This window comes from Spirillospora sp. NPDC049024 (assembly GCF_040649235.1).
In the GTDB taxonomy this organism is placed as follows: Bacteria; Actinomycetota; Actinomycetes; order Streptosporangiales; family Streptosporangiaceae; genus Spirillospora.
This window is the reverse complement of the sequence record NZ_JBEZFD010000029.1, coordinates 75,051-123,993: the sequence shown is the minus strand read 5'-3', so window position 1 is coordinate 123,993 and position 48,943 is coordinate 75,051. Positions and strand designations below refer to the sequence as shown.

General features: G+C 72.4%; 44 protein-coding genes, 2 tRNA genes and 1 pseudogene (1 of these 47 running past the window's edge). 21 read left to right on the top strand and 26 right to left on the bottom strand.

Annotation, left to right across the window (positions count from 1 at the left end):
* Positions 1–255, top strand: a pseudogene (locus tag AB0C21_RS38045) (hypothetical protein); the annotation flags it as partial.
* A gap of 161 nt (positions 256–416) precedes the next feature.
* On the opposite strand, the gene AB0C21_RS38040 reads toward AB0C21_RS38045, so the two are convergent.
* A tRNA-Ser gene (locus AB0C21_RS38040) sits at positions 417–508 on the bottom strand.
* Positions 509–645: 137 nt separating this feature from the next.
* On the bottom strand, positions 646–1,077 hold the full coding sequence (locus AB0C21_RS38035; protein WP_500210901.1) for a hypothetical protein: 432 nt from the start codon (positions 1,075–1,077) through the stop codon (positions 646–648).
* 187 nt (positions 1,078–1,264) lie between these two features.
* On the opposite strand from AB0C21_RS38035, the gene AB0C21_RS38030 reads away from it, so the two are divergent.
* Positions 1,265–1,337: transfer RNA gene (locus AB0C21_RS38030), tRNA-Arg, on the top strand.
* A gap of 72 nt (positions 1,338–1,409) precedes the next feature.
* On the opposite strand, the gene AB0C21_RS38025 is transcribed toward AB0C21_RS38030, so the two are convergent.
* Positions 1,410–1,532, bottom strand: coding sequence for a hypothetical protein (locus tag AB0C21_RS38025; RefSeq protein WP_500210900.1), 123 nt, complete (start codon positions 1,530–1,532; stop codon positions 1,410–1,412).
* Between the two features lie 219 nt (positions 1,533–1,751).
* Here AB0C21_RS38025 and AB0C21_RS38020 point away from each other — a divergent pair, with 219 nt between their 5' ends.
* A complete protein-coding gene (locus AB0C21_RS38020) occupies positions 1,752–2,147 on the top strand; it encodes a hypothetical protein (protein ID WP_500210898.1) in 396 nt (131 codons plus the stop codon).
* Between the two features lie 67 nt (positions 2,148–2,214).
* Here AB0C21_RS38020 and AB0C21_RS38015 read toward each other — a convergent pair whose 3' ends face one another.
* The 10 genes from AB0C21_RS38015 to AB0C21_RS37970 form a co-directional block, all read right to left on the bottom strand.
* Positions 2,215–2,883, bottom strand: coding sequence for a hypothetical protein (locus AB0C21_RS38015; RefSeq protein ID WP_500210897.1), 669 nt, complete (start codon positions 2,881–2,883; stop codon positions 2,215–2,217).
* A gap of 483 nt (positions 2,884–3,366) precedes the next feature.
* Positions 3,367–3,909 carry a DUF1707 SHOCT-like domain-containing protein gene (locus AB0C21_RS38010; protein ID WP_500210896.1) on the bottom strand — a complete coding sequence of 181 codons (543 nt, stop codon included), beginning with the start codon at positions 3,907–3,909 and terminating at the stop codon, positions 3,367–3,369.
* Between the two features lie 112 nt (positions 3,910–4,021).
* On the bottom strand, positions 4,022–4,654 hold the full coding sequence (locus AB0C21_RS38005; RefSeq protein WP_500210895.1) for an acetate uptake transporter: 633 nt from the start codon (positions 4,652–4,654) through the stop codon (positions 4,022–4,024).
* A 348-nt stretch (positions 4,655–5,002) separates the two neighbouring features.
* Positions 5,003–5,866 (bottom strand): SDR family NAD(P)-dependent oxidoreductase, encoded by an 864-nt coding sequence (locus AB0C21_RS38000; RefSeq protein WP_500210893.1) that lies wholly within the window; start codon positions 5,864–5,866, stop codon positions 5,003–5,005.
* Positions 5,863–6,831, bottom strand: a complete 969-nt coding sequence (locus AB0C21_RS37995; RefSeq protein WP_500210892.1) for an alpha/beta hydrolase — start codon at positions 6,829–6,831, stop codon at positions 5,863–5,865. The genes AB0C21_RS38000 and AB0C21_RS37995 overlap by 4 nt, the downstream gene beginning before the upstream one ends.
* Before the next feature lie 78 nt (positions 6,832–6,909).
* Entirely contained in the window at positions 6,910–8,238 is a 1,329-nt protein-coding gene (locus AB0C21_RS37990; RefSeq protein WP_500210890.1) for a sensor histidine kinase, read from the bottom strand.
* Positions 8,235–8,918, bottom strand: coding sequence for a response regulator transcription factor (locus AB0C21_RS37985; RefSeq protein ID WP_500210888.1), 684 nt, complete (start codon positions 8,916–8,918; stop codon positions 8,235–8,237). Before AB0C21_RS37985 ends, AB0C21_RS37990 begins: the two co-directional genes overlap by 4 nt.
* A 90-nt stretch (positions 8,919–9,008) precedes the next feature.
* Positions 9,009–9,470, bottom strand: coding sequence for a DUF5666 domain-containing protein (locus tag AB0C21_RS37980; RefSeq protein WP_500210886.1), 462 nt, complete (start codon positions 9,468–9,470; stop codon positions 9,009–9,011).
* A gap of 573 nt (positions 9,471–10,043) precedes the next feature.
* Entirely contained in the window at positions 10,044–11,870 is a 1,827-nt protein-coding gene (recQ, locus tag AB0C21_RS37975; protein WP_500210885.1) for a DNA helicase RecQ, read from the bottom strand.
* A 44-nt stretch (positions 11,871–11,914) separates the two neighbouring features.
* On the bottom strand, positions 11,915–12,577 hold the full coding sequence (locus AB0C21_RS37970; protein ID WP_500210884.1) for an HAD family hydrolase: 663 nt from the start codon (positions 12,575–12,577) through the stop codon (positions 11,915–11,917).
* 193 nt (positions 12,578–12,770) lie between these two features.
* Between AB0C21_RS37970 and AB0C21_RS37965 the strand changes: the two genes are divergently transcribed.
* Complete coding sequence (locus AB0C21_RS37965) at positions 12,771–13,229, top strand: hypothetical protein (protein ID WP_500210882.1); 459 nt, start codon at positions 12,771–12,773, stop codon at positions 13,227–13,229.
* 103 nt (positions 13,230–13,332) lie between these two features.
* Positions 13,333–13,716 carry a phage holin family protein gene (locus AB0C21_RS37960; RefSeq protein WP_500210881.1) on the top strand — a complete coding sequence of 128 codons (384 nt, stop codon included), beginning with the start codon at positions 13,333–13,335 and terminating at the stop codon, positions 13,714–13,716.
* A gap of 15 nt (positions 13,717–13,731) precedes the next feature.
* Here the strand turns inward: AB0C21_RS37960 and AB0C21_RS37955 are convergent, their stop codons facing one another.
* The 4 genes from AB0C21_RS37955 to AB0C21_RS37940 form a co-directional block, all read right to left on the bottom strand.
* Complete coding sequence (locus AB0C21_RS37955) at positions 13,732–16,221, bottom strand: hypothetical protein (protein WP_500210880.1); 2,490 nt, start codon at positions 16,219–16,221, stop codon at positions 13,732–13,734.
* Between the two features lie 1,396 nt (positions 16,222–17,617).
* On the bottom strand, positions 17,618–18,646 hold the full coding sequence (locus tag AB0C21_RS37950; protein WP_500210879.1) for a cation diffusion facilitator family transporter: 1,029 nt from the start codon (positions 18,644–18,646) through the stop codon (positions 17,618–17,620).
* 74 nt (positions 18,647–18,720) lie between these two features.
* Positions 18,721–19,737: a hemolysin family protein gene (locus AB0C21_RS37945; protein ID WP_500210877.1), complete on the bottom strand. Its 1,017-nt coding sequence runs from the start codon at positions 19,735–19,737 to the stop codon at positions 18,721–18,723.
* A complete protein-coding gene (locus tag AB0C21_RS37940) occupies positions 19,725–21,074 on the bottom strand; it encodes a hemolysin family protein (protein ID WP_500210875.1) in 1,350 nt (449 codons plus the stop codon). Before AB0C21_RS37940 ends, AB0C21_RS37945 begins: the two co-directional genes overlap by 13 nt.
* Positions 21,075–21,415: 341 nt before the next feature.
* Between AB0C21_RS37940 and AB0C21_RS37935 the strand changes: the two genes are divergently transcribed.
* From AB0C21_RS37935 to AB0C21_RS37905, 7 genes are all read left to right on the top strand, one after another.
* On the top strand, positions 21,416–22,630 hold the full coding sequence (locus tag AB0C21_RS37935) for a hypothetical protein (RefSeq protein ID WP_500210874.1): 1,215 nt from the start codon (positions 21,416–21,418) through the stop codon (positions 22,628–22,630).
* A gap of 572 nt (positions 22,631–23,202) precedes the next feature.
* The gene (locus AB0C21_RS37930) at positions 23,203–25,251 is read left to right on the top strand and encodes a serine/threonine-protein kinase (protein ID WP_500210905.1); all 2,049 of its coding nucleotides are present in this window, start codon (positions 23,203–23,205) and stop codon (positions 25,249–25,251) included.
* A gap of 2 nt (positions 25,252–25,253) precedes the next feature.
* The gene (locus AB0C21_RS37925; RefSeq protein WP_500210873.1) at positions 25,254–26,441 is read left to right on the top strand and encodes a PP2C family protein-serine/threonine phosphatase; all 1,188 of its coding nucleotides are present in this window, start codon (positions 25,254–25,256) and stop codon (positions 26,439–26,441) included.
* Complete coding sequence (locus AB0C21_RS37920) at positions 26,438–27,757, top strand: vWA domain-containing protein (RefSeq protein WP_500210872.1); 1,320 nt, start codon at positions 26,438–26,440, stop codon at positions 27,755–27,757. The genes AB0C21_RS37925 and AB0C21_RS37920 overlap by 4 nt, the downstream gene beginning before the upstream one ends.
* A gap of 5 nt (positions 27,758–27,762) precedes the next feature.
* Positions 27,763–28,536, top strand: coding sequence for an FHA domain-containing protein (locus AB0C21_RS37915; RefSeq protein WP_500210870.1), 774 nt, complete (start codon positions 27,763–27,765; stop codon positions 28,534–28,536).
* Complete coding sequence (locus tag AB0C21_RS37910) at positions 28,533–30,068, top strand: GlnX family signal transduction membrane protein (protein ID WP_500210869.1); 1,536 nt, start codon at positions 28,533–28,535, stop codon at positions 30,066–30,068. Before AB0C21_RS37915 ends, AB0C21_RS37910 begins: the two co-directional genes overlap by 4 nt.
* 30 nt (positions 30,069–30,098) lie before the next feature.
* Entirely contained in the window at positions 30,099–30,926 is an 828-nt protein-coding gene (locus tag AB0C21_RS37905) for a glutamate ABC transporter substrate-binding protein (protein WP_500210868.1), read from the top strand.
* A gap of 93 nt (positions 30,927–31,019) precedes the next feature.
* Here AB0C21_RS37905 and AB0C21_RS37900 read toward each other — a convergent pair whose 3' ends face one another.
* Complete coding sequence (locus AB0C21_RS37900; RefSeq protein ID WP_500210866.1) at positions 31,020–31,370, bottom strand: STAS domain-containing protein; 351 nt, start codon at positions 31,368–31,370, stop codon at positions 31,020–31,022.
* Positions 31,371–31,780: 410 nt separating this feature from the next.
* Between AB0C21_RS37900 and AB0C21_RS37895 the strand changes: the two genes are divergently transcribed.
* The 7 genes from AB0C21_RS37895 to hisC all read left to right on the top strand — a co-directional run bounded on the left by AB0C21_RS37895 (position 31,781) and on the right by hisC (position 37,210).
* Positions 31,781–32,452: a lysophospholipid acyltransferase family protein gene (locus tag AB0C21_RS37895; RefSeq protein WP_149260533.1), complete on the top strand. Its 672-nt coding sequence runs from the start codon at positions 31,781–31,783 to the stop codon at positions 32,450–32,452.
* A 52-nt stretch (positions 32,453–32,504) separates the two neighbouring features.
* A complete protein-coding gene (locus AB0C21_RS37890) occupies positions 32,505–33,203 on the top strand; it encodes a hypothetical protein (protein ID WP_149260532.1) in 699 nt (232 codons plus the stop codon).
* Positions 33,204–33,317: 114 nt separating this feature from the next.
* The gene (locus tag AB0C21_RS37885) at positions 33,318–33,500 is read left to right on the top strand and encodes an NfeD C-terminal domain-containing protein (RefSeq protein ID WP_149260531.1); all 183 of its coding nucleotides are present in this window, start codon (positions 33,318–33,320) and stop codon (positions 33,498–33,500) included.
* A 147-nt stretch (positions 33,501–33,647) separates the two neighbouring features.
* Positions 33,648–34,994, top strand: a complete 1,347-nt coding sequence (locus AB0C21_RS37880; RefSeq protein WP_500210864.1) for an SPFH domain-containing protein — start codon at positions 33,648–33,650, stop codon at positions 34,992–34,994.
* Positions 34,995–35,071: 77 nt separating this feature from the next.
* On the top strand, positions 35,072–35,746 hold the full coding sequence (locus AB0C21_RS37875; protein WP_149260529.1) for an NUDIX hydrolase: 675 nt from the start codon (positions 35,072–35,074) through the stop codon (positions 35,744–35,746).
* 57 nt (positions 35,747–35,803) lie between these two features.
* Positions 35,804–36,097: a DUF6401 family natural product biosynthesis protein gene (locus AB0C21_RS37870; RefSeq protein ID WP_500210862.1), complete on the top strand. Its 294-nt coding sequence runs from the start codon at positions 35,804–35,806 to the stop codon at positions 36,095–36,097.
* 39 nt (positions 36,098–36,136) lie between these two features.
* Positions 36,137–37,210: a histidinol-phosphate transaminase gene (gene hisC / locus AB0C21_RS37865; protein WP_500210860.1), complete on the top strand. Its 1,074-nt coding sequence runs from the start codon at positions 36,137–36,139 to the stop codon at positions 37,208–37,210.
* A 3-nt stretch (positions 37,211–37,213) separates the two neighbouring features.
* Here the strand turns inward: hisC and AB0C21_RS37860 are convergent, their stop codons facing one another.
* The 6 genes from AB0C21_RS37860 to purD all read right to left on the bottom strand — a co-directional run bounded on the left by AB0C21_RS37860 (position 37,214) and on the right by purD (position 45,490).
* The gene (locus tag AB0C21_RS37860) at positions 37,214–38,479 is read right to left on the bottom strand and encodes a transcriptional regulator (RefSeq protein WP_500210904.1); all 1,266 of its coding nucleotides are present in this window, start codon (positions 38,477–38,479) and stop codon (positions 37,214–37,216) included.
* Between the two features lie 924 nt (positions 38,480–39,403).
* Positions 39,404–40,690 (bottom strand): UDP-N-acetylglucosamine 1-carboxyvinyltransferase, encoded by a 1,287-nt coding sequence (murA, locus tag AB0C21_RS37855; protein ID WP_149260753.1) that lies wholly within the window; start codon positions 40,688–40,690, stop codon positions 39,404–39,406.
* A gap of 269 nt (positions 40,691–40,959) precedes the next feature.
* Positions 40,960–41,748, bottom strand: a complete 789-nt coding sequence (locus tag AB0C21_RS37850; protein ID WP_500210859.1) for an MOSC domain-containing protein — start codon at positions 41,746–41,748, stop codon at positions 40,960–40,962.
* Between the two features lie 8 nt (positions 41,749–41,756).
* Positions 41,757–43,067 carry an adenylosuccinate lyase gene (gene purB / locus AB0C21_RS37845; protein WP_500210857.1) on the bottom strand — a complete coding sequence of 437 codons (1,311 nt, stop codon included), beginning with the start codon at positions 43,065–43,067 and terminating at the stop codon, positions 41,757–41,759.
* Entirely contained in the window at positions 43,060–44,205 is a 1,146-nt protein-coding gene (locus AB0C21_RS37840; protein WP_500210855.1) for a low temperature requirement protein A, read from the bottom strand. Before AB0C21_RS37840 ends, purB begins: the two co-directional genes overlap by 8 nt.
* Positions 44,206–44,239: 34 nt before the next feature.
* The gene (gene purD, locus AB0C21_RS37835; protein ID WP_500210854.1) at positions 44,240–45,490 is read right to left on the bottom strand and encodes a phosphoribosylamine--glycine ligase; all 1,251 of its coding nucleotides are present in this window, start codon (positions 45,488–45,490) and stop codon (positions 44,240–44,242) included.
* 368 nt (positions 45,491–45,858) lie between these two features.
* Between purD and AB0C21_RS37830 the strand changes: the two genes are divergently transcribed.
* On the top strand, positions 45,859–46,944 hold the full coding sequence (locus AB0C21_RS37830; RefSeq protein ID WP_500210853.1) for a magnesium and cobalt transport protein CorA: 1,086 nt from the start codon (positions 45,859–45,861) through the stop codon (positions 46,942–46,944).
* A gap of 221 nt (positions 46,945–47,165) precedes the next feature.
* Here the strand turns inward: AB0C21_RS37830 and AB0C21_RS37825 are convergent, their stop codons facing one another.
* On the bottom strand, positions 47,166–48,008 hold the full coding sequence (locus tag AB0C21_RS37825) for a glycerophosphodiester phosphodiesterase family protein (protein WP_500210851.1): 843 nt from the start codon (positions 48,006–48,008) through the stop codon (positions 47,166–47,168).
* Between AB0C21_RS37825 and AB0C21_RS37820 the strand changes: the two genes are divergently transcribed.
* On the top strand, positions 47,998–48,210 hold the full coding sequence (locus AB0C21_RS37820) for a hypothetical protein (protein ID WP_500210849.1): 213 nt from the start codon (positions 47,998–48,000) through the stop codon (positions 48,208–48,210). The two genes, AB0C21_RS37825 and AB0C21_RS37820, sit on opposite strands and share 11 nt — an antisense overlap.
* Before the next feature lie 23 nt (positions 48,211–48,233).
* On the opposite strand, the gene AB0C21_RS37815 is transcribed toward AB0C21_RS37820, so the two are convergent.
* A protein-coding gene (locus AB0C21_RS37815; RefSeq protein WP_149260517.1) for an adenylosuccinate synthase crosses the window boundary here: on the bottom strand, positions 48,234–48,943 show its 3' portion. 574 nt of this gene lie beyond the right edge of the window; only the last 710 of its 1,284 coding nucleotides appear in the window; the start codon falls outside the window, past its right edge — the gene reads right to left on this strand; it ends in the stop codon at positions 48,234–48,236.

The window sequence follows — 48,943 nt, the reverse complement described above, 5'->3', positions numbered from 1 at the left end:
GACCTCCGACACGGAGCCGCGACGCTCGCCCTGCTCGGCAACGTCAACATGAAAGTGATCAGCGAGACGCTCGGACACGCCCGCCACTCGTTCACGGCTGACACCTACACCTCAGTACTTCCTGAGGTGTCCCGTGCAGCCGCCGAGGCGGTGGCTGCGGTCGTCCCTCGTCGGACGCGGCAGAGCACACCTGACGCCGCCAATGTGATCTCACTTGCGGACCGGCGTAACCGGCGCGGTCAACACGCAGGGTAATCAGAGACGAGACAGCCAGCCGCCGCATCGTCCGGCGACGAAAGCACTCCGGCGACATCCCGTGCACACCATGTGCACACCAGGGCAGGAAAAACGGACATCTGGAACGCGACAGGGACTTCGCTCAAGATCGCAATCTTGGACGAAGTCCCTGGTCAGTGTGGCGGAGGATCGGGGATTTGAACCCCGGATGGGCTTGCACCCAAACCGCATTAGCAGTGCGGCGCCATAGACCGGACTAGGCGAATCCTCCAGTAGCCATCGGGCTCAGGACAGGCTACCGGTTCGGCGAGCCAACCGGCAAAGTCTGACCCGTGGCCTCGACAGCATAGTCGGAAACAGGTCCGTGCGGCGCGCTCCCGGGGCCGCGGGAGCGGAGCGCGTCGGCCGTCAGCCGCCGAGCCGGAAGCCGGTGAACCCGCAGGCCTCGGCCAGGTCGTTGCCGTGCTGGCGCATTCCCGCGAGGTCGGGCTGGCGCGGGGTCGTGCTGCCGGACTGGACCTGTCGCAGCATCGACGCGGTCTCGTCGAGGTCGCCCGCGAACGCGGTTGCGGCGGTCTCGACGTCACCGCCGGCGCTCTGCCCCTCGGACCGCACCTTGGCGGCCGTGTCCGAGAACTTCTGCGCGGTGGCCGAGGCACCGCCGGGCGTCGTCATCGACATGCCGCTGGTGGAGAAGCTCCGCAGCTCCGTCTCGATGTTCTTGCAGGCGGTCGTCTTCTTCCCGCCGGCGATGGCGTCGACCGCGCCACAACCCGTGGAACCGAGCATCAGGCCACCGACGGCGAGGACGCCGACCAGCTTGGTGGCGGACATGCGCATGGGGATTCTCCTTCAGGGGGATGGGCTTTCGGACGGGCTACACCCTCCCAGGTCAGACCCGCCTCAATCCCCCTTTTGGCGTACCAGCACCCCCAAGGGTTCCGTGACTCAAGTCACACTCCCCGCCCCGGCATCCGCCAACCGATTCGCGGTCAGGTCCCTGGAACCGGTACAGTTACTCCGGCAGGCACCCGTAGCTCAACGGATAGAGCATCTGACTACGGATCAGAAGGTTAGGGGTTCGAATCCCTTCGGGTGCGCACAGGTCAAAGCCCCCTTGCGGTCATCGCGAGGGGGCTTCGTGCTAACGGCCTTGCTGACAGTGCATCTGTCTACGCGACGTCGTCCACCCGCTTCGCGAAGATATCGGCTGCCTCCACGAGTTGCTGGTTGATCACGTGCGTGTAGACCCGGGGTGTGATGGACGGGTCGGCGTGGCCGAGCCGAGCGGCCACCACAACGCCAGGAGCAGAGTCGTCGCGTGGATGTGGCGAAGGTCGTGAAGCCGAGCATGCGGCAGCGCCTCGGCTGTGCGCCCTGAGGACGTCGACCGTCCCGGCGTTGAAGCCGACCGCACGTGACCGGCCGCTCTTGGTCGTCCCCGGAAGCCGCTCGCCGGCCTTGATGAGCCCTCTGGCACACTCCACAACACCTCCGAACGATCGGGAGTGGGTATGGTCTGGGCCATCGTCGAGCGGTTCACCGGCGCGATCTTCTTGATCCTCGTCCTGCCGGACTACCTCAAGGCACGCCATCTGACCCGCAACGGAGTGCGCACCCGTGCCGAGGTCGGCAGGAAGTACGAGCGGGTCTCCTTCTGGCGGCGCGGGATCGTACGAAAGTACGATCTGACCTTCACCACCGCCGACGGCACTCGCATCACGAACCGCTACGAACCCGGCCGCGTCCTGGAGGGAGGCTGGGAGCCCATCGTCTACGACCCCAAGCACCCCAAAGACCTGCTCCTGGCCACCGACCTCCCCCCGAAGCCCGTCTACGTCTACGTCGGCGTTGCCTGCACGATCTTCTTCGCGATCTTTCCCCCGTCCCTGCTCTCGACTCTGGGCTGATCGCAAGATCCGGACGTCTCAGGAGCTGCGTGGCCCCGAGCCGGCTCCACCTGGGCGGGCGTGGAGGTCAGCGGCCTAGGGCTTGGCGGAGGGTCAGGCCATGGCGGGTTCTGAGGCGTCGCAGTTCCCAGAGGCTCACCGCCGTGACCGAGAGGGGGCCGCCGAGGATCACCGCGACCCGCACCGGTACCGGGAGGCCGTGGTAGTCGTTCGAGATCAGGTCCCCGATCGCGAGTTCCCAGACCAGGACGGTCGCGATGACCGGGGGCAGGACCTCGTGGATGTCGGCGGTCCGGAGCACGTTCACCACCGCGATGGCGCCGCCCCAGATCACGAACGCGATCGCCCACAGCGTCCAGAGGGCGGCGATGACCATGACCAGGAGCTTCATGTAGACGGCCGGGGACGGCTTCTCGTCGTCGCCGATGAGGCCGCCTTCCGGCATCACGTGGACGAGAACATAGAAGAGCAAGACCGTGCCGACAAGAGCCAGCAGTGCTCCCAGGGGCTTCAGCGACCGCCGCAGGTACAGGCCGCGGTTGTGCGGACGGCTTCCGAGGATGAACGCGCCGACGACGACCGGGAACGTAGCCGGTAGCAGGGCCGCGGACGTCGCGATCTGGTTGGCCCGGTCGTAGGCCACGGACTTGGCGTCAGAGGCGACGCGGTAGGTCACCATGACCCACACGACTGCGATGAGACCGACCACCGCGCGCAGGACCTGGACTTTCCGCACCACCGGATCGTCCACCCGGCCCGGGCGGGACGCCCTGGCCACCTGGCGTGCGGCCAGGATCGGGTTGAGCAGCCGGAGCACCCGCCAGGTGCGCGACGGCGGCCTGGGCGGTCCGGGCGGTGGTCCGGGCGGCGGCCGCCAGTGCGGTCCGGGCTGTGGGCCGGGCGGTCGGCCCCACTGCGGTCCGGGCGGCGGTCCCCACTGCGGTCCGGGGGGGCCACCGTACGGCCGACCCGGTTGTTGTCCACCGCCGTACGGGCCCCACGGGCCCTGTCCAGCACTCATCGACGTCCCCCGAACCATTGAGGATGCTGCCGGACGCTCACTGTACTGGGCTAGATCACATTCAATCCGGAAATAGGCGAGCCCGGCGGCCCGGTAGGCGGATCGATCGGACGGGCCCCGCTGATCATTCGGGAATGGACGGATCGGACGAGGCTGGGCAGTGCGCTGGGTGCATGACGTCTGGCGCGGCCCGACCGCTCAACGGCGGGAGTGGCGGATCTTCAGGCGGCCGAAGCCCATGGAGCCGGTGATCCTGATCTTGGGGCCGTCGGGGCGCGTGGGGTGGCGGGGCGTGTAGCGCGCGTCCTTCAGACCGGTGTGCAGGCCCTCCGTCTCGACGATGGCGTCGCGGGGGACGGTGATCTTGGCTCGGCCGGTGCCGACCCGCAGTTCGATGTCGACGACCGGGTGCTCGATGATCGCCTTGGACAGGTCCAGGTCCACGTTCCCGAAGGCGGACTCGACCTTGAGGGAGCGCGGTACGCGCCAGGCTCCGCGGCGCTTGATCCGTCCGGTGGCGGCGCCGATCGTGGACGTGGCGCCCGCCTCGTCGTCCGGGAGTGCGGCCAAGGGGGTCGCGAGGTCGCCGCGGGTCCGGGCGCTGAGCACCTGGTCGAGGCGTTCGTCCATCTCCTCGTGCGAGATGTGCCCCTTGGCGTACGCCTCTCGCAGGCGCTGCACGGCGGTGTCGCGGTCGTCGTCGCCGACGAGGCGCGACGGATCTTCAGGACGGGGGGTCACGAATTCACCCTAGCGCCGTACTCGTCGGGCGAGGAGACCGCGAACCGCCCGCCCGAGCGGCTGCCTCGCCGGGCCGCTGGTCGAGCATTCTCCGGGGACCCGCCGCGGCGGATCAGCGGGGATAGGGGCCGGTCCGGGAGGTCAGGGCCGTGAGCGGCTTGCCGACGCCGAGGAAGGTACGGCCCGTCATGCCGTTGATGATGCCGGCGGCGGAGGCGTACCAGGCGCAGATGGCGGTGAGGACGCCGAGGTAGCCGCCGATCTTGATCGTGGTCTCGCTGGTGGCGAAGTTCCCGATGAACAGGATGATCTCCGTGGCCTCCAGTGCGACGAACACCGCCAGGATGGCCTGGTTGACCTGCGTCGCCCAGAACATCATGTAGGTATTGAAGATCGCCCAGGCGAGCAGGATCCAGGCGAGGTCGTTGGCCTCCTCGGCGGGGCTCGCCCCGCCGGCGACCAGGACGACGTACAGGCCGAGGCCGAGCCAGAAGCCGCCGTAGGACGAGAAGGCCGTCGCGCCGAACACGTTGCGGTTGCGGAACTCCCACATTCCGGCCAGGAGCTGGATGAGGCCGCCGTAGGCGAGGGCGTAGCTCAGCCAGGCGTCGGTGCCGTCGGTCCATCCGGCGTTCTTGACCGAGAGGAGGAACGTGGTCAGGGCGAACGCCGCCAGGCCCAGCGGCGCCGGATCGGCGGCCGCGGGCGGGGTCTGCGGTGTGGACTCTTGCTCGACGTGGGTCATGGTGCCTCCTCACTGGAGTCCCATCGCCTTGTCTCGCTCGGTCTCGGCCGGACAGGGATGGACGAAGGAATGCGGACAACGGACGTCCGGGCGTCCCTGATGGGACCGTTATCGCGTCGGCCCCAGTTTCGGATCATAACTCCGCTTGCGCTCCAGGTCAGGGGCCCCTTCATGGGGTAATCCCGGCATATCCCCATTAAGCGCATCAGTTGCGAGCGGGGGTGCGGAATATCGCTTCGGGATATGCCAAAATATTTGCCTCGCAGGAGGCGTCTTCGTGCCTGATGAGGAAGTCCCGGAGAATTCCGGCCGGTGAGGCCGGGCAAGGCTTGGGGAAGGCGTTGCCGACTACTTGACGACGGCGGAGCTGAAGGTGGGCGGGTCGCCGAGATGCCCGCGGTGGGACCGGGGGCTGCTCCCGTCGACGTCCACCACGCCCAGTTCGGCGCCGAGCTCCGCGCCGATGTGGACCTGCCCGCTCCACCGCATGAGCTCCGGGTGCCGGGCGAGCGCGTCGATCACCCGGCCGCTGAACTCGGCGGACTCCGCGCCCGCGGCGAACGACCTGTACCGGTCGGGGACGCCCTCGAAGAGCGCCTTGTTCCGTTCGGTCTTCAGCAGCCCCATCCACAGCGAGATGACGGCGACGTTGTAGGGCTCGAAGTCGACCGCCATGTCATGGGCCATCTTGTCGACGGCGGCCTTTCCCGCGCCGTAGGCCGGGCCGTGCATGTAGCAGCGTCCTCCGAAGGACGAGGTGTTGACGACGAGGCCCGCGTTGTTCCGCACCAGCAGCGGCGCGGCGTAGTAGCCGGCCACGTAGGCGGAGCGCATCCCCACGTCGAACATGCTCTGGAGCGCCAGCGGCTTCTCCCAGAACGGCCCCTGGCGGGTGAGTCCGTCCGGGATCGTGAACGCGTTGTTGACGAGGATGTCCAGCGCGCCGTGCTCGCGTTCCACCCGCTTGAACAGGTCCGCCACCTGCTCGTCGTCGGAGTGGTCGCAGATCACGGGCACGCCGGTGCCGCCGCGGGCGTCGATCTCCTCTGCCGTGGCGAAGACCGTGCCGGGGAGGTCGGCGTCGCCTTCGGCGCGCGTCCGTCCCGTCACGTACACCGTCGCCCCGGTCGCGCCGAGGGCCAGCGCGATGCCCTTCCCGGCGCCGCGGCTGGCGCCGGTGACCACGACGACCCGGTCTTCGGTAAGGCTCACCTGGCGCTCCCAGCGAGGAATACGAGCATGGCCGCCGTGGTCTCGGCGGGTTTCTCCATCTGCGTCATGTGGCCGGCGTTCTTGATCATCTGGACGCCGCGGACGTCGGCGTGGTGGTCGCCGAGCCTGCTCAGGGGGTCGTCGCCGTGCCAGCCCTCGAGGTCGGCGTCCTGCTCGCTGCCGATGAAGTAGTACGGGACGGGGTTCTTCCGGTCGCCGTAGGACTTGCGGTACTCCCAGGACAGGTCCATCGCCCGGTACCAGTTGAGCCCGCCCGTGAAGCCGCTGCGGCTGTAGGCGTCGACATAGAACTCCAGCTCCGTCTCGGTCAGCCACGACCAGGGGAGCGGCGGCGTCTCGGGGAGGGCGTCGATATAGGACGTTCCGGGAGGTTGCCGCCAGACGTCGAGGTAGTGGTAGTCGCTGGAAAGCGCGTAGAAGACCTTGCGCAGGAACTCGCGCGGCGCGGCGGCGAGGTCGCGGTCGGCGACACCGGGCTCGGCGAAGTAGTGGATGTGGTTGAAGTGCCGCTTCGCCTGCCGGGCGGCGAGCGTCAGCGGCGACTCCTCGCTCGGCGTAAAGAAGGGGTTCTCCAGCCCGATGATCGCGGCGACGCGGTCCGGGGCGTGGTAGGCGAGGTCGTAGGCGGCGAAGAGGCCGAAGTCGAGCCCGCTGAAGACGGCCCGCTCCTCGCCGAGGTGGTCGAGGAGGCCGGTGAGGTCGCCCACGATCCGGTCGACGTCGTACTCGCGGTGGTCCCGCGGGCCGCTGGTGTGCCCCATTCCGCGCATGTCGGGCGCGACGACCCGGAAGCCCGCGTCGGCGATCGGCCCGATCTGGTGGCGCCAGCTGAACCAGATGTGCGGGAAGCCGTGCAGGAGGACGACGAGCGGCCCCTCCCCCTGCTCCACGTAGTGGACGTCCAGGCCGTTGACGCGCGCGTACCGATGACTCCAGCCGGACATGCTGCGGTTCCTTCGGTTCGGGGAGCCGACCTTCGGACTGTGCAGGACGGCGTCGCCGCCGGCACCGGCGTGTCCCGCTCAGTGGGAACCGAGCGTGATGCGGACGATCGTCCCCTTGGACGGCGCGGACAGCAGTTCGGCCCGTCCTCTATGGGCGGCGGCGATGGCGGCGACGATCGGGAGGCCGAGGCCGGTGCCGCCCTGCGCGCCCCGGTGGAAGCGTTCGAAGGCGCGCGCGGCGTCCTCCGGGGGCATGCCCGGCCCCTTGTCCGCCACCTCGATCAGGCCCGGCGCCAGACGGATGGTCGTGGGCGTTCCGGGGGGTGTGTGGGCCCGTACGTTGGCCAGGAGGTTAGCGAAGACCTGGCGGATGCGGGCCTCGTCGACGGTGGCGACCAGAGTGTCAGGGGCGTCCAGCACGATGGGACGGTCGGGGTCGGCGGCGGTCGCGTCGGCCACGGCGTCCTTGGCGAGGGCGACGAGGTCGGTGCGGACGGGGTTCAGGGAAGCCTCGCGGTCGAGACGGGCGAGTTCGAGGAGGTCGGTGACGAGGCTGTTCATCCGGCGGGCCTCTTCCTCGATGCGGCGCATCGCGTCGGGCAGCTCGTCGGGTCCGAGGGCGCCGTGCCGGTACAGCTCCGCGTAGCCCTGGATGGTGGTGAGCGGCGTCCGCAGCTCGTGGGACGCGTCGGCGGCGAACTCGCGGACCCGGGCCTCCGACCGGCTGCGCGCCCAGAACGCCTGCTCGATCCGCTCCAGCATCACGTTGATCGCGGAGGCGAGGCGGGCCGTCTCGGTGCGCTGCCCGGGGCCGGGCATGCGGGCGCGCAGGTCGCCGCCCGCGGTGATGGCGTGCGCGGTGGCGGCCATCCGGCCCAGCGGCAGCAGGCCGCGGCGGATGAGCCACCGGCCGAGCACGAGCAGGACGGCGAGGAGCAGGGCGGCCGTGGCGATCTCGGTCAGGACGAGGTTGCGGACGGCCGCGTGGATCTCGGTGAGGGGGGCCGCCACGACGATGACGCCGTTCCGCGACGGACGCGCCACCGCGCGCAGGCCGGGCAGGGAGAACGGTTCGAGGGTGCGTGCGCGGGCGGCCAGCTCGTCGGGGCCCAGCCGCCGCACCTCCCGCACCGCCTGCTCGGGGGCGGGCGCGTCGCCGCTGAGGACGCGGACCCGTCCGGCCGGGCCGACGGCCAGCACCACGAACTGTGCGGGGGCCACCCCCTGCTCCGGGAGGCCGGGGCGCAGGAGGCGCGTGACGGTGCGGTCGCGGGTGGCCTGGAGCTGCCCGTCCACGCGGTGCATCAGGTACCCGTTCAGGACGAGCGCGCTGACCAGGCCCATGATCGCCAGCCCGGCGGTGGTGATGGCGAGCAGGCCGGTGAGCAGCCTCGCGTTGAGCGTCATGGCCGCAGCGCGTAGCCCACCCCGCGCTGGGTGTGGATCAGCGGGGTGCCGAGCGGGTCCAGCTTGCGGCGCAGGTAGCTGATGTAGGTCTCGACGACCTGCGGGTTGCCGTGGTCCCAGCCCCACACGCCGTCGAGGAGCTGGGCGCGCGAGAGCACCATGCCCGCGTTGCGCATCAGGTAGGCGAGCAGCCGGAACTCGGTCGGGGACAGCTCGACGGGGACGCCGCCGCGCCGCACCGTCCAGTGCGCCTCGTCGAGTTCGAGGTCGGCGACGCGCAGCACGGGCCCGGCGGAGGGCGCCAGCGGGGCCGCCCGGCGAAGGACGGCCCGCACCCGGGCGATCAGCGCCTCGATCGAGAACGGCTTGGTGACATAGTCGTCACCGCCGAGCGTGAGGCCTCTGACGGTGTCGGACGGCGTGTCCCGTGCGGTCAGGAAGATCACCGGGACCTGCTCGCCGTCCGCGCGCAGCCGCCGGCACACCTCGAAACCGTCGAGGTCGGGCAGCATGACGTCCAGCAGGACGAGGTCGGGCCGCGCCTCGCGGACGGCCCGCAGCGCTTCCTCGCCCGTGCCGGCGGTGGCGGTGGTGAAGCCGTGGAAGCGCAGCGCGACCTCGATCAGGTCGCGGATGTTGGCCTCGTCGTCCACGACGAGCACCCGCTGGGTCTCGCTCATCCGCTCCCGCAGCCCGTTCCTTCGCCCGCGTCGCGCCCGCACATCGGGCTTTCCCGCCCGAAACTACCCGGCATGGTCGGTGCCGGCGGGTCAGCGGTGCTGCGGGACGCGGATCAGCCGGGCGGTCCGGGTGGTTCCGGAGCGCTCCCCGGCGACGAGCACCTGGTCGCCGCCGGCCAGGCTCTTGAGGGACGACTTGTCGCCGTTCTTGCGGACGCGGGTCTTGTCGTTGGTCGTCCACGTCCAGGAGGCGCCGTCCTCGCTGCGGACGGTCACCCCGCTCCCCGAGATCGACGTGATCTTGCCGCGCTGCCAGGTGGCGAGGTGGAAGCCGTCCTTGCGCTTGACGGTGGCCTCGCCGTGAACACCGTTCAGCCCGCGCGCCCGGCGGAACGGGTGCCCCTTACCGGGGTGCCCCTGACCCGCGTGCGCCGTGGGGGAGTGGGACGGCGCGGGGTCGTCGGCGAAGGCGGGGACCGCGAGGTAGAGGCCAAGCCCGAGAAGCCCCGCGGCGCCGGCACCAGCCGTGATCGTCTTCCGATTGGTTCGCATGCGGATCATGTAACCGGCCGCATCTGGCAGAAGTCCACGCCCAACCCTGAGAGAACCCTGAGAGTCCCCCAACCACCCCGTGCACCCCATCCGCCGGCAAACGCGTCGGCGAGGAACCGTTCAGGCCCTGGCCCCTTCCTGCCCGGGGCTTCGGCGAATCGTTCGTGTCCCTCGGGTCAGGTCCAGCTCGTCCCTTTGCTGCTCCGGCCGGTACTTGCATAGGTCCAGCTCGTGCCGGCGCGGGTCCAGGTGGTACCGGGAACGGTCCAACTCCATGTCGTCATGCACAGATGGTAATTACTTGATGACAGTTTGTAAAGAGTCGGTGATGCATCTGATCCGTGGCGACACGGGAGTACCGCCATGTCACCCGGCCGCCCGGATCCCCACACCGCCCCCCGCACCCAAACCGCCTCCGGCGTCTCGCGCTGTCTCCGGCGTTCCGTGTTGGCTCGGCGTCCGCCGCCGTCGCCGGCGTTCCAGGCCTGCCTTGGTGTCCTCGGACGGCTTCCGTGTGGCGGTGCGGTCTCATGCGTTTCACGCTCAGGGCCGGCGTTGGCGGCTGGGGCCGGGTTAGTCGGAGGCGAGGGTTTCCAGGACCTGGTCGCCGTACTTGGCGAGTTTGTTCTCGCCGACGCCGTTGACGCGGCCCAGCTCCGCCAGGGAGGTGGGGAGGGCGGTCGCGATCTCGCGCAGGGTCGCGTCGTGGAAGATGACGTAGGCGGGGACGCCCTGCTCCTTGGCGGTCGCGGCGCGCCAGGCGCGCAGCCGCTCGAAGATCGGCATCGCCTCGGCTGGGAGCTCGACCTGGGCCTTGGCCGCCTTGGCGGTCTTCGCCGCCTTCGCGACGGGGCGTTCGGCCTCGCGGCGCATCATGACCTTGCGCTCGCCGCGCAGCACGCCGGCGCTCTCGTCGGTCAGGACGAGCGTGCCGTGGTTGCTCTCCACCGCGATCAGGCCCTGCGCGAGGAGCTGGCGGATGACGCCGCGCCACTCGACGTCGCGCAGTTCGGTGCCGATGCCGAAGACCTTCAGCGAGTCGTGGTCGAACTGGATGACCTTCGCGTTCTTCTTGCCGAGGAGGATGTCGACGATGTGGCCGGCGCCGAACTTCTGGCGCCGCTCGCGGTCGAGCCGCACCACGGTGGACAGGACCTTCTGGGCGGGGACGGTCGCATCCCACGTCTCGGGCGGGGTGAGGCAGGTGTCGCAGTTGCCGCAGGGCTCGCCGGACTGGCCGAAGTAGTTCAGCAGCTGGACGCGGCGGCATTCGACCGTCTCGCAGAGGGCGAGCATGGAGTCGAGGTGCATGCCCTGGCGGCGGCGGTGCGCGGCGTCGCCCTCGCCGCCGTCGATCATCTTGCGCAGGTTGACGACGTCCTGCAGGCCGTAGGCGAGCCAGGCGGTGGACGGGAGGCCGTCGCGGCCGGCGCGGCCTGTCTCCTGGTAGTAGCCCTCCACGGACTTCGGCAGGTCGAGGTGGGCGACGAAGCGGACGTCGGGCTTGTCGATGCCCATGCCGAACGCGATGGTCGCGACCATGACGAGGCCGTCCTCGCGGAGGAAGCGCGCCTGGTTCGCCGCGCGGATCTCGGCGTCGAGGCCCGCGTGGTACGGGAGGGCTTCGATGCCGTTCTCGGTCAGGAACGCGGCGTGCTTCTCCACCGAGTTGCGGGACAGGCAGTAGACGATGCCCGCGTCGCCCTTGTGCTCGCTCTGGAGCAGGCGCAGCAGCTGGCGTTTGGCGTCGGTCTTCGGCTCGATCCGGTACTGGATGTTGGGGCGGTCGAAGCTCGCCACGAAGTGGCGGGCCTGTTCGAGCTGGAGACGGGACGCGATCTCGCCGCGGGTGGCCTCGGTGGCGGTCGCGGTCAGCGCGATGCGGGGGATCTCGGGCCAGCGCTCGTGCAGGCCGGACAGCGTCAGGTAGTCGGGGCGGAAGTCGTGCCCCCACTGGGACACGCAGTGCGCCTCGTCGATCGCGAAGAGGGAGACGTCGCCCCGGTCGAGCAGATCGACGGTCGCGGCGAGCTTCAGCCGCTCGGGCGCGAGGTACAGCAGGTCGAGCTCGCCCGCCGTGAACTGCGCCTCGACCGTGCGGCGCTCGTCGAAGTCCTGGGTGGAGTTGAGGAAGCCCGCGCGGACGCCGAGGGCGCGCAGTGCGTCGACCTGGTCCTGCATGAGGGCGATGAGGGGGGAGACGACGACGCCGGTGCCCTTACGGACGAGCGCCGGGATCTGGTAGCACAGCGACTTGCCGCCGCCGGTCGGCATCAGGACGAGGGCGTCCCCGCCGGCGACCACATGCTCGATGATCTCCCGCTGGCCGTCCCGGAACGCGTCGTAGCCGAACACGCGCCGCAGGGTCTCGAGCGTCTCCGGGGTCTCAGGGGAAGTCACCGGGCCATACTACGAACCGCCGCGGACACCCGTCCCCCGAACGTTCACCTGTGGAAAACCGCCTCCGCGAGCTCAGGGGTCAGCTCGTCGAGGCCCCCTGCGACGTGCGCGGCCAGCGCCAGCGCGTCGGACGCCGGCGGGTGCGCCGGGCGCGGTATCGCGATCACCGTCATCCCCGCCGCGTGCGCCGACCGCAGCCCGTTGCTGGAGTCCTCGATCGCGACGCAGTCCCGCCCCGCGACCTCCATCTGCGCCGCCACGGCGAGGTAGCCGTCCGGAGCGGGCTTGCCGCGCTCGACGTCCTCGGTCGACACGGTCGTGTGGAAGAGGGCGTCCACCCCGAGGTGCGCGAGCACGATGTCGATGAGGGCCCGCGGGGACGAGCTGGCCAGCCCCAGCGGGCGGAACGCGGCCATGCGGCGGACGGCGTCCTCGGCGCCCGGCAGCAGCGGCAGCGACTCCTCGTAGCGCTGCGACATCCGGTCGACCACCTCGTAGGCGACCTCCTCGGGGGTGACGCCGTCGACGAGGTCGGAGGCGATGTAGTCCGCCCATTCCTGGGTGCTCATGCCCATGAGCCGGTCCTGGGTGTCGGGCAGCCAGCGCCCGCCGCGCTCGGCGACGTAGCCGCGCCGCACCTCCTCCCACACCGGCTCGGAGTCGATCAGGACGCCGTCCAGGTCGAACACGATGGCCTGCACGGACATGGGCCCCTCCACGGGTCTCGTCGCGACGTCCCGACACTACCCGCCGCGATCAGAACGGAACCCTGCGCGGCAGGTTCGGACGAATAGCTTCTGACCAGGCTTTATCCGACGAATGCGACATGATCCAGTTTCGGTCTGGCAAGGTGGTGGGCCTCCGCACCCCCTCCGGAGTCACTGCAGAGGAGATCTGCCCATGGTGTTCGTCGGTTTTCTCCTGGTCGCGGCCGCCATCGCCGTCGGGGCCGGTGTCGTCATGGACAACACCGGCCCGGCGAACCTCGTCGTGTTCGGCCAGACCGTCCCGGGCCTGGAGAGCGAGTGGCAGCTCTTCCTCTCGGGCGCGGGCGTGTCCCTCGTCTTCCTCGTCGGCATGACGCTCACCTTCAAGGGCGCCGCCCGCCGCATCCGCACCCGCCGCGACCTGCGCGACCTGCGCGAGGAGCACGAGGAGTCCCTGACCACCCTGGAGATGGAGAAGCGCCGCCTGGAGCGCGAGCTCGCCCGCGTCCGGCAGAGCTCGCCGCGCCGGGACGCCGCGCGGCAGGGCGCGCCTCGCGAGACCGCGGTGCAGGGGGTCCGCGTCGCGGGCGGGCGCTCCGGCAGCGGCTCCCAGGTCGCCGCCACCTCGCCGTTCTTCGACCGCGCCGAGTAGGGCGCGGCCCCGGCGGGTCATCCGCCGTTATGACGGGAGTCACCGCCCGTATCGTCTCGCAGTGGGATGACATGGGCGGTTCCCGGCCAGGATGATGCGTGGCGTGCGAATACTTCTCAAGGTCGGCGCCACCGCGGTCGCCCTGTGGGTCGCGACGGTCCTGATCGACGGCATCACGCTCGGCGACCAGACCACCTCCCGGCGGATCCTCACCCTGGTCGCGGTCGCGGTCATCTTCGGGATCGTCAACGCCGTCCTCAAACCGATCATCAAGACCCTCGGCTGCGCCTTCTACGTCATCACGCTCGGGCTCATCGGGCTCGTCGTGAACGCGCTGCTGCTCTGGCTGACGAGCGAGCTGGCGGAGGGGCTCGAGCTGCCGTTCCACGTGTCCGGCTTCTGGCCCGCCTTCTGGGGCGCGATCGTCGTCGGCGTCGTCGGCTGGCTCCTCCACCTGTTCATCCCCGACGACGACGATGAGGACTAGCCCGTCCGGCGCGGACTAGTCCAGCAGGCCGGGCGCGGCGGTCGCGGCGCGCTCGAACGGGCTCAGCTCCAGCCGCCCCGACGGCGAGTCCGCGTACTCCCGGTAGCCCGGCGGGCGCGACCCGGCCGTCCCGACCAGGATCCAGCGGCGCGCGCGGACGGCGCCGATGAGGAACTCGCCGTCGGTGACCGTCCCCGCGTCCGCGACGATCAGCGCGTCGAAGTCCTCGTCGCGGACGGTGAGCCCGGCACCGGCCGGCGTCCCGACGACGAGGTCGGCGGTGCGGAGCAGGACCTCGCTGCCCGCCGCCCGGCCGCCCTCCAGGTAGCCGGTGAGCTCCTCGATCCGGGCCATCGCGCGCCGCTGGTGCGCGGGGACGACCTCCGGGTCGTCGGCGGGGTCGGCACCGCAGATCTCGATCACGCTCTCCCGCGACCGCGCCTCGGCCGCGGCCACCGTCTCCAGCTCGGCCTCCCGCTCGGCGATCTCCCGCGCGGCCTCCTCGGTGCGGCGCTCCAGCGCCGCCGCGGTCTCCGCCGCGTGCGCCGTGGCGGCCTCCGCGTCCGACCGGGCCCGCGCCGCCGCCGCGAGGGCCGCCTCGCGGGACGTCCGCGCGGCGGTCACCCGCTCCTCGATCGCCTGCGCGACCTGGTACGCCGCCCGCGCCCGCAGGCCCGCCTCCGTGGCCCGCTCGACCGCCGCGGACGCCAGCCGCGCCTGCTCCTGATGCTCGGCGCCGACCTTCTCCCGCTCCGCCGCGAGCCAGGTCAGCTCCGTCCCGAGCCGCTCCTGCGCCTCCTGCGCCGCCTTCAGCCGCGCGCCGCCCTCGGACACGAACGACGCCAGCCCGCGCCGGACCCGCTCGGCGTGCTCCGCCGCCTCCTTGGCCTCCCGCGCCCGCGTCGCCGCCTCGTCCGCCTCCCGCGTCCGGGCCTTGACCTCGGCGCGCAGCTCGCGCAGCTCCGCCGGCGGCGACGCCACGTGCAGCCGCTGCCCGAGCGTCATCTTGCGGCGCAGGGCCGACAGCGCCGACTCCGCCGAGACCAGCCGGTAGTAGGCCGCATGGCCCTCCGCAGCGGCGTCGGCGTCCGCCGCCGTCAGCCGGTGCGCCTCCTCCGCCGCGCCGGGCAGCGCCTCGCGCGCCCGCGCCAACTCGTCGGTGAGGGAGGCCTCCGCCTGCCGCGCCCCCTGCAACTCCGCCTGGGCCGTCTTGGCCCGCTCGTCGATCTGGACGCACCGCGCGTAGGTCGCGTCGGCCGTCCGCGTCCGCGCGGCCGCCTCGGCGCCCGCCTCGTCGGCGGCCTGCTTCAGCCGCTCCGCCTCGGCCCGCGGCCCCGCCAGCTCCGCCTCGGCCTCTTCCTGGACGCCGGAGAGCCGCTCGGCCTCGGCCTCGGCGGCTGCCACCGCCTCCTCCGCGGCCGCCGCCGCGTTCCGCGCCTCATCGATCGCCTGGGCGAGGCCCGCCTTCTCCGCTTCCAGCTGCTCGGCCCGCCGCAGGTTCTCGGCCTGGACGGACTGGAGCGCCGCCGCATCCCGCGGCCACTGCTCCAACGACATCAGCCCGCGCTGCAGCAGCCGCGCCTCCGTCTGCCAGGACAGCCCCCACGCTTCCCCGACCGGCCGCAGCGCCGCCGAGCGCACCCGCATCTCCGGTGCCGACGGCCCCTCCTCAGGCTCCATAGGCTCCACGGGTTGCACTGGCTCCACGGCTTCCGCAGGCGGCAGCGTGGGCAGCGGCTCGGCCCTGGTCACGGCCGCCGCCGGCTCCGGGGGCGGACCGGTCAGGGGCTTGAACTCGACCGTTCCGTTAGACCCCGGCTCCCGCAGCGGCGGCGGCTCCTCCTCGGCGGGCGGCTCCTCGACGGGGAGTTCCTCGACGGGCGGGAGCGCCTGCGTCCGCACCGAGCGCGCCTCCGCCGTCTCCGGCTGCGTCTCGATCAGCAGCGAGAAGACATCGGGATCGCCCTCCATGCCGCGCAGCAGTTCGGCGGCCTTCTCGGGGGTGGGGGCGATCAGCAGGGCCCGCCCGTCCGCCGCCGTGACTTCCTTGACCGCGTCACGGACGACCCGGGCCTGATCCCCTTCGCTGGCCTGGACGAGCCGCAGCCCCTCCGCGCCCTCCAGCGTCCCGGGCGCGACCAGGAACCGGGCGAGCACGTCCCACTCTCCTGCGACCTGCCCGTCGCGCAGCGCCCGGACGGCCGCGATGTGAGGCGCCCACCCCATCGGCGGGACGTCCTCGGGGACCTCCCGCAGCCGCGCGTCGAGCCCCTCGTAGAACTCGGTCAGCGGCCCGTAGACGCTCTCGACCAGCTCACGCCAGTCACCTTCACCTGCGTCCGTCCCCAGCGGCGGCGTCGGATCGGCGACCTCGATCGGCACCGTCCCCAGCACGGCCCGAGGATCGATCCCCTCGTCCCCGACGCCCTCCGCCACGTACCCGGCGCCCTCGTCGTGAACGGCCTCCGCGTCATCGTGGAGCCGCCCATCAACCGGGCTCTCCACATCGGCCGAACCACCAGCGCCTCCCGCTCCCCCGGCACCGCCAGGCACCGGCTCCGCCGCCGCAGCCTCTGTGCCGCCGGTAGCACGGTCACCGCCCGGCGACTCGCCATCGGCCGGGCTCTCACCGGGGAGTTCGGCGTGAGCCGCCTCTCCGCCGGCCACGCCCATGGGCTGGTCGCTGCCGACCACCTCCGATTCGGGCGCTTGACCGGCGGACTGGCCGTACGAGACCGACTCCGGAACGGCCCTCCCGCCCGCAGGGGCCATGTCCTCTGGAAGGACGTGCTGCGCCGCCTCCGCACTCGTGACGCCTTCGGTGACCGGCGCCCCAAATATCGGCGCCTCGACGTCTCCGCGCTGTTCACCGGTCGTCGTCGCAGTCTCGCCCGCGCCATCGACGGCCTGGCCGCCTGGCGCAGCCGCTTCGGATGTAGCGCCGGCGGGCTGGCCGGCGTACGGCACCGCCGGGTCGGCCATGTCGCGGGCGGGTCGGTCGCCGATCTCCGTCTCAGCGTCGGCGGGCTGGTCATCGGTTGTCGTGGCAGTCTCGTCCGCGCTATTGGCGGGCTGGCCGTCTGGTGGCGTCGCTTCGGGTGTCGGGCTGGCGGGCTGGTCGGCGTGCGGTGCCTCTGGTGCGGCCGTGTCGCGGACGGGATGGCCGCCGATCTCCGTCACGGCGCGGGCGGACCGGTCTTCCGCGCCCGGGTCCGGGGCGGCCGTTCCACCTGCGGGCGCCATGTCCTCCGGAGAGACGTCCTGCCCCGCCGATGCGCCCACGTCCGTCTGCGCATCGGTCGTCGGCAGGGCGGCGTCGGGTGGACTGCCAGCCATCATCGCCGCGTCAGCCGTGGCCTCAGGGGGCTGGTTGCCGAGTGAGGGCTTGGTGTCTGCGGGAGCCACTGTCGAGTCGGCGTGTTCCGCCGCTGCGGACGCCATGTTCTTTAGCGGGACGTACTGTGCCGTCTCCGGTTCCTCTGTGAGTTCGTCATCGCTTGTGTCGTCGCCCGGGAGCGGTTCAAAGGCGAGCGTGCTGCCTGCTGGGGAGTCCTCGGTCGGGGGTTCCGTGCTCGCCGGGAGAGGGGCGGTCTCGGTTGGTGGGGTGATGTCGCTGTCGGCCACCGGGGCCTCGATGGTCGGGAGGGCCTGGGTGGCTTCGGCGGGTTGGGCAGGGGGCGCCTGCTCGTCCGGGGTGGTGGCTCCGGCGGGGTCCGGGGCGACGGGGAGGGGGACGGTGACCGTCGGGAGTTCGGAGTCCGGGACGTAAGGGGGCCCAGTGTTCTCGTCGGGTCCGTTGGCTTCCGCAGGCTGCTTCACGACGTCATCCCGTCCCAGATCGCTCGTCCGGGGCCAGTATGTTCCCCTTCTGGTCCGGACTAACGTCTCACAGGTCGCAGGCTCAGCGGTGCCCCGCGAGGGCGGCGTGGTGATCTTCACCGGGGCGGGGCTCGGGGTCGGGGTGGACGACGGCGCCGGCCAGGCGGGGGAGCGCGTGCATGAGGCCGTGCTCGGCGTCCACGGCGATCTGGTGGGCGCGGACGACGGTGGCGGAAGGGTCGACGACCACGTCGCATTCGGCGCGCAGGCTGTGGCCGATCCAGCGGAGGCGGACGTCGCCCACGCCTAGCACTCCAGGGGTGGAGGAGAGGGCGGCCTCGGCCTGGTCGACCAGGGCGGGGTCCACGGCGTCCATGAGGCGGCGCCAGACCTCGCGGGCCGTCTGCCACAGGACGGTGAGGATCGCCACAGTGATCAGCAGGCCGACGGCCGGGTCGGCCCATGGGGCGCCCAGGGCGACCCCGGCGGCGCCCACCAGGACGGCCAGGGAGGCGAAGCCGTCCGTGCGGGCGTGGAGGCCGTCGGCGACGAGCGCGGCCGAGCCGATGCGGCGGCCCACGCGGATGCGGTAGCGGGCCACCAGTTCGTTGCCCAGGAAGCCGACGAGGGCGGCGCCCGCCACGGCGGCCACGTGGTCCACAGGCTGTGGATGGGCCAGGCGCTGGACGGCGGCGTACCCGGCGGCGACGCATGACGCGGCGATCGCCAGGACGATGACGACACCGGCCAGGTCTTCCGCGCGCCCGTACCCGTAGGTGTACCGGCGGGACGGCGGGCGGCGGCCGAGCAGGAACGCGATGCCCAGCGGGACGGCGGTCAGCGCGTCGGCGGCGTTGTGGAGCGTGTCGCCCAGCAGCGCCACCGAACCGGTGAACGCGACCACGGCGGCTTGCAGGACCGTGGTCGCGCCCAGGCCCGCCAGGGAGATCCACAGGGCGCGCATGCCCTGGGCGCTCGCCTCCATGGCCGAGTCGACCTTGTCGGCGGCCTCGTGCGAGTGCGGGCGCACCAGGTGGGCGAGGCGCACCTTCCACGAGTGCCGGTGACCGTGTCCATGACCGTGTCCATGACCGTGCCCGTGTCCGCTCATCCTCCGATGATGGACCGGAAAGCCCGTTGCAGCACCTCGACACCTGCGGCGTTGTCGCAGGTACGCGGCCTGTGTCAGTGCGGGTTGGTGGCCAGAAGCTCTGCCAGGAGGTCGTCCAGGGTGACGATGCCGGCGAACTCGCCGCCCGCGTCGTTCACCACCGCGAGCTGGGCGCGGCCGCGGCGCATGCGGCTGACCGCGTCCAGCACGGTCGTCTCCGCCGTGAGGACGGGGGCCGGGTGCGCCAGCTCGCCCGCGCGGCGCTCCCCGTCGGGCTCGATGATGGCGGCCCGGACGTGGACGATCCCCGTCATCGCGCCGTCCCGGTCGCGCACCAGCAGCCGGCTGTGGCCGCGGGCCGTCGCCGTCCGGCGGATCTGCGCGGCGGTCGCGTCGGCGCCGATCGTGGTGACGGACGTGGCGGGGACGACGAGGTGCCCGACCGTGGCCTCCCGCGCCGAGATCGCCCGGTCCAGCAGCTCGTGGTCGCGGCGCCCGATGAGGCCGAGGCGGCGGGACTCGCCGACCAGGTGGCTGAGCCGCGCCGGGTCGGTGTGGCTGTCCAGCTCGTCCTTCGGCGTCACGCGGATGAGCCGCAGCAGCGCGTTGGTCACCGCGTTCAGCGCCGACAGGATCGGGCGGGACACCTTCGCGAACGCGCGGAACGGCAGGGCCAGGATCAGCGCCGACCGCTCCGGGTGCGCGATGGCCCACGACTTCGGGGCCATCTCGCCGACGACCATGTGCAGGAACGTGATGACGGCGAGCGCGCATCCGAGCGCGATGGCCTTGGAGCCGGCCTCGGGGACGCCGAGCGCGTGCAGCGGCGGTTCGAGGAAGTGCTCGAACGCGGGCTCGGTGACGATGGCGAGGCCGAGCGAGCACATCGTGATGCCGAACTGGGCGCCGGCGAGCATCAGCGACAGCTCGCGGACGCCCGCGACGGCGGCCACGGCGGGACGGCTGCCCTTCGCGGCGGCGCGTTCGAGCTGCGGGCGGTTGGCCGCGACCAGCGCGAACTCGGCGGCGACGAAGAAGCCGTTGCCGAGCAGCAGCGCGACGGTGATGAGCAGCGAGGTCAGCGGGTCCACGCGACCTCCTCATCCCCGGCGGTGACGTCCGCGGGCGCGGCCGCGCGGATCAGGATCTTCTCGGCGACCCGGCGGGCCACGCTCACGACCTCCAGTTCGACGGCGCCGCCGTCCACTTCGACGCGGAGCCGGTCGCCGGGGCTCGGCAGCCGCCGCAGCTCCGCCATGACGAGGCCGCCGAGGGTGTCGTAGGCGTCGCCCTCGGGCAGGTCGAGGCCGGTGAGGCGGCGGGCCTCGTCGATGCGCATGCCCGCGTCGACCAGCCAGGACCCGTCGGGCCCGGACGTCGGGGCGTCCTCGGGGCCGTCGGTCTCGTCGGCGATCTCCCCGACGAGCTCCTCGGCGACGTCCTCGAAGGTGAGGATGCCGGCGAGCCCGCCGTACTCGTCCACGACGCAGGCGAACTCCTCGCCGGACTCGCGCATGTGCTCGATGACGCCGTACAGCGGCTGGCTGCCGGGCACCAGCAGCGCGGGCCGGGCGACGGCCCCGATCGGGGTGGACGGGTCGAGGGCGTCGTCGGCGACCTCGCGGACGCCCGCGACGCCGACCACGTCGTCGACCTCCTGCCCGTAGACGGGGTACGCGCTGTGCCCGGTCTCGCGGATCAGCGCGACCAGGTCGGCGACGGGCGCGGTCGCCGGCAGCGTGCGGACCTGCGGACGCGGCACCATGACCTCGTCGGCCGTGAGGTCGCCGAACGACAGGGCGCGTTCGAGCAGGCCGGACAGGTCGGCGGGCAGGTGCCCGGCGCTGTGCGACTTGCCGATGATGTCGCCGAGCTCCTCCAGCGTCGCGCCGCTGTGCAGCTCCTCGACGGGCTCGACGCCCACGGCGCGCAGCAGCCGCTCCGCCGCGCGGTCGAACAGCCGGATCAGCGGCCCCGCGACGGCCAGGTAGACGAGGGTGGACGAGGCCAGCGCGCGCGCCAGCTGGTCGGCGCGGGCCAGGGCGAGGTTCTTGGGGAACAGCTCGCCGAGCAGCATCTGGATGAGCGTCGCCAGGACGAAGCCGGTGGCGAGGGCGATCGCCCCCGTGGCCCCTTCGGGGACGCCCACCAGGCCGAGCAGCGGCTGGATCAGCTCCGCGAGGGCCGGTTTGGCGATGAAGCCGACGACCAGGGTCGTCATCGTGATGCCGAGCTGCGCGCCCGACAGCATGAACGAGACCCTGCCGATGACCTTGAGGGCTCTGCGGGCGGAGGTGTCGCCGCGCGCGGCGGCCTGTTCCAGGGTCGCGCGGTCGGCGGCGACGTAGGCGAACTCCTGGGCGACGAAGTATCCGGTGGCGGCGGTGAGGACGATCACCGCGAGAACGCCCAGTGCCGCGGTCAGCATGGGGCACCGGGTCTATGACTGGGGTCCGACACCGCGGACTCACCACTCCTCTCGTTAAATGACGTATCTGTCGTAACGTCACCTGGGACAACGAGGTTCCCAACGCACAGGGTACGGGCACGTGAGGATCGCTGGAGAGCGGCGGCCCCGCGACGCGGACCTGACGAGACGGAAAGCACCTTGTCTCGGTCAGTGTCACGGATCACACTTGTATGAGAACGTACGTCCGATAGTGGACCGGTCCGTGCTCCCAGACCGGTTCTGCGGGCATGCTCAGGGGGACCGAGAAGACGATCGCGGGGCAGACGTTGGACCAGAGCGGGGCAGGGGCCGCCGCGCCCATGAGCCGTGAAGGCGTCGACCATGCCCTCCGGACGCTGCGGGACGAGCGCGACCGCATCGCCGCGTCCCTCATCGAACTGGAGCAGCACGACGGCGGACGCCTGCTCAAGGGCGCCCGGCTCACCGGCGAGACGTGGCGGCGCTGGGAGGAGGCGCAGGCCCGGCTGGCGACGCTGTGGCGGCTCTTCGACGCCTACCAGCGCGTATTGGAGACGGCGCGCGAGCTGCGGGAACGGTCGTCCCGCCTGGACGCGGCCACGCTGACGGAGCTGTCCGGGCTGCTGTCGGGCACCTCGGTGGAGCTGCCCGACGGGGAGATCCCGCTGGAGCACCGGACGCTGCTCGGCCCGCAGGAGCGCCGCATCACGCTGGACGAGGCCGTCGCGATGATGTCGGACGCCTACGAGTTCGTCGCGGGCGAGATCGCCGCCGCGGACGCCGCCTGGTCGGCGCTGCTGCAGCCGCTGGAGGACGCCGAGGAGAGCTGGCGCCGGACGGCCAGGCTGGCGCACTCGCTGGACGGCACCCGGCACCCCGAGCTCGACCGGGTCGGCCGCGAGCTGACCGCGCTCGGCCGGCTGATCCGCACCGACCCGCTGTCGCTGGTCAAGGACGGCCGCGCCGACACCACTCGCCTCGACCGCGTCTGCGCCATACTGACCACGCTCGGCGACGAACTCGCCGGCGTCGCCCGGATGCGCGAGGACTACGCCGAACTCGTGGCGCGGGTCACCACCTCCATCGAGGAGATCGAGGAGACGGAGCGGCGGGCCCACGACGCCTACGCGACGGCTCTCGCCAAGATCCACGCGCCCCACCTCCCGGCGCCGTCGCAGGGCCTCGGCACCGCGCTGCGCGACCGGCTCGCCGCACTCGAACGGCTGCGCGAGGCCGGCCGCTGGGTGGAGATGGCGGGGCGGTTCGCCGAACTCGAGCGCGCCGTCGAGGACGCGCTGGAACGGGCGCGGAGTGATCTGCGTCTCAGTGCGGGGCTGCTCGACCGGCGCGGCGAGCTGCGGGGGCGGCTGGAGGCCTACCGGGCGAAGGCCGCACGGCTCGGCCTCGCCGAGGACGAGCAGCTCACCGTGCTGTACGGGGAGGCCCGCGAGGTGCTGTGGACGGCGCCCTGCGACCTGCGCAGGGCCACCGCGGTGCTGGCGGAGTACCAGAGAGCCATCAGGGCGTGCGAGAGCGAGACGGGGACCCGGCGATGAACCGATGCACCCAGCCCGGCTGCACGGGCGAGGTGGAGGCGGACGGATTCTGCAACGTCTGCGGCATGGCCCCGGCGTCCTCGCCACCCGCCGCCGAAGCGGCACAGCAGTCGGCACAGCAGTCGGCGACCCAGCAAGCGCAGCCCCGGCACGCCGTGCCCGCGAACCCGTCGCACACGGGCCCGGCGCCCATCAGCCCGTCGCCCGCCGGTCCGGCGCAGCCCGCGCGTCCGGCGGCGCAGCCCGCGAGTCCGGCGGCGCAGCCCGCGCGGACGGCCGCGCCCGTGCGTCCGGCCGCCCCCGCGATGCCCGGCTACCCGGGCGCCTACGGGCGCCCCCCAGGGCCGGCCCCCGCTGCTCCTCCGGGGGGCCACGCGCCCGTGACGACCCCGGCGGTCCCCGCACCGCCCGCGGGTCCGCCGCCGGGCTCGTCCGGCCCGAGCGGGCGCGGCGGGCAGGGCCTGTCGTCCGGCAGCACGCCGACGAGCGGTTCGGGCAGCCTCGGGTCCGGGCGGACGGCCTCGCGCGGCGGCACCCGCGGGACGGGCTCGACCGGCTCGGCCAGGCGCGGCATGCTCGGCGCCGGGCTCGTCGAGGTGCCGCCGGTCCCGGCCCGCGACCCGGCCTCGGCGATCATGGAGAAGCCGGAGGTGCCGGAGAACCGGCGCTTCTGCAGCAAGTGCGACGAGAAGGTCGGGCGCAGCCGGGGCGGGCGCCCGGGACGCACCGAGGGGTTCTGCCGCAACTGCGGGCACCCGTTCTCGTTCACGCCGAAGCTCCGGCCGGGCGAGTTGATCGGCGGGCAGTACGAGGTGCTCGGCTGCCTCGCGCACGGCGGGCTCGGCTGGGTGTACCTGGCCCGCGACCACAACGTGAGCGAGCGTTGGGTCGTCCTCAAGGGCCTGCTCGACACCGGCGACGCCGACTCGCTGGCCGCCGCGACCGCCGAGCGCGCGTTCCTCGCCGAGGTCGAGCACCCCAACATCGTCAAGATCTACAACTTCGTCAAGCACGGCGACTCCGGCTACATCGTCATGGAGTACGTCGGCGGCCGCTCCCTGAAGGACATCCTCCTCAGCACCCGCCAGGAGCACGGCGACCAGGCGGCGCTGCCGCTCGGCCAGGTCATCGCCTACGGCCTGGAGGTGCTGAGCGCCCTCGGCTACCTGCACGGCGTCGGGCTGCTGTACTGCGACTTCAAGCCCGACAACGCCATCCAGTCCGAGGAGCAGCTCAAGCTGATCGACCTCGGCGGCGTCCGGCGGGCGTTCGACGCCGACAGCCCGATCTTCGGCACGCCCGGCTACCAGGCCCCCGAGATCGGCTCGCAGGGCCCCTCGGTCAGCTCCGACCTCTACACCGTGGGCCGGACGTTGGCCGTGCTGAGCTTCCCGTTCCGCGGCTACACCGGACGGCACCTGCGCAGCCTGCCGCCGCGCGAGGAGGTGCCGCTCTTCCAGCGGCACGAGTCCTACCACCGGCTGCTGCGCCGCGCCACGCACCCCGACCCCGCCCGCCGGTTCCAGAGCGCCGCCGAGATGGCCGAGCAGCTCACCGGCGTCCTGCGCGAGGTCCTGTCGGCCGAGGACGGGCGCCCGCGGCCCGCGCCGTCCCCGCTGTTCGGCCCCGAGCAGCAGACGGCCGGCACCGAGATCGTCGGCGGCCAGGGCAGCGGGGTCGCGGGCGGCGAGGCCCGGCCGGTCCTGGCGCCGGTGGAGCCGGCCGCCGCCGCGGCGGCGCTGCCCGTCCCGCTGGTGTACGCCTCCGACCCGGCCGCGGCGTTCCTCGCCGGCCTCACCGCCCGCGACCCCGCCGACCTGGCCGCGGCCCTGGCGTCCGCGCCGGTCGCGTCCCGCGAGGTGCGGCTCGCGCTGGTGCGGGTCCGCATCGAGCTGGGCGACCTCGACGGCGCCGCCCGCCTCCTGGAGGACATCGCCGCCGAGGCCCCCGACGACTGGCGCGTCGACTGGTACCGGGGCGTGCGCGCCCTCGCCGGCGGGCGCGGCACCGAGGCCGTCGCGGTGTTCAACGACCTGTACGACCTCGCGCCCGGCGAGCAGGCGCCGAAGCTGGCGCTGGCGTTCTGCCACGAGACCCTGGGCGAGACCGACAGCGCCGGCTACTACTACGAGACGGTCTGGCGCACCGACCCCACCCACGTCAGCGCCGCGTTCGGGCTGGCCCGCACCCGGCTCGCGGCGGGCGACCGCGCGTCCGCCGAACGCGTCCTCGACTCGGTCCCCCGCATCTCCAGCCACTACCTCGCCGCGCAGCTCGCCGCCGTCGCCACCGCCGTCCGGGGGCGGAGCCCCGCCGAGCTGAACGCGCCCCTGCTCCTCGAGGCGGGACGGCGGCTGTCGTCGCTGCGCCTCGACACCGAGCGGTCGGCCGCGTTCACCGCCGAGGTGCTGGAGGCGGCGCTCGCCTGGGTGCGCGCAGGGCGCGGCACGGCCCCGCCCGGCGTCCGGCAGCAGATCCTCGACACCGACCTGGACGAGCAGGCCCTCCGCAAGAAGCTCGAGTACACCTACCGCGTGCTCGCCAAGCTCGCCGAAAGCGCCGGACACCGCCACGCGATGGTCAAACGGGCCAACGCCGTCCGCCCGAGGACGCTCTTCTGACCATGAACGCCGACCAGCACACCCCCGTCGCGCTGTGCCGCGGCTGCGGCGAGCCCGTGAACGAACGCGACCGCTTCTGCGAGGAGTGCGGGCGGCCCGACCCCACCACGCCGAGGACCCCGCCGCTCGGCACCGCGCTGCCGCACGCCTCTCCGACGCCGCCGTCCCGCGACGTCCCGTTCGGGGCCAACCCCGTCCCGCACCCGGCCCGTTCGCCGGAGCAGGCTTTCGCCCCGCGCACGCCCCCGCCCTCTGCCCCGGCTCCGGGCGGGCAGGCTCCGGCGGCGCAAGGGCGGGGTGGCGCCGCCCGACCCGGCGGCGGACGAGGCTCCTGCGTTGACTGTGGCGGCGGCACCATCGGCGCGGACGGCTACTGCGAGCAGTGCGGGCTGCGGCAGCCGAGCGGCCGCGAGCACGTCGAGGCCGAGGCGGGCCGGTTCGGCGCGGCGGTGAGCGACCTCGGGCTGCGGCGCAGCCGCAACGAGGACGCGTTCGCCCTCGCGGCGCTGCCCGCGGGCGTGTGCGCGGTGGTGTGCGACGGGGTGGCGACGGCGCCCGGGTCGGAGGAGGCGTCCCGGCTGGCGGCCGAGGCGGCGCTGGCCGTGCTGACGGGCCGCGTCTCGGTCGGCATGGACCCGCAGGGCGCGATGCGCGACGCGGCGGCGAGGGCGGCGGAGGTCGTGGCGGAGCTGCCCGGCGATCCCGACTCCTCGCCCGCGTGCACGTTCGTGTCGGCCGTCGTCGACGCGGGCGGCATCACCGTCGGGTGGGTCGGCGACAGCCGCGCCTACTGGCTGTCGGCGGCGGGCTCGTGCCGGTTGACCAAGGACGACTCGTGGGCCTCGTCCATGGTCGACCAGGGGGCGATGAGCGCCGAGGACGCGTGGGCCGACCGGCGGGCGCACACGCTGACCGCCTGGCTGGGGGCGGACGCGGGCCCGGTCGAACCGCACGTGGCGGCGTTCCGGCCGACGGGCCCCGGCCTGGTGGTGCTGTGCAGCGACGGGCTGTGGAACGACCTGCCGGAGCCGTCCGCCCTCGCGGAGGTGGCCCTCGCGGGCCGGGACGGACCGCTGGACACGGCCCGGCGGCTGCTGCGGGCGGCGCTGGACGCGGGCGGGCACGACAACGTGACGGTGGCGGTGCTCCCCTACCCGCCGCCAGAACCGACCAGGGAGCGGGGCAGATGAGCGATTTTCCGGAGTTCACCGTCCGTGTTGACCAGAACCCCTACCTCCCGGCAGGCGGACGGGAGATGCACGCGATCGTCTCGGTGGAGGCGCGCTCGTCCGGCGGCGCGGGCCCGGTCGTGGACGACGGGCGCGCCCCGGCCGCGGAGATCATCATCATCGACACCTCCGGGTCGATGTCGTACCGGGGCAAGATGGCGGCGGCGAAGCGGGCGGCGCGGGCGGCGGTGAACGTGCTGCGCGACGGCGTGCACTTCGCGGTGGTCGCGGGCGCGAACCGGCCGCGCATGATCTACCCGCAGGGGGAGCGGCTCGTCCGGGCCGACGCGGCGTCCCGGCGGAGCGCGGTGAACGCGGTGGGGCGGCTGGAGGCGGCCGGCGGGACGGCGATCGGGTCGTGGCTGCGGCTCGCCGACCGGCTGTTCGCCGGGCACGACGCCGCCGCGGCCGGCGCCGTGAAGCACGCGATCCTGCTCACCGACGGCAAGAACCAGCACGAGTCCGACGCGGAGCTCGACGCGGCGCTGCGCCAGTGCACCGGCCACTTCCTGTGCGACGCGCGCGGCGTCGGCACCGACTGGAACGTCGCCGAGCTCCGCAAGATCACCTCGGTGCTGCTGGGCGGGTTCCTGGACGTCCCCGACCCGGCCGACCTGGAGGCCGACTTCCTGTCGATGACGCGGGCCGCGATGAGCAAGCAGGTCGCCGACGTGACGCTGCGCGTGTGGACGCCGCAGCAGGCGCGGCTCCGGTTCATCAAGCAGATGATCCCCGCCGTGGAGGACCTCACCGCCCGCCGGGTCGAGTCGGGGACGCAGACCGGCGACTACCCGCTCGGCGCGTGGGGCGACGAGAACCGCGAGTACCACCTGTGCGTGGAGGTGCAGCCGGGCGACGTCGGACGGCAGATGCGGGCCGCGTGGGTGAAGCTCGTCGCGGGCGACCAGGTCCTCGCGTCCGGCAACGTCATCGCCGAGTGGACCGACGACGAGGCCAGGTCGACGCGCATCAACGGCCGCGTCGCGCACCACACCGGGCAGTCCGAGCTCGCCGAGGCGATCCAGCAGGGCCTGGAGGCGCGGCGGGAGGGCGACGAGGACACCGCCACCGCCCGGCTCGGACGGGCCGTGGTGCTGGCGCGGGAGGTCGGCAACGAGCAGATCTCCGGCCTGCTCGACAAGGTCGTGGACGTGGTCGACCCGGTGCGCGGCACCGTGCGGCTGAAACGGGACGTCGCGAAGGCGGACGAGATGTCGCTCGACACCCGCTCCGTCCGGACCGTGCGGACCCGGCACGGCGACGAGGCAGGGGGCTGAGCCCCATGCCGGTCTGCCCGAGCGGGCACGCGTCCCAGGCCGCCGACTACTGCGACGTGTGCGGCGACCTCATGGACGGCGCGCAGCGCGCCGAGTTCGCCGAACCGGAGCCCGCGTCCTCGCCGACCGCCGCGCCGGCCTCCGAGCCCGCGCCGCGGGAGGAGCCCGCCTGCCCGCACTGCGGGACGCCGCGCTCCGGCCGCTTCTGCGAGGAGGACGGGTACGACTTCGAGACCGGCACCGTCTACACCGTCGAGTTCACCCCGGCGGGCACCGCCCGCGCGGTGCCGCTGGTGCCGCAGCAGCGCCAGGGCAGCGGGCCCGTCGCCCCGCAGCCGGTCCCGGCGCCGGTTCCGGCGGCGACCGGGCCGCACGCGCTGATCAAGGCCGACCGCGCCTACTTCGACTCGGTCCTCGCGGAGATGGGCCCGGACGCCGCGGGGCTCGCGTTCCCGCCGTACTGCCCGGAGCGCCGCGTCCCGCTGCTCGGCGACCGGGTCCGGATCGGGCGGCGCAGCACGTCCCGCGCGCTGCTGCCCGAGATCGACCTCAGCGCGCCGCCCGAGGACCCGGGCGTCTCGCATCTGCACGCCGTCCTGCTGTCGCGGCCGGACGGCTCCTGGAACCTGATCGACCCCGGTTCGACGAACGGCACGACGGTGAACGGCGCGACGGAGCCGATCCCGGTGAACGTGCCGGTTCCGGTCGGTCACGGCGACCGCATCCACGTGGGCGCCTGGACGACCATCACGCTGTCCCTGCAGGAGGGCACGCCATGACGATGAGCCCCGCACCGCCGGCGGCGCCCGCGCCGCGACCTTCCGGGCAGCCGCCCCTGCCCGAGCAGCCCGCGGCCGGGACGCCCGCCGTCCCGCAGCGAGCGGGCCGCCTGAGGACGTTCGTCCGCGGCCGGTGGCTGAAGACGATCCCGGGCCGCATCCGCGCGCACGTCGTGCTGTGCCTGGCCGCGCTCGTGGCGCTGCTGGCCGTCCTCACCGTGGCGATCGGCAACGCGCGCGACTCCGTCGAGACGATCGGGCACGACGCCGGTCCGCAGGTCGTCGCGACAGGCACGCTGTACTTCGCGCTCAGCGACATGGACGCGCAGGTCTCCAACATCCTGCTGATCGGCCGCGAGCACGGCCTCGGCATCGGCTACGACGAGACGCTGCGGGTGTACGAGAGGCGCCGTGCGGAGGCCGACGCGGCGGCGGTGCAGGCCGCGCAGCTCGCTGGGCGCGACCCGGCGCTGCGGCGGACCGTCCAGGAGGTGCTGGACGGCCTCGGCAAGTACGAGCGGCTCGTCGGCCAGGCCATGCAGCTCGACGCGCAGTCCGACCACGCGCCCGGCGAGACGCCGGCGCAGGTCCTGGACGCCTACCGGCAGGCCACCGACCTCATGAAGCTGCAGCTGCTGCCGAAGGCCTACAACATCACCCTCGACACCGGCGCGACCGTCCGGCAGTCGTACGAGACGAAGCGGTCCGCGGTGCTGACCGGGCGCACCTGGGTGGCCGTCACCGGCGTGATCGTGCTGCTGCTCCTGATCGCGACGCAGCTGTACCTGGTGCGGACGTTCCGCCGCGTCCTCAACCCGGCGCTGGTGCTGGCGACGCTCGCCACCGTCGTCCTCACCGCGGTGGGGGCGGGCCTGCTGACCGCGCACGCCGGGCACATCAAGAAGGCGAAGCAGGACGGGTTCGACTCGATCCTGCAGCTGTCGCGGGCCCGCGCGATCAGCCACAGCGCGTTCGCGGACGAGAGCCGCTACCTCCTCGACCCCGGCCGCGCGGACACCTACGAGCAGACCTACCTCGACAAGTCGCTGGCGGTGATCTACCCCGACCTCGGCGACAAGCCGGTGAACCTGGAGAACTACTACGCGGGCCTGGAGCAGAAGGCCGGCGCGTACCGGCCGGGCTCGGGCACCGCGCCGTTCCTCGGCTTCTTCGGGGACGAGGCGCGGACGGTGGGCGGCGGACGCGAGGGCGAGGCGCTGGCGAAGACACTCGCGGCGTACCGGGTCGTCCAGCGCAACGACGCGCGGATGCGGCAGCTCGCGGCGGCGGGGAACCGGACGGGCGCGGTCGACCTGCGGATGGGCCGCACCTCCAACGCGATCCGCGACTTCGACGCCTACGACGCGGCGCTGAGCGCGCTGACCGCCGTCCACCAGGACGCCTTCGACAAGGCGATCAGGGACGCCGACGGCGGGCTGCGCGGCTGGAACGCGGTGCCGCCGGTGGCCGCCGCCGTCATCGCCGCACTGATCATCGCGGGGGTCCGTCCCCGGCTGGCCGAGTTCCGCTGACCGAGTTCGCCTGATCAAGGAGATCAAGCCATGCGCGCGACCCGTGCCATCGCCGCCCCGGGGGCCGTCCTCGCCGCGGCGGCGCTGCTGTCGGCCTGCGGCCTCGGCGCCGAGAAGGAGCAGTCCATCGTGGACAAGGGCTCCCTGGTCGTCGGCGTGAAGGAGGACCAGCCCGCCCTCGGGGTGAAGCGCCCGGACGGGACGTACGAGGGCTTCGACGTCGACGTGGCGACCTACATCGCCGGGAAGCTGGGCGTCCCGAAGAGCCGGCTGAAGTTCACGACGACGAACTCCTCCGTCCGCGAGCAGGCGCTCGCCGAGGGCCGGGTCGACATGATCGTCGCGACGTACTCGATCACGGCGAAGCGGAAGTCGAAGGTGACCTTCGCCGGCCCGTACTACGTCGCCCACCAGGACACCTTCGTCCGCGCCGACGCCGCCGCGATCAGGAACGTGCGGGACCTCAAGGGCAAGCGGATCTGCGCGGTGAAGGGCTCCAACTCCTGGCGCCGCGTGATCGAGGAGCGCAAGGTCGCCGCGAAGCCGGTCGAGGTGGGGACCTACGGCGCCTGCATGGAGGGGCTCGCCGGCGGCAGGCTCGACGCGGTGTCGACCGACGACCTGATCCTCGCCGGGTTCGCCTCCGGCCGCCCCGGACGGATGATCAACGCCCCGTTCACCGACGAGAAGTACGGCGTCGGCCTGAAGAAGGGGGACCTGAAGGGCTGCGAGGAGGTCAACCGGGCGATCACGGACATGTACCAGGACGGGACCGCGCAGCGGCTGCTGGCCAAGTGGTTCGGCAACTCGGGGCTCAAGCTGACGACGAGCGTCCCCCAGTTCGAGGGCTGCGCCTGAGTGGGGGGTGTGGGGGTCGCCCCCCACAAGGAACGCGCCTGAGTCGGGGGTGTGGGTCGTCCCCCACAGGGGATGCGCCTGAGCCCTGCGGCCCTACGGCGTCGTGGACGGGAAGGCGCCGATGGCCTCCCGCAGCGTCTCGTGGATCGGGATGAACTTGTCGATCCCGGTGATGCGGAAGACCCGCTGGACGCGCGGCGGGAGCGCCACCAGCGCGAGGTGCGTGCCGCGCTCGCCGACGCGGCGGTTGGCGGCGACGATCGCGTTCAGCCCGGTGGAGTCGCAGAACGTGACCTCGCGCATGTCGACGACCATGGGCTCGCCGGTCTCCACGGCCTCGAAGAGCGCCTCCTCGAAGCGCGCACGGGACACCACGTCGATGTCGCCCTTCACGCGGACGAGCGTGCAGCGGTCGTCGCGCATCAGGCTGATGTCGAAGTCCATCGTCACCTCACGCCCCACTCCGGTGGTACCCGGCCATCTCAGGTGACTCCTCAGGATTGCGCACCCGTGCCCGTATTCCAAGCAGTTCCCGGGAAAAGGACCAGGTCGCCCGCCCGGCCCGCGGACCGTAACGCGGAGGGCCGGACGCCCGTCTGATCCCTGGTCCCGACTGTACCTGACGATGCGCCCGGGGCCTCCGGGTGCCTCCCAGGAGATCCGGTAAACGGGGTAATAACTTACTGAAGAGAAACTTACTTGACGGTAAGGAATGGCCGCGAATCCCGCTCGCACCGCACCTGACCAGCTCTTGGACCATTCCTGGCCCGCTGCTGGACCGGAAAGGAGGACGCTGACCGCGGCCCGGATCGGCGCGGAGGTTACAGTGGCGGTGGCGAAATTCGGGAGGCTGGATGTTCTACACGTTCATGACGCGCGTGGTGCGTCCGATCCTCTGGCTGCTTTTCCGTCCGCGGGTCGTGGGCGGGGAGAACGTGCCGAGCTACGGGCCGCTCATCGTGGCGAGCAACCACCTGTCGTTCATCGACAGCTTCATCATCCCCCTGGCGGTCCCGCGTCCGGTCACCTACATCGCCAAGGCGGCCTACTTCGAGGGCGGCGGGCTCAAGAACCGCTTCGTCCGCTGGTTCCTCACCAACCTCGGCCACGTCCCGGTGCGGCGCGGCGCCCGGCGGGCCGCCATGGGCGCCCTCGAGCAGGCCCTGGAGGTCCTCGACAACGCCGGCGCGTTCGCGATCTACCCGGAGGGCACCCGCTCCCCGGACGGGCGCCTCTACCGCGGCCGGACGGGCATCGGCTGGCTCGCCCTGGAGTCCGGCGCCCGCGTCCTGCCGGTCGCCCTGGAGGGCACCGAGAAGATCCAGCCGATCGGCGCGGGGTTCCCGCGCGTGTTCGGGCCGCGCCCCACCGTGCGGATCGGCCCGCCGATGGACTTCTCCCGCTACCGCGACCTGCCGCCCGCCAAGGCCCGGCGCGCCATCACCGACGAGATCGTCGAGACGATCCAGAAGATGTCCGGCCAGGAGTACGCCGGGGAGTACAACGAGCGGGCCGAAAAGGGCTGACCCGCGTGTCGCCGGGGGCGGCGGGCCCCCTCCGCGCCGTAGGGTCGCGGCCATGGCGCACAGGCTCCTCCCGGTCATGCTGCTGCTGTCGACGGCCGTCGCGGCCACCGCGTGCGGCGGCGACGCCGAGCGCGCGAGCCAGGTCCGCGGCACCGCCCGCGCCGAGGCGGCGGGCATCGGCTACACCTCCGCCCAGCTGCTGCAGGCGCTGCTCCAGCAGCCGTCCGGCTACCGGCGCGCCGGGGAGCCCGACTGGGGCGAGTACGGCTCGCTGAAGGCCATCCAGAACGCCTCCCGGCTCCAGCGGGACGCCGTCCTCGACAAGCCCCGCTGCGGGACGGGGCGTCCGGGCGGCGGCGTGGCCGGCGACGTGCCCGCCGCGCTCGTCTCGTTCACCGGCAGCCGCGGCGTGACCGCGACCGAGACCCTCATGGGCATGTCCGCCGGGGACGCCGAGAAGCAGGTCAACGCCCGCGTCACCCCCGGCTGCCTGAAGTTCCGCACGAGGGTCGGCTCCGCCTGGGCCGAGCACAGGGTGGTCGAGGCCCCGAAGGGCGACATCGGGGAGGGTTCGCGCACCGTCGGGGTCAGTACCGCGAGCGGCGGAGCCCGCACCCGGACCTGGTACGTCGTGTTCCGGGGCCGCCACTACCTCGCCACGATCACCGTTTTCGGGCCCGGCGCCACCCGCGCCGAGGCCGAGCGCCTGGCCCGCGAGGCACTGGCCCAGGCCCAGCGCGTCCTGCCCTGAGTCCGCGGGCTCACCGCCGGTCCCCCGGACCGGATAGCGTTCGCCTTACGCGGCGCGGAGAGCGGCTCCGGCGGACCAGCCCAGGGGGTGTCCTTGATCGGTAAGGAGGGCCGGGTGACCGGCCGGATCGGCCCCGGGCTGGTCGGCGAGGTGATGATCGCGGTCCGCGGCGGGGCGGAGGCGTTCTACGCCCATCCCGTCGACCCGCGCGACGAGATCGGCGTCGGCTCGATCGTCGTCGTGGTCGAGTACCACCCGCCCCGGACGGTGTACGTGGCGCCCGCGCTGGCCCGCTGAGCGTCCCCGCGAGAGTGGCCCGATGAGGCCATGAACTTCCAGGCCGGAGATCGAACCGAACGCTCCTCTGCCGCGTCTGAGGGGAAACGCGGACGGGCCTGACATTCCGGGGCCGGCCGCTCCCCAACTCCCGGAGGAGGAGGCCCCATGCCCGTGCTCGCCGTGGCGGGCGGCGTCGTCGTCGCCATCATCGTGCTGATCATCCTGTTCAAGATGGTCTGGCGGGTCGCCGAGCCGAACGAGGCCCTGATCATCTCCGGGCTCGGCGCCAAGTCCAAGCCGATCGACGGGGTGGACAGCCTCGGATTCAAGATCGTGACGGGCAAGGGGACGTCCGTCCTGCCCGGGTTCCAGACGGCGCGCCGGCTGCGGCTCGACAGCCGCGCCGCGAACCTGGAGGTCAACTGCGTGACGCAGCAGGGCATCCCGGTCAAGGTCCGCGGCGTGGTCATCTACAAGGTCGGGGACGACTTCGTCTCGATCGCCAACGCCGCGCGCCGCTTCCTGGAGCAGCAGAACTCGATGGACGGCGCGATCCACGAGCTGTTCACCGGCCACCTGCGCTCCATCATCGGCAACCTCACCGTCGAGGACCTCATCCTCAACCGCGAGCGGCTCACCTCCGAGACCCGCGGTTCGGCCGCCGACGAGATGAGCAAGCTCGGCCTGGTCGTGGACTCCCTGCAGATCCAGGAGATCGACGACGAGACCGGCTACATCACCAACCTCGGCCGCCCGCACGCCGCCAGGGTCGCCGCCGCCGCCCGCATCGCCGAGGCCGAGCGCAACCAGGAGGCCACCGCGCGCGAGCAGGAGACCGAGCGGCAGAACGCGGCCGTCATCCGGGACACCGAGATGAAGAAGGCCGAGTACGAGGGCCAGGTGCAGCAGGCCGCGCAGCAGGCCCGGCAGGAGGTCATCCTCAAGGAGACCCGCAACGCCGAGCTGGAGGCCGAGCGCACCGAGAAGCGGCTGGAGAGCGAGGTCCGCAAGCCCGCCGACGCCCGCGCCTACGAGCAGGTCAAGCTGGCGGAGGCCGAGCGCGAGGAGCGCATCTCCTACGCCCAGGCCGCCGCGACGGAGGTCCAGCTCAAGGCGCAGCGCGAGTCCGAGGCCATCCGGCTGCTCGGTGAGGCCGAGGCGGACGCGACCCGGCGCAGGGGCCTCGCCGAGGCCGAGGCGATCAAGGCCCGCGCGGAGGCGCTGGCGGAGAACACCGACGCCGTCATCGCCCAGCAGCTCGCCGAGAAGTGGCCGCAGATCGTCGAGGCGGGCGCGGGCGTGTTCGGCAACGTCGACAACATGGTCGTGCTGAACGGCGCGCAGGGCGTGGAGGACATGCTCGCCAAGGCCCTCACCCTCGGCGGCACCGGCCTCGGCGTCGCCCGCCAGCTCCTGGGCAACCTGAACGCCCAGAGCGCCCCGGTCGGAGCCAACGGACACGGCGGCGCCCCGGCGGCGACCGTCCCGGTGGAGATCCCCAAGGAGGACTAGGCGCCGATGCGCGGAAGGCCCGGCCCCGCCGGGCCTTCCTGGCCTCGGAGGCGGGCCGGTCCCGCTAAGTTCGTTGCATGTCCGTGCCGCGGCTTGCCGTTTCCGTCGACCTGGTCGTGCTCACCGTGCGGGAGCAGCGCCTGTGCGCGCTGCGGTGGCGGCGCGACCGGGCGCCCTACGAGGGGGCGTGGTCGCTGCCGGGCGGGTTCATCCAGCTCGACGAGGACCTGCCGGTCGCCGCGGCCCGGCTGATGGCGGAGCGGGCCGGGCTCGCGGACGTGCGGATCCACCTGGAGCAGCTGGCGACCTACGGGTACCCGGACCGCGACCCCCGGCAGCGCGTGGTGAGCGTCGCGTACCTGGGGCTCGCGCCCGACCTGCCCGCGTCCAGCCGGGCCCAGGTGCTGTGGACGGCCGTGGACGACCTCCTGCACCACGACCGGGCCGCGTTCGACCACCGGCGCATCCTGTGCGACGGGATGGAGCGGGCGCGGGCGAAGCTGGAGTACACCTCGCTGGCGGCGGCGTTCTGCCCGCCCGAGTTCACCGTCGCCGAGCTCCGCCGCGTCTACGAGATCGTGTGGGGCACGACCCTCGACCCGCGGAACTTCCACCGGAAGGTGACCGGCGCCGACCGGTTCCTCATCCCGACCGACCGGACGACGACGCGCGACGGCGGACGCCCCGCCAGGCTGTACCGCAGGGGCGACGCCGAGCAGTTGCGGCCGCCCATGCTGCGGCCCCGCGGATGAGCTTTTACCTGGGGTGATGTTCCGAGCAGCGCCGGACCGTTGCTAGTTTCACCCCCTATGAACGGTGACTCGCCAGAAGCGCTCGGCCTGATCGTCCGGGACATCGGTGAGGCGGGCGTCGCGGAGATGGCCGGCTCCCCGGGTCTCGCGGCGGCCGTCGACCAGCACGTGGCCAGCCTCCGCGACGAGCTCGGCGCGCCGGGCGAACCGCCCGGCGCGGAGGAGCTCATGGGGTACCTGCACGGTTTCGCGGAGGACGCCTTCAACCGGGGCTGGTGGCCCGCCGACACCCGGGACTGGGAGTTCGTCCGAATTGTGGCGGTTTGTTGGATGATGAGGGGCGCCGCGTAGGCTGGGGATCATCACCCCTGTGCAATCTGGAGGACAACGGTGTCCGAGGCAACCGCACCCCGCTTCCGCTCCGTCCTCGACCGGTTCGTGGCCTACAAGCCCGGCAAGGTCGTGGTGTCGCCCGAGGGGCGCTCGTTCAAGCTCTCGTCGAACGAGTCGCCGCACGGGCCGCTCCCCTCGGTCGTGGAGGCGATCGGCGAGGCGGCGCGCAACGTCAACCGCTACCCGGACAACAACGCGACCGCGCTGACCGAGGCGATCGCCTCGTTCTGCGGCGTCCCCGCCGACCACGTCGCGGTGGGCTGCGGCTCCGTCGGGATGACCCAGATGCTGCTGGAGGCCGTCGCCGAGCCGGGCGCCGAGGTCATCTACGCGTGGCGGTCGTTCGAGGCGTACCCGCTGCTGGTGTCGCTGTCGGGCGCGACGAGCGTCCAGGTGCCGCTGCGGGACGAGACCCACGACCTGAGCGCGATGGCGGACGCGATCACCGAGAACACGCGGCTGATCTTCCTCTGCAACCCGAACAACCCGACCGGGACCGTCGTGCGCCGCGCGGAGATCGAGGCGTTCCTCGACCGCGTCCCGGCCGACTGCCTGGTCGTGCTGGACGAGGCGTACCGCGAGTACGTCCGCGACGACGAGGTCCCCGACGGGCTCACCCTCTACGGCGAGCGCCCGAACCTCGCGATCCTGCGCACGTTCTCCAAGGCCTACGGCCTCGCGGGCCTGCGCATCGGCTACCTCGTCGCGCACCCGCTCGTGGCCGGATCCATCCGCAAGACGTTCCTGCCGTTCAGCGTGAACTCCGTCGCGCAGGCCGCCGGCATCGCGTCCCTCGAGGCCACCGACGAGCTGATGCAGCGCGTCGAGGGCACGGTGCAGGAACGCGTCCGCGTCCGCGACTCCCTCCTCGCCGACGGCTGGACGGTACCGCCCACCGAGGCCAACTTCGTCTGGCTGCGCCTCGGCGACCGCACGATGGAGTTCTCCGCCGCCTGCGACGCCCAGGGCGTGAGCGTCCGCCCCTTCGACGGCGAGGGCGCCCGCGTCTCCATCGGCTCCCCGGAGGAGAACGACGCCTTCCTGGCCGTCGCCAAGACCTTCAACCGGTAGCCCTCAGTTCGTTTTGGCGGCCGGGCCGAGCTTCTCGACGATCAGGCGGTAGAGCTGGCGGGGGCGGCCCGGCTGGGGGGTGCGGTTCGGGGGGAGCGGCCAGGCGAGGCCCTCTTCGACCAGGGTGCGCAGGAGGCGGCGGGCCGTGCGGGGCGTGACGCCGAGCATCTTGCCGGCGTTCTCCGCGTCCACGATGAGGGGCTGCTCCTGGTCGCCGAGCTTGTCGGCGAGCCGGGCCAGGATCTCCAGGCCCTTCGGCTTTGCCTGCGGCTGGGCGCGCGGCGGCGTGCGGGGCGCGGGGACGAGCGCGCGGCCGTCGCGGTCGAGCGCGAAGCCCTGCGCCCGCTGGGAGCTCTGGGAGCGCGCCAGGGCGGCGCGGGCGTGGTTCTCCGCCTCGTGGGCCGTGCGGCCCATGCCGATGCCGACCTCGATGGCGAGGCCGAGCTCCTCGCGGACCCGCTCGACGAACGGCGGGGTGCGGAAGCCCTCGGTGGACGCGGTGACGGAGCCGCGCGTCGCGATGACGAGGTAGCTGTGGTCGTCGACGGGCCAGACGGAGGCGTTCATCCGGTGCGCCTCCTGGAGGAGCACCCGGTGCAGGGCCAGCTTCAGCTCGTCGCGCCAGTAGCGGGGGGTGACGCGGCGCGGGGTCTCGCGGAGGGTCGGGACGTCCACCAGCACGACGACGAGCTGCGACTCCTCTAGGCGGTGGTGGGCGCCGAGGAGCGCGGCGGTCTGCAGGGAGCTGCGGATCGCGGCCCCGGTCGGCCGGACGCGGATGGTCGGGACGCCCGCCATCTCCATGCGCTCGGCGGTCGCGTGCACGCAGGTCATCGCGACGGTCGTGGCGCCGCGCCGCCAGAGCCGCTCGTGGAAGGCGGCGAGCGTGCCGGGGCCCGCGGCCTCCTCGCGCAGGTGCACCTGCTCGGTGCCGAGGCTGATCTCGGAGTAGGCCTCCTCGACCTCGGCGCGGCCGAGCACGTCGATGCTGACCCGGGCGGGGTCGAAGCGCTCGTCGAGGGACGCCCGCAGCAGCGCGCCCTGCAGGGCGGCGCCGTTCAGCGGCACGTAGGTGGCGGGCATCGTGAGGACGCCGGCCTTGCGCGCGAAGTCGTACGGGACGGGGCTGGCGAACAGGCACACGTCCACGCCCGAGCCCAGGCGGACGACCTTGTCGGCCGCCTCCTGCTCGTCGCGGTACGCGGCGGCCACCAGCCTGCTCGGTACGGGTGTGGGGCCGTGGCCCATCAGCATGACCCGTTCCACCAGGTCATGTGGGCCCACGACACCGATCGTGAGGTCGGGGGTGACCGACCCCGTTCGTGCCGCCGTCATCGATGATCGCTCGCTTCCGATCCGGCCTCTCGGCGGGGTCGCCGCCCCGGCCACCTGCTCGCGCACGTTCCGCCCAACGGTTGACTCATGGCTTGTCGCCCCTGCCTTCTGACCCAGCACCGCAGTTCCCGTGCGATTCGCCTTCCCGCGGGCCCGCCTCCGTGAAGCGGGGCGGGTCCTCTTACCCGAGCCCTCGTCCGTTCCGGTGAAGCGGACACGAGCTCCTTCCAGCTGGCAGATCGGGTCAGGGCGACGTGGTGTGACACCCAGACGCGAAATCGAATCAAGAGTGCGGCGAAAAAGTAACCTACGGGACCCCCTGGTCAGTAATTTGTCACCATTCGGCCAGCCTTGATCCTGCATCTTCGGATGTCCGAAGTAGAAAAACAAGACCCGAAATCACCGCTGAGGCCCCTTCCTGACGCACCTACGTACTGGAGGGACCCCTGCGGCGTCCGTTTGGTTTACCCGATGGCCGAAATCCGGCGACCCGATCTCGGCCGCTCCGGAAAGACGAGGGATCCGTCCGGAGCGGGCCGTCCGCGCCGGCAGGTGATTTTTTACCGCGTTACGGTCAGGTCGATCGGGACCGTTCCAGGCATGACTGTGCAGGTCAGAGAGTCGACCTTCGGACGGTAAGGACGCCTCGTCCGTGCCGTGCGTAGTCGGATGGTAACGCACAGCTCAAGCGAATTGCGGTGGGTCGTTACACGGCCCGTCAGGGATCAACTGGGAGTTGGTCAGGCCAAGGCCACATTCGGCCGATCCACGCCCCGGGCGCCGAGCCGGAACACCGGGTCAGGACGACGCGCCAAAACGCCGCGCCGGGGTCCGGCGCGGCGCGGCGGGCGGGCGGGGCTAGCCGACCTCGCGGACGATCTCGGCGCCGAGCTGGGAGAGCCGCTCGGCCGTGTGCGCGTGGCCGCGGTCGAGGTAGTAGGCCGAGGTGATGGTGGTCTCGCCCTCCGCGGCGAGGCCGGCCAGCACGAGGGCGCTGCCGCAGCGCAGGTCGTGCGCCTCGACCTCGGCGCCGCGCAGGCCGCGCGGGCCGTTGACCTTCGCGCGGTTGCCGTCCACTTCGATGTCGGCGCCCATCTTGGCCAGCTCGCCGGCCAGCTTGAACCGGCCGTCGAAGATCCGCTCGTAGATGTAGGACGGGCCCTCGGCGAGGCAGGACACCGCCATGATCGGCGACTGCAGGTCGGTGGCGAAGCCCGGGTACTCGTCGGTGATGACGTTGATCGGGCGGAGCGTCCGGTCGCGGCGCACCTGCAGGACGGCGCCCTGCTGGTGGAACTCGACGCCCATCTGCTCCAGCTTGTCGGCCGCGACGCCGAGGTGCTCCAGCGAGGCGCCGACGAGGCTGAGGTCGCCGCCGGTGATCGCGGCGGCCATCACGAAGACGCCGGCGTCGATCCGGTCGGGCATCACGGTGTGCTCGACGGCGGTCAGCTCGTCCACGCCCTCGACCGTGATGAACCCGGTGCCGCCGCCGCTGATCCGGGCGCCCATCGCCTGGAGGATGGCGATGTTGTCCAGCACCTCGGGCTCCAGCGCCGCGTTCTTGATCAGCGTGGTGCCGTGCGCCAGCGCCGCCGCCATGATCAGGTTCTCGGTGCCGGTGTGCGAGGGGGTGTCGCAGTAGAGCGTGCCGCCGCGCAGGTCACCGGCCTTGATGTGGATGATGCCGTCGCCGTTGTCGGCCACGTGCTCGGTGACCGTGGCGCCCATCCGCTTGAAGCCGTTGTAGTGGAAGTCCAGGTTGCGGCTGCCGAGGTTGCAGCCGCCGACGCCCTCGATGACCGCCTCGCCGAGGCGGTGCAGCAGCGCCGGGACGAACAGGAACGAGCCGCGGAACCGGGACGCGATCTCGGCGGGCAGCACCGGGCTGTTCAGCGACGACGCGTCGATCACCAGCGTGCGCTCGGTCTCGTGGAGCTCGGCCTTGGCGCCCACGGCCCGCGCGAGCTCCACCGCCCGCCGCACGTCCTCGATGATCGGGACGTTGCGCAGCACGGTGCGTCCCCTGGAGGCCATCAGCGAGGCGCCGATCATCGGCAGGACGGCGTTCTTCGCGCCCTGGATGAAGACCGTGCCGTGCAGCTGCCGGCCGCCGCGCATGCGGTAGCGAACCTCGTGGCCCATGCTCATGCCGCCTAACTTCCTCTCGGGTGCGGTTGCGTGTGCGATCCAGTTGGGAGCACGAGGGCCGAGCGTGCCTGACGGTGTCCCCCCGTTGCCGACGCGACCCCAGTAAACCATCGGGCCGGAGGTGTGGTGTCCGGCCTTGGCCCCGCGGGCGTCAGTCTGCTCGTTGAGACTTCCGGAACACGCCAAAGGTTCGCGTTCCCTGGGAAAATTCCCAGAAGGAGCCTAGGGGCGGCACGCCCCCGCCGCCGGTGTTTTGAAGATCATCAAGGCGTGCGGGCCTCGACGACCTCGACCGGGTCGCCCACCGTCAGCGTGCCGAGGACGCGCGGAACGCAGTTCTGGCCGAACTGGATGCCGCGCTCCCGGGTGCGGTAGGAGGCGAGGGTCCGCAGCGGCTCGCGGCCGCGCTCGGCGGTCCGCTGGTCGGTGGTGGTGATGACGCAGCGGGAGCACGGCTTGACCATCTCGATCACGGTCTCGCCGACGCGCAGCAGCCGCACCTCGTCCTCGCCGTAGGGGCCGAGGCCCTCGACGACGAGGCTCGGGCGGAACCGGTTCATCGGGAGCGGCTCGTCGAGCCGCGTGTTGAGGTCGGCCAGCGACTCGGCGGAGATGACCAGCAGCGGGTAGCCGTCGGCGAACATGACCTCGCCGCCGCCCCGGCGCGTGGGCCGCCGCCCGGTGAAGCGCACCAGGCGGCACTCGGCGCCGAGCAGGTCGCCGAACCAGGCCGCCGCCTCGTCGCCCTGGTCGACGCCCTGGCACTCCGACCGCTGGACGGAGACCTCCCGCACCTCGCCCTCGTCCACGGCCTTGTGGACGAGCCGCGAGGCGCCCGGCGCGTCCACCGTGAGGACCGTCCCGTCGTAGGACGGGCTCATCAGCGCCATCCGGGCGTGGTCGCGCTGGGACAGGAAGCGGCCCTCGGGGGTGACCAGCATGAACTCGCGGTCGAAGGGCAGGCCGCGCGCGGTCAGCTCGGCGGTGCGCAGCGCGGTGCCGCCGCCGCTCTTGAGCGGGTAGGCGTTCAGCTCGGTCAGGGTCCCCCTCACGGCCCCTCCTAACTGAGAGCGGTCAGGCGGTCGAACATCGGGGCCAGGCGCTCCACGAAGCGCTCGGGGCGGCACACCTCGTCCAGGCGCTTCTCGTCCAGCGTGAGGCCCGCCTCGGCCGCGTGCGCGCGCAGCGTCTCCCGGAACGGCGTGCCGGTCTCCCACGTCTCCATGGCGGCCTTCTGGACGAGGGGGTACGCCTCGTCGTCGCGCGACATGCCCGCCTCGACCAGCTCCAGGAGGACGGTGGAGGTGTAGATGAGCCCGCCGGTCGAGTCCAGGTTCTCCCGCATGCGGGCCTCGTCAACGACGAGTCCGGACATGAGGCGGTTGGTCAGGTTCAGCATGTAGTCGAGCGCGATGGAGGCGTCCGGCAGCGCGATCCGCTCGGTGGAGGAGTGCGAGATGTCGCGCTCGTGCCACAGCGGGATGCCCTCCAGCACCGGGACGATCTGCGCCCGCACGATCCGCGCCATCCCCGCCAGCCGCTCGGAGATGATCGGGTTCTTCTTGTGCGGCATCGCCGAGGAGCCCTTCTGGCCCTTGCCGAACGGCTCCCACAGCTCCCGGACCTCGGTGCGCTGCCCGTGCCGCACCTCCAGCGCGATCGCCTCGCACACCGTCGCCATGATCGCCAGGGCGGACACCCACTCGCTGATCCCGTCGCGGATGACGACCTGCGTCGACACGTCGGCGGCCTTCAGGCCGAGCTTGCGCGCGACGTGCAGCTCGATCGCCGGGTCGATGTTGGAGTACGTCCCGACCGCGCCGGAGATCGCCATCACGCCCACGGCCTCGCGGGCGCGCCGCAGCCGGTCGCGCGACCGGGCCATGGCGAACGCGAAGTCGGCGACGCGGTGGCCCCACACGTCCGGCTCGCCGTGGATGCCGTGCGTCCGCCCGACCCGCAGCGTCGCCTGGTGCGCCAGCGCGTGGTCGCGCAGCGTCGCGACGAGCGTGTCCGCCTTCTCCAGCAGGATGTCGGTGGCCTCGACCAGCTGGAGCGCGAGCGCGGTGTCGAGCAGGTCGGACGACGTCATGCCGAAGTGGACGTACCGGGCGGCCTCCCGGGGCTCGGTGTTGTCCGCCCACGCCGACAGGAAGGCGATCACGTCGTGCTGCGTCACCGCCTCGATCGCGTGCACCGCCTCCGGCGTCGGCGGCGGCGCCTTGCGCACCGGCTCCACCACCTCCGGAGGGATCGTGCCGGCCTCGGCGTGGGCCTCGACGACGAGGACCTCCACCTGGCACCACAGCTCGTACTTGTGCGCGTCGCTCCAGACGCGTCCCATCTCCGGAAGGGTGTAGCGCTCAATCACCCGACGATTGTCCCAGGCCGGGAACCGCCGCGTCCGGCCGGGTCGCCGCGTGTTCGAGCGCCAGCGCCGCGACGATCACCAGCACGAGGGCGGCGATCTCCGCGGCGGCCAGCCAGAGGCCGAGCGGGGTGGCCGCGAGCGCGACCGCGGCGGCGCCGAGCCGGATCCGGGACGGCCCGATGCGCACGATCCGGCGGAACGCGACGTCGCCCGCCAGGTAGAGTGCGACGCCGCCGGCCAGCGCGAGCGCGGGGCCGAGGTGCAGGGCGTCCCAGGCGTGCCCGACGGCCTGCCCCATCCCGGCCGCCGCGACGATGATCCCGACGACCAGCGGGATGTGGGCGTAGAAGTAGCCGAACATCGTCATCTGGGTACGGCGCAGGTCGTCCGCCGCGGTCAGCGACTCCTCGGCGCGCTCGTCGTCCCTGGCGAAGTAGCTCCACCAGACGGCGGCCGCGAGCGCCAGCCCGAGCAGCACGGCGACGACGAGGCCCGGGTCCAGGTGCGCGTGCTCGGCGCCCGCCCCGACCGCGATCACCGACTCGCCGATCGTGATCATGACGAGCAGCCCGTGCCGCTCCACGATGTGCGCGGGCTGGATGGTGAACAGCCCGCCCGGCGGCACGATGTACGGCTGGACGATCGGGACGACGAGCGCGAGCGTCCACAGCACGTACACCCCCGGCCCGTGGTCGAGGATCCCGGCGGCGATGATGAGCACCGCCGCGAGGAGGTTGGCCGGCAGGACGCGCAGGATTTGCGGATTGCCCTGCGCGTACAGCGTCACGTGGGCGAGCACCAGCACGAGGTACCCGAGGCCCCACAGCACGCCGCCGCCCTTGAACGCCGTCGGGGTGGCCAGGGCGACCATGAAGAACCCGGCCATCCCGACCAGGAGCAGCAGGCGCCGTCCCGTCGTCGTGGGCGTGAGGGTGTTCGTCAGCCAGGCGTAGCCGCCGTACATCCACCACAGGACGCCGAACATCAGCACGATCTGGAGCAGGCCCAGCACGTTCAGTTCCTTGACCAGGACGTGGCTGAGCTGGGTCACCGCGAAGACGAACACCAGGTCGAAGAAGAGCTCCAGCGTCGTGACGCGGTAGACCTCTTCGCGTACGGGCACGGAGGAGGAAGCCATGCCTGACCTCACTTGATTAGTTGTAATCAAGTAATCATGGCATGGAGATCGCCTTCAGCGCTATGTCGGTGCGGTGGTGGGAGCCGCGCAGACCGATCTTGGAGACGGCCTCGTACGCGGCGGCGCGGGCGGCGCTGAGATCGGGTCCGGTGCCGACCACGTTCAGGACGCGCCCGCCGCTCGCGACGGGCTGCCCCTCGCCGCCGAGCCTGGTGCCCGCGTGCAGCACGTAGGCGCCCTCCACCGCGGCGGCCTCGTCCAGGCCGGTGATCTCGTCGCCCTTCACCGGAGCGGCCGGGTAGCCCTCGGCCGCCACGACCACCGTGACGGCCGCGCCCGGATGCCATTCAAGCCGCAGGGCCGGGTCGAGCCCGCCGATCGCGCACGCCTGGAGGAGCGTGGCGACGGGGGTGGCCAGCCGGTCCAGGACGACCTGGGTCTCGGGGTCGCCGAAGCGGGCGTTGAACTCCACCACCCGCACGCCCCTGGACGTCAGCGCGAGCCCGGCGTACAGCACGCCCACGTACGGGGTCTCGCGGCGGCGCAGTTCGTCGACGGTCGGCTGGACGACCGCGGCCATGACCTCGTCCACCAGGCCCGGCGGCACCCAGGGCAGCGGCGTGTAGGCGCCCATGCCGCCCGTGTTCGGGCCCTCGTCGCCGTCGTAGGCGCGCTTGAAGTCCTGCGCCGGCAGCAGCGGAACGGCGTGCTGCCCGTCGCACAGCGCGAACAGGGAGACCTCGGGACCGTCCAGGTACTCCTCGACCACGACGCGCTCGCAGGCGTCCGCGTGCCGCAGCGCCTCGTCGCGGTCCTCGGTGACGACGACGCCCTTGCCGGCCGCCAGCCCGTCGTCCTTCACCACGTACGGCGGGCCGAAGGCGTCGAGCGCCTCCTCCGCCTGCCCGGTCGACTCGCAGACCCGCGAGTCGGCGGTCGGCACCCCCGCCGCCGCCATGACCTCCTTGGCGAACGCCTTGGACGCCTCGATCTTGGCGGCGGCCCGGTCCGGCCCGAAGCAGGGGATGCCGGCCTCGCGCAGGGCGTCACCCACGCCCGCCACGAGCACGGCCTCCGGCCCGACGACGACCAGGCCGACCCGGAGCCGCGTGGCCAGCTCCACCACCGCCGTGCGGTTCGTCGGATCGATCTGGTGGTTGTCCGCGATCTCTGCCGTGCCCGGATTGCCCGGGGCGCAGTGGAGGGCGGTGACGGCAGGGTCGCGGTGCAGGGCGCGGGCGAGCGCATGCTCGCGGCCACCCGATCCAAGGACGAGTACTCGCACGTCGCGAGCTTACTGGTCCGCGCCGCCGCGCCGGGGGCCGCATAACCCCCGTGCGGACGGGGATGGAGCGGGGTGAGGCCGCCGTCACACGGGGGGGTGTGAACCTCACCGATACGGGCGGCGTCCTACATATCGGCTGGTAGGCTGCGACGGGCTTGACCGCCCGCCGTCGAGGCGCGTGAAAGGAGGTGGTCGGGATGAGTCCTGGTGATACTTGCAGTTCGCCAGAGAACCCTCACAGTCCGGACAGGGCTGTCCCTCCGTCCGCCTCCATCTGGCGCCCGGCCTTCGCCCTCGCGCGCTCCCTTCGCTGACCAGCGGGGGTTGAGCGCGCGCTGCGTGCGTGGCCGGCGGGTTAGGAGCACCTCATGGCCATGACACGAGTCCGCCCCAGCCGCGTGCTCTTCAAGACGCGCGGCCGCCCCAGCGGCGTGCAGGCTCCGAACCGCGACTCGGCGGTCATCGACTGGGCCGCCTACATCGACGGCCACCGCGTTAGCACCGATACCGTCGCCGACGCCGTCCGCCTGGTGCGCGACGGCCGGCTCGTCCCCGACGGCGACAGCGCCGGCTTCGTCTGGGTCGGCCTCCACGAACCGTCCGCCGCCGAGCTGAGCGACCTCGCCGAGGTCTTCGGCCTGCACCCGCTCGCCGTCGAGGACGCGATCCACGCCCACCAGCGCCCCAAGCTCGAGCGCTACGACGACGTCCACTTCGTCGTCATGAAGACCGTCGGCTACGTCTCCAGCGGCCCCGGCGGAGCCGAGGTCGTCGAGACCGGCGAGATCATGCTGTTCTGCGGCCCCGACTTCGTCGTCACCGTCCGGCACGGCGCCCACGGCGCGCTCGGCCCCGTCCGCCGCCAGCTGGAGAAGGACCCCGGCCGCCTCGCCCTCGGCCCCGCCGCCGTCCTGCACGCCGTCACCGACCGCGTCGTGGACGGCTACGTCGGCGTCGCCAACGCCGTCATGGAGGACATCGACGAGGTCGAGGAGGCCGTCTTCTCGCCCGAGCGCACCGACGAGTCCCGGCGCATCTACCGGCTCAAGCGCGAGGTCATCCAGCTCAAGCGCGCCGTCGGCCCGCTCGCCGGCCCGCTGCGCAGCCTGTCCGGCCGCCGCTTCGTCCCGGCCGAGATCAGGGAGTACCTCCGCGACGTCGAGGACCACCTCACCCGCGTCCGCGAGCAGGTCGAGTCCTACGACGAGCTCCTCAACCCCATCCTCCACGCGCACATGACCCAGGTCACCGTCGCCGACAACAAGGACATGCGCAAGATCTCCGCCTGGGGCGCCATCTTCATGGTCCCCACCGCCATCGCCGGCGTCTACGGCATGAACTTCGACCACATGCCCGAGACCCGCTGGCAGTACGGCTACCCCATGATCCTCAGCGTCATCACCCTCGCCTGCTTCGCCCTCTACCGCGGCTTCCGCCGCAACGGCTGGCTCTGACATTGCATTTCTCTCCTCCTTCGGGCCTTGAAGGCCCTCCATCGTCGAGAAACGCGGGCGCTCGCTGGCATCGCTCCGACTCGCCTTGCGGCTCGCTGCGCGATCAGGTTCTCGCTTCGCTCGAACCTGCCTTCGGACGCGATCGCAGCCATTGAGGTCGTTGCGGGGTTGCGGCGGTGGCTGAGCGTTGCGATCCAGGGAGAAGGACTGAGCCTTGTGGATCAGACGGCGGGAGTTGCCGCCACTAGGGCTCGCAGGCGGTCGGGGTAGTCGGTGACTATTGCGTCTGCGCCTTGGGTTATGAAACGGGTCATGTCTGCGGGGGTGTTCACCGTCCAGACGATGACGGGGAGGGCCAGGGTGTGGGCCTGGTCGATCAGGGCCGGTGTCGTCATCGCGTGTTCGGGGGAGACGGCCGTGGCGCCCAGGGCGAAGGCGGCGGCGACCGGGTCGGCCGGGGAGTGGCCCGCGAGCCAGCCGGTGCCGGGGACGAGGGTCTTGCGTTCCATGAGGGCGACGCGGCCCAGGTCCGGGTAGTGGCGGCGGGCCTCGGCCAGGACGCGCCAGTCGAAGGCCAGGAGCCGGGAGCGCTCGGTGCAGCCGAAGGTCCTCAGGACGGCCGCGACGGCGGCGGTGAGGAGTTCCACCTCCTCGTCGGTCCAGGTCGGGTCCGTCTTGAGCTCGACGGAGAGCCCCACGTCCGCGGGGGCCAGGAGGGCGCACGCCTCGGCGAGAGTGGGGATGCGGGTGCCGGGCATCGGGGCGGCGTCGCAGCTCAGGCCCGCGTCGAGCGTCCGCAGCTGGGCTAGGGAAAGCTCGCGGACGGGCTTGCCGACGTAGGGGTAGGCGGGGTCGCCCGGCCAGGCGGGGCCCGTGTCGGCGAGGACGGCCGGGGACACCACCTGGTCGTGGCCGAGGACGACGACGCCGTCCGAGGACATGCCCACGTCCAGCTCGATCGTGTCGACGCCGAGGTCAAGCGCATGGGCGAAGCCGGGCAGGGTGTTCTCCGGACGGAGCCCACGCGCCCCCCGATGCCCGTGAACTTCGACGATGGAGATCACCGAACGAACGCTACCGTCCGTGACCGAACGCGCGGGCGCAGACCCCGGCCGTCACCGCAACCACGCGACAACCTCGCCGCTCGCGATCGCGTCCGAAGGCAGATTCGAGCGAAGCGAGAATCTGATCGCGCAGCGAGCCGCCAAGGCGAGACGGAGCGATGCCAGCGATCGCCCGCGTTTCTCGACGATGGAGGGCCGCTAGGCCCGAAGGAGGAGAGAAATGCATTAAACGAGGGGCCTTAGCGAGAGGGTTTGGTCGCGGCCGGGGCCTACGCCGATCGCGGAGATCTGGGCGCCGGACATCTCCTCCAGTGCCCGGACGTAGGCCTGCGCGTTCGCGGGCAGGTCCTCGAACTTCTCGGCGCCGGTGATGTCCTCCTGCCAGCCGTCGAGGTACTCCAGGATCGGCTTGGCGTGGTGGAACTCGGTCTGCGTGGTGGGCAGCTCGTCCACCCGGACGCCGTCGACCTCGTAGGCGACGCACACCGGGACCCGTTCGAGGCCGGACAGGACGTCCAGCTTCGTCAGGAAGTAGTCGGTGATGCCGTTGACGCGGGTGGCGTAGCGGGCGATCACGGCGTCGAACCAGCCGCAGCGGCGGTCGCGGCCCGTGGTCACGCCGTACTCGCCGCCGGTCGTGCGCAGGTACTCGCCCTGCTCGTCCAGCAGCTCGGTGGGGAACGGCCCGGACCCGACGCGGGTCGTGTACGCCTTGAGGATGCCGATCACGCGGGTGATCTTGGTGGGGCCGACGCCGGAGCCCGCGCACGCGCCGCCCGCCGTGGGGCTGGAGGACGTCACGAACGGGTAGGTGCCGTGGTCGATGTCCAGCAGCGTGCCCTGCGCGCCCTCCAGCAGGACGACCTTGCCGTCGTCCAGCGCCTTGTTCAGGACGAGCGTGGTGTCGGCGACGAACGGCTTGAGGCGCTCGCCGT

Bases quoted from the DNA above. Each gene is read 5' to 3' on its own strand.
- AB0C21_RS38035 (WP_500210901.1), bottom strand. From the start codon at position 1,077: ATGCGCATGTCCGCCACCAAGCTGGTCGGCGTCCTCGCCGTCGGTGGC.
- AB0C21_RS38020 (WP_500210898.1), top strand. From the start codon at position 1,752: ATGGTCTGGGCCATCGTCGAGCGGTTCACCGGCGCGATCTTCTTGATC.
- AB0C21_RS38005 (WP_500210895.1), bottom strand. From the start codon at position 4,654: ATGACCCACGTCGAGCAAGAGTCCACACCGCAGACCCCGCCCGCGGCC.
- AB0C21_RS37995 (WP_500210892.1), bottom strand. From the start codon at position 6,831: ATGTCCGGCTGGAGTCATCGGTACGCGCGCGTCAACGGCCTGGACGTC.
- AB0C21_RS37990 (WP_500210890.1), bottom strand. From the start codon at position 8,238: ATGACGCTCAACGCGAGGCTGCTCACCGGCCTGCTCGCCATCACCACC.
- AB0C21_RS37985 (WP_500210888.1), bottom strand. From the start codon at position 8,918: ATGAGCGAGACCCAGCGGGTGCTCGTCGTGGACGACGAGGCCAACATC.
- AB0C21_RS37980 (WP_500210886.1), bottom strand. From the start codon at position 9,470: ATGCGAACCAATCGGAAGACGATCACGGCTGGTGCCGGCGCCGCGGGG.
- AB0C21_RS37970 (WP_500210884.1), bottom strand. From the start codon at position 12,577: ATGTCCGTGCAGGCCATCGTGTTCGACCTGGACGGCGTCCTGATCGAC.
- AB0C21_RS37965 (WP_500210882.1), top strand. From the start codon at position 12,771: ATGGTGTTCGTCGGTTTTCTCCTGGTCGCGGCCGCCATCGCCGTCGGG.
- AB0C21_RS37950 (WP_500210879.1), bottom strand. From the start codon at position 18,646: ATGAGCGGACACGGGCACGGTCATGGACACGGTCATGGACACGGTCAC.
- AB0C21_RS37940 (WP_500210875.1), bottom strand. From the start codon at position 21,074: ATGCTGACCGCGGCACTGGGCGTTCTCGCGGTGATCGTCCTCACCGCC.
- AB0C21_RS37935 (WP_500210874.1), top strand. From the start codon at position 21,416: ATGAGCCGTGAAGGCGTCGACCATGCCCTCCGGACGCTGCGGGACGAG.
- AB0C21_RS37930 (WP_500210905.1), top strand. From the start codon at position 23,203: ATGCTCGGCGCCGGGCTCGTCGAGGTGCCGCCGGTCCCGGCCCGCGAC.
- AB0C21_RS37925 (WP_500210873.1), top strand. From the start codon at position 25,254: ATGAACGCCGACCAGCACACCCCCGTCGCGCTGTGCCGCGGCTGCGGC.
- AB0C21_RS37920 (WP_500210872.1), top strand. From the start codon at position 26,438: ATGAGCGATTTTCCGGAGTTCACCGTCCGTGTTGACCAGAACCCCTAC.
- AB0C21_RS37915 (WP_500210870.1), top strand. From the start codon at position 27,763: ATGCCGGTCTGCCCGAGCGGGCACGCGTCCCAGGCCGCCGACTACTGC.
- AB0C21_RS37910 (WP_500210869.1), top strand. From the start codon at position 28,533: ATGACGATGAGCCCCGCACCGCCGGCGGCGCCCGCGCCGCGACCTTCC.
- AB0C21_RS37905 (WP_500210868.1), top strand. From the start codon at position 30,099: ATGCGCGCGACCCGTGCCATCGCCGCCCCGGGGGCCGTCCTCGCCGCG.
- AB0C21_RS37900 (WP_500210866.1), bottom strand. From the start codon at position 31,370: ATGGACTTCGACATCAGCCTGATGCGCGACGACCGCTGCACGCTCGTC.
- AB0C21_RS37895 (WP_149260533.1), top strand. From the start codon at position 31,781: ATGTTCTACACGTTCATGACGCGCGTGGTGCGTCCGATCCTCTGGCTG.
- AB0C21_RS37890 (WP_149260532.1), top strand. From the start codon at position 32,505: ATGGCGCACAGGCTCCTCCCGGTCATGCTGCTGCTGTCGACGGCCGTC.
- AB0C21_RS37880 (WP_500210864.1), top strand. From the start codon at position 33,648: ATGCCCGTGCTCGCCGTGGCGGGCGGCGTCGTCGTCGCCATCATCGTG.
- AB0C21_RS37875 (WP_149260529.1), top strand. From the start codon at position 35,072: ATGTCCGTGCCGCGGCTTGCCGTTTCCGTCGACCTGGTCGTGCTCACC.
- AB0C21_RS37870 (WP_500210862.1), top strand. From the start codon at position 35,804: ATGAACGGTGACTCGCCAGAAGCGCTCGGCCTGATCGTCCGGGACATC.
- murA (WP_149260753.1), bottom strand. From the start codon at position 40,690: ATGGGCCACGAGGTTCGCTACCGCATGCGCGGCGGCCGGCAGCTGCAC.
- AB0C21_RS37840 (WP_500210855.1), bottom strand. From the start codon at position 44,205: ATGGCTTCCTCCTCCGTGCCCGTACGCGAAGAGGTCTACCGCGTCACG.
- AB0C21_RS37830 (WP_500210853.1), top strand. From the start codon at position 45,859: ATGGCCATGACACGAGTCCGCCCCAGCCGCGTGCTCTTCAAGACGCGC.
- AB0C21_RS37820 (WP_500210849.1), top strand. From the start codon at position 47,998: ATGGAGATCACCGAACGAACGCTACCGTCCGTGACCGAACGCGCGGGC.